We start from the raw sequence: 54,148 nt of genomic DNA on the forward strand, positions 1-54,148 counted from the left end.
TTCTAGCTCAGGCGGCAGCCAAGGATTATCCGACCAGTTCGCGCGAACGACCCTTGCTCCTGTCGGCAGTTCCTGGCCTCGCAGCATGACGTCGACCGGGTCGGTCTTTCGGCGTGGGTTCCATGAGAACCACAGTTCAGAGCCGGGCGCTCGGATGGTCGGCCGCAGCAGCGCCAATGATGTCGATGACAGGGTCTGCGCTTCTTCGACCCAAGCGCGTTTGAAGCCTTCAAGCGACTTGATGGAGTCGGCTGTGTGGTCCTGCATGCCCTGGAAGGTGATGACGCCGTCGCCTGGCGTTTCAATGACCTCACGAAAGACCCTGAACCCGGCTGCTTCACCGAGGCGACACTCGGCGAGTTTGTCTTCCAGGAGCCGCTTGGCGGATTCCTTCAAGCTCTTTTGAACTTCACGGATACACACTGATCGCAGTCCGCGTTCGGCGAGACTGTCCTCAATCATCAGACTGGCGAAGAAGTGGGACTTGCCCGATCCGCGGCCGCCATGCGCCCCTTTATAGCGAGCCGGCGCCAGCAGCGGCTGGAAGATCTGCGCGGTTTGGATGCTCAGTGTGGCCACGGCAGAGCCTCAGGTTTCTAGCTCAGGCGGCAGCCAAGGATTATCCGACCAGTTCGCGCGAACGACCCTTGCTCCTGTCGGCAGTTCCTGGCCTCGCAGCATGACGTCGACCGGGTCGGTCTTTCGGCGTGGGTTCCATGAGAACCACAGTTCAGAGCCGGGCGCTCGGATGGTCGGCCGCAGCAGCGCCAATGATGTCGATGACAGGGTCTGCGCTTCTTCGACCCAAGCGCGTTTGAAGCCTTCAAGCGACTTGATGGAGTCGGCTGTGTGGTCCTGCATGCCCTGGAAGGTGATGACGCCGTCGCCTGGCGTTTCAATGACCTCACGAAAGACCCTGAACCCGGCTGCTTCACCGAGGCGACACTCGGCGAGTTTGTCTTCCAGGAGCCGCTTGGCGGATTCCTTCAAGCTCTTTTGAACTTCACGGATACACACTGATCGCAGTCCGCGTTCGGCGAGACTGTCCTCAATCATCAGACTGGCGAAGAAGTGGGACTTGCCCGATCCGCGGCCGCCATGCGCCCCTTTATAGCGAGCCGGCGCCAGCAGCGGCTGGAAGATCTGCGCGGTTTGGATGCTCAGTGTGGCCACGGCAGAGCCTCAGGTTTGGAAGATCAATCGTCGCCGCTACCGTGAGCGGGTCCTTTCAGCGCCGCCGGGGAGTCCGTCGCTTTCAGCCGTTGCCGGTCGGGCGCATCGATGATCACCCTGGTGATCGTCTGTATTGGCTCGCCGGCTTGTTCGTTGACGACCGTTTCCTTCCAGCCCATCCGGGTCTTGGCCCAGAAGATCGCTGCAGTGACCGATTGATGGCCTTCACCGGTAGCCTTGCGGAACAGGCTCTGCGCGACAGCGGAGTTGGCCTTGGTATGGCCAATCCTCAGTTCCTTCCGATAGTGCTTGCGAAGCGTTTTAGGATCGATCCCGACCATGTCGGCAATACCTGTCTCGGGCACGCCGTAGCCGGCCAGTGCCTCGACCTGGCGCCGGGATGCATCATCGGGCTTGTGCGATGCTCTGCCCATTCACGCGGCCTCCTTGGCCCGCTGTACGCGGACGGCAGCAAAGGTGCGGCCGTCGCCCTCCAGGATCGCTCCCTCGCCTGTAAAGGCTTGCCAGCGCAGCACGGCAACGTCGACATATGTCGGGTCCAACTCGATCGCATGGCACGCGCGACCCGTCATCTCAGCCGCGATGATCGTCGTCCCGGAACCGCAGAAGGGTTCGTAGACAGCCTGGCCCGGCGAGGAATTGTTCTCGATCGGGCGCCGCATGCATTCGACCGGCTTTTGCGTGCCATGGCCTGTTTCCGATTTGCGGTGAGGAATGGCCCAGACCGTCGTCTGCTTACGATCGCCTGTCCAATGGCCCTTCTTGCCTTTCCTGACGGCGTACCAGGCGGGTTCGTGCTGCCAGTGATAGTCACCGCGGCCGATGATCAGCCGGGTCTTGTCCCAGATGATCTGGGCGCGCACGGCGAAGCCGCTGGCTTCAAGACTGGTGACGACCGAGGCCGAATGAAGAGCCGCGTGCCAGACATACGCGACGTCGCCCGGAAACAGGGCCCACGCCTCTCGCCAGTCGGAGCGATCATCATTGAGAACGGCGCCCTTGGCGAGCGCATCCGATGGAACGCCGAGCCGCTCGCGCCAGGCGGGATCGTAGCTGACCCCGTACGGAGGATCCGAAACAAGTAGGTGTGGCTTAACGCCATTGAGCACGCGCTCGACGTCGGCCGGATTGGTGCTGTCACCGCATATCAAACGATGCCTGCCCAGCACCCAAACATCGCCGGGTAGGGACGTGGGCGTCGCTGGAGTTTCTGGCACATCATCGGGGTCGGTCAGGCCCGGATTGGCGCTGCTGGTCAGCGCTGTGATCTCGGCCTCGTCGAAGCCGGTCAACGCCAGGTCGAATCCCAACTCACCGAGATCGACGAGTTCGAGGCCAAGTGTCTCAGTGTCCCATCCGGCATTGAGCGCCAGCTTGTTATCGGCAATGACCAGTGCTCGCTTCTGGTTTTCGCTGAGGCCGGTCAGCTCGATCACCGGCACTTCGTTCATGCCGAGCTTACGAGCGGCAAGCAGGCGTCCGTGGCCGGCAATGATGCCATTTTCGCCATCGACGAGGATCGGGTTTGTCCAGCCGAACTCACGCATCGATGCAGCGATCTGTGCGACCTGCATCTCCGAATGCGTGCGGGCGTTCTTGATGTAGGGGATGAGCGCCGATGTCGGGCGGTAGCTGATCGAAATTGCGGCGTCGAGTTTCATGATTTGATTCTACAGCAACGCCTAAGTTGCTGTAAGGACGACATTTTCCGACAGATGTTCGCAGACGTTCGTTCCCCGCAGCGATCGCCGAACCAGACCCCGGTAACATCGGTAACTTGGTAACTTTAGCTGATGGGCTACCCAACCGAATTCCTTCGGGGATAGCCCTGATGTTACCGTGTTACCGCTGTTACCGGGGGGTGGCCGGAATGAATTCTCAAGAGGCGTTTCTCGGATGAATGTACTTCGCGCGCCCGGTTTTCCGCACTTCGCCAACCTTTGCCATGACATGGAGGAGCTTTCTGACGTTACCGTGCTTCATGCCGGTAACATGTGCGAGTTCGCTTGGTGACATCTCCTCCGATGCCTCTTCCAATGTTGCCAGGATGTTACCGCGTTCACTTGAGCGGCGAACATCTGCTGCCTCGCCGCACAGGGTCCAAATGCCACCAACAAACGTCAGCGCGCTTTCCTTCTCCTCGACGTCTCGCCCGCGGACATAGAGGGTAGTGCCGTTTTGATCCCTATCCAGCACCAAGGTTGTGTCAGCACAGGCCGACATGCCGTTGGATCCGCTCAGGGCTTCCAAAGGATCGTCGGCACCACCCTTCTTCGTATGATGAAGCGCGATCACTGCAACGCCGTGCTCGGTCGCCCATCGTTGCAGCGGCGACAAAGTCGCGTAGTCACTCTCATAGGCATTCTGGTTGCTATTGCCCGGCGGCTTGATGCGCTGGAGAACGTCGATCACGACAAGTCGCGGCTTGACGACTGAGAGGCGCCAGTGGTCGAGAGCGTCGATGAAGCCGTTGTTGAGAAGCGGAGCCGTTGTGACCCATTCCAGGCGCGAAAGATCGGGGCGCAGACGCGCATCCGGAAGGAGAGTTTCAATCCGCCTCTGGATACGACGAGGACCGTTCTCCAGGTCAACGTAAAGGACGTCACCCTGCTCGCACATGATCGTGCCCATGCCAGCGCCGCCGCAAGCAACAGCAACTGCCATGTCAATCGCCAGCCATGTCTTGCCCAGCTTCTGACGGCCAGCGAGGATGGCGAGACCTTCCGGCACATAGTCGGGCACTACCCAGCGAATGGGTGGAAATACCGTTGCCATGAGGGTGGTGGTTTTGGTCCGCGCGAAGCCGGCCGACTTCCTCTGAGCCCGCTCATAATCTTCGACAGGGACGGGCTTATGGTTCAGCATGCGACCGCCTCCCTGTTTGACGTCATGACGAACAGTTCAGGCAAACGGGCCGGCCGCATGTGTCGCCGATAGATTGGTAGCAGGCTCTCGGCGAGCGCGATCCGAGGTGCATCTCGCAACCTGTCGAAGGCTCGGTACCACTGATCCGGCAAAACGACGATCCCATCGCGTTTCGCGCGTAACCAATCCATGGGATGGGAATAGATGTTCAGAGCACAGTCGAAACTGTAGGTGGCCGCGGCGCCGATCATCTCCTCGCCAAGGGCAAAGGCATTGCCGAAGTCGGTGGCAAACACGTTCGTCTTCGGATTCCAGAAGACCAGATCCTGCTCCGTCTCAACTACTAGCCAACTGGCTCCAGCCGGCGTCGGCTCGAACAACCCGTCAGGAGCTTTGGTCCCAGTTGCCGCCTTGATCATGCTCGGCCGCACAATCGTCGGAACCGAGACGCCCTGACTTAGCAGCCAATCAAATTGCTGTTCGTTGATCAGTTCAGGGAGAACGAGTTTCCGCGAGGCAAATCCGCACCCCTCCAGGCATTCATCTTCTTGTTGGCGCCGCGCCAGGCTTTCCTGATGGAACGTCATTTGCCCCTCCCGGAGGAGAAAGCTAGTTCAGCAATCGCAACAGCGAGCGGCACCGACAACATGTATCGTGCGACCAGCAGTCGAGCTTGAAGGTCAACGCAGGATGCCCTATTGGTCTCCGCGTCATGTTTGCTCACCGGCATCGTGACACTAGCCCGGCAAGCGCCTCCAAGCGCCACCGGGTTTTCTTTTTCCATGGCCATTAGTCACCCCACGAGCCGAGGATCGAGGAGTGCGTCTCCGCCCTGCGGCGGCGCTCGTATGCCTGGACGTCGTCGAGCGCATAGGTGACCTTGCCCGACAGCTTGAAAAAATTAGGGCCGACTTTCAGCCAGCGCCAGCGTTCAAGTGTCCTTGCACTGATGCGCCAGCGCGCTGCTAGTTCTTGCTGATTGAGGTAGATCGGGGAGCCAAAGGGTTTTTGATTGGTCATCGGTCTTTCCCTGAGGCGCGTCGGGATTGACGCGGCCGTGGGATCACGATGGGCCCGGAGTATCTCTGGCTCAAATTTCCAACTCGTCCAGCAGCTCAGTTGACGCCAGTTGACGTCACTTGGTGCGATGAGATGCGCTCCAACGCGCGCAGGATGGTAGAAAAGGACACCGGCGTATTTCCCCTCTCCACGTGCCACGCATTGATTCGATCGAGCCGTTGTTTAACGGCGAGGCCCTTGGGCAGGCCGTTCGGGTAGCACTCCTTCAATGCGTCAACGGTGGCTTGCAGCTTTCCGTCGCGTTGCCGGGTCGGCCTCCGCTCTGGTGCTGGAGGCAACTCTGAGACGAACGTCGGATTGGAAGGCCAAATGGCCAGAAGATCTGCCCTGCGAAGTGTGACGCGTTCATAGCATTTTTCGAGCGGATCATAACTCGAGCACAGGTAGTCGCCACCGAAGCGGTCGGTGGCTAGTACCAGATAAGGCCATTGATCAGCCGATATCGATTCAATTTCACCTGATCGTCCAAGAGCACTGGCGGCCAGGTGGCCGTTGCCAAGATGATCCCAAAGTAGCCCCTCGGCATCCTTTACCGACGTCGTTGTTGGATAGCTGGATGGCTTCTCACCAACGGCTTCCAGCAGTCCAAGCTCGAACAGGCTGCTGTTGCGCCGCGTGGTTAACTCCTCGCCCTCGATCTCAATAATTTGGCCGCCATCACCGCGAATGCGATGGCTGACCGACGTCCAAATGCTGCAGTTCTTGCGATATCCATCCATCACTTCGCGGACCGCACCCACTTCGCGGCACATGATCCAGGTAGCGGCCATGCACATCGTCCAGTGCGATTGGGTCATTGGATCGTGGTCCCCGTCTGCCGGTCTTGTGGCCAACGGCAGCAGCCCCCATTTCGAAGCAAAGGCTTCGGCATCGACCGATGATAAAAGCCCGTCCGCGGCAAGCTCGGTTAGGTGCGATCGCAGCGATTGGACGGCCGGAGATGGAATGGCTTTGGCATCGCGCTTTCGACTGATCTTGTGAACCAGCCAAGGGTCAAATTCCGACCGCCTGACGAATGGAGTGCGACCAAGGAGATTGTTCCAGTAGCCGGCATGGCCATGCACGATCTCCTCGCTCAGGAAGGCACGTTCGGGAAAAAACGCAGACGCCCAGCTATCCTCCGGGATAACAAAATTCTCCGCCGAGCCACGTGGCCTCACCAAAGCACTCAGCATGCCGCTGGCGAAGGCCCGCCTGAATTCTTCAAGGACAACGTCGGTCAACGCGGCCAACGATGCTTTGCAGCGTTCAACCACTGCCCGCGGACTGCCGGTGTACGTCAACCTCTCGCAAAAGTCGTTGAGCGGTGAATGACCTTCCCACAGCTCCGAAGCGAACTGAGCGTAAGCCATGTGAAGCGATATGCAGCCTTCGGGAATCAAATCAGCCATTGGATAGACGTGCCTGGACTGCGTTGAGCTACCGACGATTACAATTCTTTTCGCTGCACTCCACCGCGTTTCGCGTCGGGCTGGAGACACTGATTTTGACGGTTAAAGCTCCCTTACCGAGAGCTACCGGAATCGAAACGAATGGCAGGGCCGAACCCGCTTCATGCAGACCTAATGGACGCCTCTGAGCGCCTAACGGAAATCGCCGCGCTGCTTGTGCTCGGCCTGATGCGTCTACGGGCGCGACAGTCAAGCAAACTATCTGCGGAGTTGGAGAATAGTTGCGTGGACTTCATCGCCAACCAGAGCGGTGGTGCCGTCGAAACTTCACCGACGGAGAATTGCAAATGACCGACAACGTGCTGGCCCGAATTGCCGAACTGAAGGCGATGGACATCGTCACGCTCAAGTCAGCGTGGCGTGACCTCTTCGCCGCGGAACCGCCTCCTTACAACAGAAAGTTTTTGGAGAGCAGGCTCGCCTATCGCATCCAGGAACTCGCCTACGGCGGGCTGAAACCGGAGACTTTGAAACGGCTTGCCGCCCTGGCGGAGGAACTTGAGCCTCGGGGCTCACGCAGCCGGAAGGACAATATGCCGGTTTCGGGCACGCGACTGCTGCGTGAATGGCAGGGCGAGCAACACATCGCCACCGTGCTTGCCGATGGCTTCGAATATCAGGGGCGCCCCTACAAGTCGCTGTCCGCCATCGCTAGGGCAATCACCGGCACCAGGTGGAATGGTTGGCTGTTCTTCGGCCTGCGCAGCCAGAAGGGAGCCCGGTGATGCCATCAGAGACAAAGTCGGCCGTGAGAAAGCTCCGCTGCGCGGTTTACACGCGCAAGTCCTCCGAAGAAGGCCTCGACATGGAGTTCAATTCCCTCGACGCCCAGCGCGATGCCTGTGAGGCGTATGTGGCCAGCCAGCGGGCCGAAGGTTGGGTCCTTGTGCCCGATCGCTATGACGACGGTGGCCTGTCTGGTGCAACGCTGGAGCGGCCCGCCTTGAAACGTCTGCTGAAGGACGTCGGAGCAGGCCTGATCGACATAGTGGTCGTCTACAAGATCGACAGGCTCTCTCGATCTCTCACGGACTTCTCCAAGCTGGTCGAGACATTCGAGGCCAACGACGTCACCTTTGTCTCGGTCACCCAGTCCTTCAACACCACCACATCGATGGGACGGTTGACGCTCAACATCCTGCTGTCGTTTGCTCAATTCGAGCGCGAGGTGATCGGCGAGCGCATCCGGGACAAGTTCGCGGCGTCTCGGCGCAAGGGCATGTGGATGGGTGGCAATGTGCCGCTCGGCTACCGCGTCGAGAACCGCAAGCTGATCGTTCACGAAGAGGAGGCTGCAACTGTCCGGATGATCTTCCAGCGATTTCTTCAGAGTGGGTCAGCGACCACTTTGGCTCGAACGCTCACCGCCGAGGGGCTCCGGCGCAAGAATGGTAAGGCCTTCGACAAAGGTCTGCTCTACAAGCTGCTGAGCAACCGGGTCTACATCGGGGAGGCCGTCCACAAAGGCGCCAGCTACCCGGGCGAGCACAAGGCGATCATCAGTCGCGATCTATGGGACAAGGTCCGCTCAATCATTGCCGAAGACCCACGCAAGCGGGCAGGGCATTGCCGGCGGCAGACGCCAGCGCTTCTCCGAGGTCTCATATTCGCCCCGAACGGCTACGCAATGACGCCTGCCCATACGAGAAAGAAGGGTCGCCTCTATCGCTATTACGTGACGACCAGTGTGCAGAAGCTCGGGCCTGAAACCTGCACCGTGAGGCGATTGCCCGCTGCGGAAATCGAAGGTGCAGTGATCGATCAGGTCAGGGAGATGCTCTGCCAGCCTGAGATGATCGTGAAGACATGGGCGGCTTTTCGAGAACAAGGCGATGGCGCCAACGAAGCAGAGATTCGAGAGCGTCTCTTCGAATTCAATTCCCTTTGGGACGAACTTTTTCCTGCAGAGCAAGCCCGGATCATTCAGTTGCTGGTCCAACGGATCGACGTCAGCCCCGAGGGTGTTTCAATCCGTCTGCGAACGGACGGAATCAAAAGCCTTGTTGCCGAATTGCAAACCCGACGCGAGTTGGGGAGGGCAGCGTGATGGCCGGCCCAGAATTGAGCGACAACGGCGAAATCCTCATCGTCCGCCTTCCCTTGGCGATCAGAAAGCGTGGTGGTCGCAAGCTGGTGGTCTCGCCTGGTTCCCAGGAACAATGGCAGGCTGCACGCCCACGCGTCGACAACACGCTGCTGCGGGCTGTGGTGCAGGCATTTGATTGGAAGCATCAATTGGATGCCGGTCGATTTGCCACCGTCTCCGAACTTGCCGAAGCAATAGGACTCGATCGATCGTTTGTCGGACACATGCTCCGACTAACGCTGCTGGCACCCGACTTGGTCGAAGCGATCCTTGATGGCCGCCAGTCTAAGACCATGCAATTACAGCCACTAGTGCGAGGGTTCCCGGTTGTGTGGGAACGCCAGCGCCGCAATACCTGCTGATTGTGAGGTCTAGTTTGAGGGCAGACCATCGCACTGTTTGACCGAGTCACGAATGACCGCAATGCGCCCCCCCGGCCATTGGAGCTAGCTTGCCCGGCGGCCGTAAGCAGACTTCGCTGCTAAAAAGGCGAGAACGATGCACAGAGACGAAATTAAGGGCGCAGCGAAGGAACTCCGCGGCTAGGTATTCAGCCACGCCTTGGTGGGAATTAAAGCAGGGTCAAGGCTTCGGTCGGCGTTTATCGGCGTTCTGGACGGCACCGTCTCGCCGATGATGCATTGGCACAGCGACTCGTCGCTGCTAGAGACCGCTATTTTTCCACTCCAAGGCGAAGCCGGACCGAAGCCTCTAGGTCTTTGGCAAAACCAAGCGCGAACTGAAGAACCGTCGTTTCATTCGAAGCGTCAGATCCTTGGCCCTCAATGGCGATCGGCAGTTCTATTTTGCCGGCTGCGGAGGTCACGCGAACATTAAATAGAAGCTGGCGACCGGGCCGCTCCTCAACGGTTATCAATTCGATAGTTGCCATTGCCATTATCCCACTGGGTACCCGCCCAAACCCAACCTCGCTGGGGATCGCAGTTTGAGGCGCTAATCACCAGGGCGGCTGTTGCGATAGACACTTTGGGCCAACGAAGGGCTGGTTCAGATCAGGCGATTGCGTTCCGCGAGGTCGCGTGCCCGCCTCAGAGTGCCGTCGGTGTCGGCGATCCTGCGCCTTGCTGCTTCGTCGGTTCTGATCGTCAGCCGAGCTGAGATAATCTTGGGTGACTTGGCGACCGCGGCCATCACGAGCGGCGGTGCATCCGGTGTTTTCATGGTTCTCATGGGTCTTATCCTTTCAAGTGAAATGACTGCAGGAGGCAGTCGACATTCGGCGGTTGCCCCACATGACCGGGCCAGGAGCCCTGAACCGAATTATGGGTCTCACCAATCAGGATTGCCGGCCGGCCTTTTCCCGCCGCTTGGCGTCCTGAATGTTCAGTTCACCAACAATTTTTTCCGCCCGGCGCGTCTTGATGCTGACCATCATCTTCTTCTCGAACTCGGCGGGTTGGCCTGTGAAGATGTCGAAAACGGTCCAACTGTTCGGCTCGTCGATCCGAAGCGCGTAGCGGTTAGCCATGCTCGCATCCTTCTCGTTTTCGCCTCTCGACGATGCTGACCAGGTTCAGGCTTTCAAGATAATAAAAACCGAGGCCAGCACAGCGACAATCCAGAGCGCGACACACGCCTTCAAGGCGAGTGAACCGTATGAGGAGAGCGCCACCCCCATGCGTTTCGCCACATTCTCCATGCCATTCGCACTGGCCCGCCCCGTCGGGACAGGGAACGACCCCTTGATGCCAAGCTTGCCAAACCTGCGAGGCGGTTCACGCATGGACAAGACCCTGGCGGTGCTCAAAATGCCAGACTTCACGGTTGGCGCGGCTGTCGGGCGACCATGCTCCAAGGGCAACTTCTTTCTTGTCGCGGAACGGGCGTGCATACCCTTCTATAAACAGCTTGCCTCGCGATAGATAGGAGAACCGAAATTATTTGCCGGGCCAGGCAACTTATTCGTCGCAATAATCCGCGAGCCGTAGAAAATATCGCGTTGGGACCAGGAGAATTTCTGCCGGTTTTTTTGCCGCTGTGTTCGGGTTTTTATTTGACCAGGAAAAATAAACGCCGCCTGCGCCTTGTGTGTAGCGCAATTAGGGCGCATATATAAAATTCGATTTGGTTGATGTCGACGCCTCTCGACCGACCTCCGACGGCGAATGGATCGCCCGCTCCGGCGCGGCAACTCGCTACCTTCGACCGTAAAGTTAATCCGGCGCTGACCAAGGATGTATTGGCGGCATCCGACATTGTTTCGCCGGTTTGGCTGGAACTTGAGCGGAAGGCGCATGCACGCGTTTCCGCAGAAAGCCGCAAGTGACCACTCGCACTACGTCGACCGTCGTTCGCTTCTATGCGGCGTTTTTGCTGCCCGGCTTGGATGCGCCGCAACCGGCCGCAGAGTATCGTGTCGATCTCAACGAGGAGACTCTCGAAAGCGCTTCCCGCGCCCCATGGCGCCGCGTGGCCACGTTCATTCACCTGCCAGCGATCTCCGCGAAGAGGTCCATGCAGCAAATGGTGCAGATCGAACCGGCCTCACTCGAGGCGGCGTTCGACAAGGACCGGAGACAACCATGACCACCCTCATGCAACGCAATGCACGCCCTATCCAGCACGGAGCCCCGCCACGTCGTTTTGACCTCGGACAGGCGGTCCGGCTGAAGGGCGGTCTCGGCACGGGACCGACATCCGCCGAAGTCTACCGGGTCACCCGTACCCTGCCGCCAAGGGAAAACTCTCCACAATACCGCATCCGCAGCGACGCCGAGCCGCACGAGCGGGTGGTGACGGAGGACAGGTTGGAACCGGTCGCCGAAGTATCGGACGGCGGCATAAGGCTCATCGAAAGGACATTTGGACATGGCCAAGGGACAGAAACGCTCGAACAAAGAGATCAGGAAGCCCAAGCAGGAAAAAGTTCCGGTCAAGCCTGAGAGTGCGTTTGGCCAAATCAAAAGGGCGCCGGCGGCACTCACGCCCAAGAGCAAGGGCTGACGGCAGGATGTTTCCGCGCGACGGGCTCGGATGAAGGTCGTGATCGAATTCTATCGCACGCGCGTTACCGACGACGCGCACGCTGTCGTCGGCCGTGAGACCGTGGACGCGGCCGACCTCGACGCGGCGATCGAGATCGGGCGGCTTCTGGCAACGACGCTGAACATGCCGCAGTGGCCAGATGCGGTCGCAATCGCCGACGCCGACGGCGCGACGATCTATTCCAGCGTCATTGCCGCGCAGGCGGGCACAGACAAAGGGCCGACACAATGAACGCGAGCAACCATCCCACCCCGCGCAACGCCCGGGTCGATCCCGGCGAAGAAAATGCAGCCGGCGCGCAGGCATGCGATTTTAGGGACCACCAATATGGCCGCCGCGTCGAAGCCGACCGTTCCTGGACGGTCTATCACGTCTTCACGGGCATTCCAGCGCATGTCAACGGCGCCTCCATGATCGGGCTCAGCCGTTCGGAAGCGACGAAAAACATGTTGTCGCTCAACCTTCGCAACAGCGAGCGCCGCAAGGCGAGGACCGCCGCGCGGTCATTCACCGCCGGCGCTCCCGAGACACCGGCAGGCGAGTCATGACGCTCGCATTCCCGAACCCCAGCCGAAGCTTTGATCAGGAGCGTAACGGCGTCTACTTCATCGGTCATGACGGCATGTTTCAAATCCGTTTCTTCATCGAGGCCGAGGCGCTGGCCAAAAACGGCCTTGTCCTGGGTGGGAAAGCTAGCGTGGAGACGGCCTATCTTTCGGCATTCGATGCGTTGAGGACGTCTATCCAGCACGTGGCAGGCAAGGTTTATGCGCGCCACCGCCGCGACTCCTACACTTTGACCGCCGCCGATTTCCGGTGACCGTATCCGGAATGCGATCAAGGCGGGCTGAAAATATATGCCAATCACGCTACTCGTCTTTCCGCGCAGTCGGGCGTAGGGTGCACGATGGCTGGCAAAAAGTTTCGGGTTCCTGTGGTTGTCTACATCGCCGGTCCGATCGGCTTCACTCTGATTGAGTCCGTCGCACAGGCCTCGGATTTCCTGTTTGACCATTGGCCTGGAAATGACAGCCCGGCGTGGACTGACGCGATGAAGTGCTGCGCCGAAGATAGTGCCGCCGATGACGCGAGTGTCGCATTCCTCACCGCGCTTAAGGATGCGGGGATCAGCTACGATCGCACGGTTGAGAATTACTGAGCTTGGCGACATCGACTCTGCGGTTTTTTTTACCGCGCGCGCTGGCCGGATTGCGGTTCCGAAATCTCAGTAGCGTTCTTGCTTAGCGAGGTTTTCATACCTGCATACGGAGAGTTCGAATGGCGATGAAGCCGAATTATCGATACGAGCGGAGTCAACGAGAGAACGCCAAGGCGGCCAAGAAAGAAGCCAAGCTTGCCGGGAAAGCTGCAAAGGAGAAACCCTCGTCCATAGAAAAGAAGGAAGCGCAGGAGAGCGCTACTGATGAAAGCTAGGCATGGCGATGACAAAGCGCGAGACCGATAGCTTCGAAATCGACGTAGAGTGCCCCCGTTGCCATTATCAGGCAAAGAGGCTCGTCGGCTGGATTCGTACTCACACCCAGATGGAATGCTCCAACTGCGGCGACATCATTGACATTGAGAGCAAAAACTTCAGGTCGCACGAACAGCGCTAGGAAAGCTCTATGATACCGTCCGAGCCGCGGTCGCCGCGCCTAGCCGTTCTGATCGATGCCGACAATGCCTCCGCCAAGATCGCCGACGGGCTGTTCGAGGAGATCGCCAAGATTGGCGAGGCCAGCGTGCGTCGCATCTACGGGGATTTTTCAAGCTCGCGCTCGAAAGCGTGGGCCGACGTTCTTTCGAAGCGTCTTTCGAAGCACGCAATCATACCCCAGCAGCAGTTCGCCTACACGACAGGCAAGAACGCCTCAGCGTGCCGGCGATTTGTCTATACCGAGAATCTGCTTCCGTCTGCACCCGCGAACGAACCCGAGGCAGTATCGAGCGTGAAGCCATTGCAACCGCCTTCAGCTGCCGTGCCGATCATCCGCAAGATCATCGCGCAGATGGAAGGCGAGGATGGCTGGGTTCCGCTCGGTGAGGTCGGCACGCAGCTTGCCAACCTGGCCTCGACTTCGGTCCCCGCACGTTTGGTTTTCGCAAGCTGAGCGATCTTGTCCGCAAAACGAACGCATTCGAAATCGACCGTCCCGAGGGCGGAACGTTGCGCATCAGAAATGAAGCCGGAGGCCGTGCGAAGGCGAGGGCGCAAGACGTGATCGGTGCTGCGCAGGCATACCGACGGCCCTATAGGTTGGCCATCTATCGATCGCCGAGCTCTTCCATACTCTCCCGGTCCTGTTCGCCGCGCAGTTGGTCGAGCAGATCGATCAAGGCTTTGCCTTCGGGTGAGCCAGGTCCGCGGGCAATAAAGGTCTCGATGTCGACCTCGGAGGGTTGACCGCCCGAGGCCCGGTTCGGCTCATGCCTCACGAAAATCTCGTCCCGCTCGCCGACCTTGACGACCAACCAGCGGTCGCCGTTCGAACTTGTGTAGAATGCCCGTGACGGGTTTGACATGGAAATGTCCTTTGACCTGTCTGCAGCGACATCACAACGTCGTCTTTGTTGCCGCAAACGGCCGCGCTTTCTTTCTGACATTGAACGAGAAATGCAGCGATTGCGGCACGAAATCAGGGGTGATTGATTGGTCGCCAAGCGGCGCTTGGGCGAAGGTCACCACGTCATCCCGGTTCCCGCGAGATAGCCGAGGTAAGCCACGACGGCGACGAATGTCGCAAGCAAGAGCCACGACGAGGGGTTCTCGTTCATACGCTGTAGGTACTTCATCTGAGTGTCTTTCTGCGCCGCTATGGCGCTTCCGGACTCGCCGGAGAGACGAAAGAATATCGCCATACCCGTAATGGATAAGGCAGGAGTTTGGTTCCGTGCGGCCTTGCCAGCGATTCGGCTTGGCAATGCATGGCGCTGGCAAAGGCGTGGGATGGTGAGGTTCTTCTTGTCCAGCAGACTTCCAGTCTCTCGCCGTCATTTTGGCACCTGATCGGACGGTTACCGCACGTGCGTTCGACACCGCCAAAGGAAGCCGCTCGGCGACTGCTACGACTGCTATCTCGTCCGCATGGAAGAAATGCGGCAGTCGGCGCACGACGCTGCATTCAACGCCGCCCCAGATTCGAGATGCGCGCGCTCGCTCATCCTTTCGGCGGGACTACTCACCAAGAGGACTACCCGTCTGGCCGTCGTTAGCCTGCCATTCAAGAAACAGGCTGTATCCCACTGCCAGGAGGACAGGGCCGAGGAACACACCGATGAAGCCGAAGGCCAAAATGCCACCGAGAAAACCGAAGAAACTGAGCAGTACTGGCAAGCTATTCGTTTGGGTAAGAAGATAGGGCCTCAACAGGTTGTCGATGCTGCTCACCAGCAGCAAACCCCAAGTAGCAACGAAGATGCCCCAGCCGACCTCGCCCCGAAAGAACAACCAGAGGGCGGCGGACCCCCAAACCAGCGGAGGAGCGGCGGGCACGAAGGACAGAAGGAATGTGAGGAAGCCGAGCAGCAGCGCCTGAGGCACACCTGCGATCCAGAACCCAAGCCCGGCCAGCGCTCCTTGCGCAAGAGCCGTCCCGATCACACCGTAAACCACCCCGGTAACTGTTGAGCCCGCAACTGCGAGCAGATGCCGTGCGCGAGTGCCGCCGATCCGCTCGGAAGTGCCGCGCACGGAAGCTGCCATCTGGCGGCCGTACCGATAAAAGAAGAACGCGATGAACACGCTCAGTGCCAGTTCGAGGAGCCCGACGCCCAGAACCGCGCCGCTGGCCACTGCGATGTCGGTCGCAGGCCGGATCAGCTTCGTCAGCTCGACGAGGAAGGCTGGTGCATTATAGGCCAAGCCCTGCCAGTAAAGCGCAACCCGCTCACCTATGAAGGGGATTTCGGCTACCCACCCAGGCGGCGCAGGTGGGCCTTGCTCAAGAAGGCTGTTCACGGACTGGGCCACGGTCGCCACACTGTCGGCCAGTGTTGCGACCAAGATGGCAAACGGCGCCACAATAACAGCTGCCACAAGCAGCGTCATGACAAGCGCGGCGGGCGTCCTCCTTCCTCCTAGAAGTCGCTCCAACCAAGTGTAGACTGGCCAGGTGGAGAAGCAGAGCACCGCCGCCCAGATCAAGGCGGAGAGGAATGGCCAGAGCACGACAATGCAGCCGATGCCCAGAAGCACAAGTGCGCCAGTTCCCAAGATCCGCTCGACTGATAGATCAAACACCATGATATCCACTTTGGGTCTCACTGGGCCATCGAACGGTCCATGCAAAAATCTGCTGAAGGGCTCACGGAAACACTGCGTGCTGGGCGTGCCAATCTACACGGATTTCCTATTTCACACGACTGCTGTCCGTCTTCGCCTACTCTTGAACGCCAAACGGTTATTGGATGATTGCAGACATGCGCTGCGACGTCCCTGACGTTAGGGGCAGGATTTGAGCGAGCAATCCCCCAGTGTATGCAAGTGAGACACTAATCGGACTGACTGCGGCATCAGTCGGCCGCTCCGGGCAGTCATAATAGGTCGAACGCGCAATGGCCATCAGCCGGCATCCCTGCGCGACGGAGACGCCACGGACGTAGTCCCGCTTCTCGGCAGCGGTGCGCTTTTCAGAGCCCCTTTTTCAGCGCATCAAACCCGCCGCTCGCAGGGCATCTTCGATGACGGCCTGTATGCCATGCGGGCCCGACTCGGGTCGAGACGCGGATATGTTGCCGGCTGACGGAGTGTGAAATTTTTCTAGCGCCTCTTCCCCGGCCGGCGACGACGAGCCGGAGGACGGCGTTTCGCCCTCCATATTCAGATTCGACCGCATCGAACCATTCGTCTGCGTCGCAACGATATCCCAGAAACGCGCGATGTCGCGCGTGGACGAGATGCCGACATCGAGCATGAAAGCGCCTGGACTGCCCAGGCCATCGCGGATCGGCGTACCGTGTCCCATTCCGGCAATCATGTTGATCTCAATCACTGCTTCACCCCCGACATTCCGCCAGACTCGCTTCGCAAGCCTGCCGGTCGTTTCCGAATGCGTCGGCGTCTTCTTGTCGAATCCATGAACGCCCAGCCATTGTACCGCGACGGCATCCGCGTTGGACGGCGCCACTGTTTGGTCCGCCGTGCCCTGCCAGATCGAAATCCTCGGCCACGGTACCCTATGGTCGGAAGCATGACGAAGGATCCGTTGCAGTTCCTTTCCCGACGGACCGCCATGGCCGCGCATGCGGTCGAACGCCTGCGGGATCGTCGTCGCGCTGCCGTAGGGTATGCCCGCAATGATGGCGCCACCTGCAAACACTTCCGGGTAGGTCGCCAGCATGGCTGCCGCCATCGCGCCGCCGGCCGAGAGGCCGGTGATGAAGATGCGCTCTCGATCGATCCCCTTCGCGAGGACCATCGCCTCGATCATCTGGCGTATCGAAAGCGCCTCGCCCGTATCGCGCCGGGTGTCGGCAGGCTCGAACCAGTTGAAGCAAAGGTTCGGATTGTTGGCACGTTGCTGCTCGGGAAAAAGCAGGGCAAAGCCGGCCTCGTCGGCAAGCTGTGACCATCCGGAATGATGGTCGTATGCGGCGGGATCCTGAGTGCAGCCGTGGAGGACGACGACGAGTGGCGCATTCGTCGGCAAAGCGAGCGGAAGGTGGAATTTGGCTTTCAACGCTCCAGGATTGGAACCGAAGTCGGTCAAAGCCTGGAGACGGTCTTGTCCTCTGGGGCCCTGGACATGAATGGCGCGTTGCGCCCGCAACGCGCTCAGGCGCGCGATTGTATCGGAGATTTTTTGCAATATGGCCGTCCCTGTTTGACGCCCGGAATTGGACGGCATCGTAGGCAACGCACTTGCAGCAATATCGTTGCTGCGCTGCACAACAATATGGACAGCTTGGACTGACGAGATCGGCACGTGGGCCCGGTCGTTCCGTGCGTAAGCGACGCTAGGTAAGGTAGAACGTATTCATTGTCATTGCCTTCCTTCGTTCACCGCTTCCGAGCCGATGATGCCGGAGTAGTGCATTTTGCCGTTTGCGTCGGTGATCATCATGGAGTCGGGGTGCTGCGGCAGCTCGAGGGTCCGCGCCAACAGCCGCGCGGCTGCGATGGCGCCGTCGAGATCGACCTCCACGGTTTCACGAGCGACGACGGCATGGGCATCATCAGCGTCGCGGGTCCGGTAGAATTCGATCACGATCTTCATCTTCTTGCCCGCCGATCTCCCGCATCGCCGCCATCAGGCCTTGCCGTTGCCGCGCGAAGCGTTGCTGTTCGCGGCTACCTTGATCGGACCGCCGGATCCGCTTTCAGACTTGGGCGGCACCTTTTCCTGTTTCGGCTTCCTGATCTCGCGATTGCTGCGTTTCTGTCCCTTGGCCATCGCCGAACGTCCTTTCGATGAGGGTTGCGCCTTCGCTGGATTGCGACGGACGGATTGGTTCGAGGCTGTCCTGTGTGGCCACCCGCTCATGCCGCCTCGTCGTTGCGGATGCGGTATTGCGGCGAATCTCCTCTCGGCGGGAGCGTGCCGGTGACGCGGTAGACTTCCCAGGTCTTCGGGAATGTGCCGAAGTTGCCGCGCAGGCGGACAGCTTGTCCAATGGTGAAGAGATGCATCGGTGTCGCGCGGCGGTTGGCATCCGCGGTGCGCCGTTGAATGCTCATGGTGGTCATGGTTGGTTATCCTTTTCCAGGGCGGGGTCGAGGTCCGCCGGATTGATCGGCACCATCTGCTGCGTAGGTCCACGCATCCCGATGGCCGGCAAGTGGATGAAAGCGCCGACACGTCGCCAGGCAAGCCAGGAGGCGCCCTCGATCGCTTCCTCGTCATGATCGACGCGATAGTCGCCGGCCGGCTGCAGCGTATTGAAGTCCGGCAGCCGGAACGGGGCGGAGAAGTGAACGACGGTCTGTGTGGTACGGCTCGTCATGGTTGCGATTTCCGCGGGAGCACGCAGACGCCCTTCCCGCATCATTCCCATCCGAACCGGAACGATGCCGATGCTGCCAGTACATCCGTGGTCAGCGCCGGCGTCTATTCCAGGGTTCGAACGGAGCGGCATACGTGCCGGATCGCCGCATGGACCGCTATCGAGAATTCGGTGGTGAATGGCGGGTCTCTGACACCGCAAAGCCAAATCGGCCAAATCAACGAGCTCCTTATATGCGCTTCAATTAAGGTGCGAACAAGGCGCGACGTGAACTTTATTTTCAGTCCGATCTAATGAACAAAATCGCGCATTTCTTGGTTCCGATAGATTGATCTTGGAGGTACGGGAGAATTAATTTTGGCTCAATCGAGTGCCAAACGCTGAGGTCGGTAGCAGAATGGCAGCTTATCGCTGAATTCGTACCGAACCGGACCGACTGCATACGGCCCATTCGCGCCATTCCAAATCGCATATTCGAGCGACCACTTTAGCGCAAACTTGCCTTCGGCCATGAACCGTTTCGTTCTCCACTTGGCTACCGAGCGACACACAAAACCGCCGCCAATTGGGTCGTGACAGCATGTCGTTGAGATTGCTTACGTCGCAAGCTGGGGGTTAAAAACGCCTACTCCCCAGCTTTGGAGAATGTGGGCCATTCGGAGAACAATTCGGACTCCGTCGGTGAGTGTCGATCCCCAGGTTCGGACCTCGAAGCGCGCAGATGCTGGGCTTCACAGCCGACGCTTTTCAGCAGAGAATTGTTTGTCTCTGAGGACTGGTAGCGGAGGAGGGACTTGAACCCCCGACCCCAGGATTATGATTCCCGTGCTCTAACCAACTGAGCTACTCCGCCAGGAGCGGCGAAGAGGCTCGAAGAACCCACACCGATCGTGGGCAATTTGAGGCGTTCGCCAAGGTCGCGCGGATATAAGGTTGGCAGGGCAAAGCTGTCAAGCCGCACGCATCAGCATAATCTCATCCAGGACAAGCCGTGCCGGGCAGACGCTGAAGCGCATGCATCGGGGTTGAGTTCGACGGGGCACGTCGCTATGTCTCGGCCACGAAATTCTAGAGTTTGAACGAATGAAGCCGCGCATCGCCGTCCTCGGTTGCGGATACTGGGGCAGCAACCACATCCGCACCCTCAAGGCGCTTGGGGCGCTCCATGCCGTTTCCGACGTCAACCGCGCCCGCGCCGAAGGTTTCGCCAGCGAGCAGGACTGCCTGGCGATCGGGCCGGACCAGTTGTTCGAGCGCGCCGATATCGACGCCATTGTCATGGCGCTGCCGCCGCAACTCCATGCCGACATGGCGCTGCGCGCCGTCGAGGGCGGCAAGGACGTGCTGGTGGAGAAGCCGATCGCGCTGACGGTCGAGGACGCCGAGCGTTCGGTGCAGGCGGCCAGGAACAATGGCCGCGTTTTCATGGTTGGCCACGTGCTGCGCTTCCACCCCGCCTTCGAGACGCTGAAAGCGCTGATCGACAATGGCGAGCTCGGCGAGGTGCGCTACATCCACTCGCACCGGCTCGGCCTCGGCAAGTTCCACACCGAGAACGATGCGCTCTGGGACCTTGCGCCGCATGACCTCTCGATGATCCTCGCCATCACCGGCACCGAGCCGATCGAGGTCCGGGGCGAGGGCGCGGCACTGCTCGACAACCTCAGCGACTTCGCGCATCTGCACATGCGCTTTCCGAACGGCGTGCGCAGCCATCTGTTCGCTTCTCGTCTCAATCCCTATCGCGAGCGCCGGCTGACCGTGGTCGGAACCAAGGCGATGGCAGTGTTCGACGATGTCGAGCCGTGGGAGCGCAAGCTTGCCGTCTACAGGCACGCGGTCTGGCAGGACAGCGGCCAGTGGGCCTTCACCGCCAACGAGCCTTCCTACGTTGCGGTCGGCGAAGGCATGCCGCTGACGCGCGAGCTCGCCCATTTCATGCAGTGCATCGAGACGCGCGCCGAACCGCGCACCGACGGCGAGGAAGCGATCCGGGTGCTGCGCATCCTGACGGCTGGCACGGTGACGCATAGCGGGTCGCCCGCTTAAGGCGTCCGCTAAGGGAGGCCTGAGCCAAAGCGCCGATTGAAGGGGTCGGTTACCCGGCGGGGACGTGCGCGGGCTGCTGCGCAAGCCTGGACAGCATCGCCTCGGCCTCGGCGCCGCGCTCGGAGCGCTCGATAAAGCCGCCGCCATAGACTCGCGCCTCATTGCCGTCATCGGAATAGAGCACGCAGGCCTGTCCGGGCGCGATGCCGGATTCGCCGTCGACCAGCTCGACCGAGGTCACGCCGTCGCGGTGATGCAGCACCGCCGGGCGCGGCGGCCGGGTCGAACGGACTTTTGCGAAAAGCTCGATCCCGCCATCCGGAACGTCGGAGAGCGGGCCGTCGCCGAGCCAGTTCATGGCGCGCAGGTAGATCCTGTGGGTCTCCAGCGCCTCGCGCGGGCCGACAATGACGCGGGCGCGGTCGGCGTCGAGATGGACGACATAGAGCGGCTCGCCCGAAGCGATGCCGATCCCGCGGCGCTGGCCGATCGTGTAGCGCAAGATGCCTTCGTGACGCCCGAGCACGCGGCCGTCGATATGGACGATATCGCCCGGATTGGCGGCCGCCGGCTTCAGCTTGGCGATAATGTCGGAGTACTTGCCCTGCGGCACGAAGCAGATGTCCTGGCTGTCCTGCTTGGCGGCGACCGTCAGCCCCATCTCCTCGGCGATCGCTCGCACCTGCGGCTTGGAAAGACCGCCGAGCGGGAAGCGCAGATAGTCGATCTGCGCCTGGGTTGTGGCGAACAGGAAATAGCTCTGGTCGCGGTCTGCATCGACCGGCCTGTAGAGCGCGCGATGCGCGCCATTGGCGCGCGAGCGGATGTAATGGCCAGTGGCCAAAGCATCGGCGCCGAGATCCTGGGCGGTGGCCAAAAGGTCGGCGAACTTGACCGTCTGATTGCAGGACACGCAGGGGATAGGCGTCTCGCCGGCGACATAGCTCTCGGCGAAGGGATCGATGACCGCCTTGCGGAAGCGCTCTTCATAGTCGAGCACGTAATGCGGGATGCCGAGCGTCTCGGACACGCGGCGGGCATCGTCGATGTCCTGGCCGGCGCAGCAGGAACCGGCCCGGTGCGTTGCCGCGCCGTGGTCGTAAAGCTGCAGGGTGACGCCGACGACATCATAACCTTCGCGCTTCAGGATGCCGGCAACGACCGATGAATCGACGCCGCCCGACATTGCGACGACGACGCGGGTGTCTTCTGGGCGTCCGGGAAGATCGAGGCTGTTCATGGTTCTTTCAATCTGCGTGGCGCTGGCTGCCAATGGCCGGAATATAGGTCAAGCATCCCGGCGGCGCCAGCTTGGCTCCTCAAGCGATTTTTCCCGGCAAAATCAGGGCCGGACCGCGATTATCTCAAATGCCGAACGAAAACCTAACGCGACGTTCACGATCCTTACCTAGTCATTAGGGTTCGCTTAGGCAATTTTTAAAGCTGTGGCGGTACTGTGGCGGGGATTGGGTCTTTGAGTTTTTAGTAGAGAGTACGATGACCGATCTGGTTAGACCTAGAGTCAAATATGTTATCGGGCCTGACGGCAGCCCTCTCACGATAGCTGATCTACCGCCGACGAATACACGGCGCTGGGTTATCCGGCGCAAGGCGGAAGTGGTCGCGGCGGTCCGCGGCGGACTGCTCAGCCTGGAAGAGGCCTGCCAGCGCTACAAGCTGACCACCGAGGAGTTTCTCTCCTGGCAGGCATCGATCGACGAATATGGCCTTGCCGGGCTGCGCACGACGCGGATCCAGCAATACCGGCACTAGGCTCCCACTGCCGGAAACAGACAAGGGCGCGGACCTCCGCGCCCTTCGCTTTGTAAACCTCAAACAGTCAGCGCAACTTTGCCGACTGGCGGGATGGCCGGTGCCTGCCGGCGCATGGGGTCCGCGAGCCCCAGGGACGATTTGACTTATTCCCTGAGCAGGGCAGCTTAACCGATCCGCCCGAGAACCCGACGATCGAGACCATCGTGGCCGGTGATCAGCCGATCATCGCGCTGCGGCCGCCCACTTCCGCGTCGCGGATCTTGCTGTCGCGCGATTCCAGCATCTCCGCCTTGGAAAGCTCCGCTTCAGCTTCGCCGAGTAATGATTCGGCCATGGTTCGCTGCTGGGCGAGATCGCTCTGCGAGTTCCTGAGGTTGTCGCGGCGCAGGCGGGCCGCCTTGGCGAAGGTCGGATAGGCAAAATGATTGATGTCGGTGATGCCGGCTTTTTTCTCTTCGGCGACGATCTGCGCCTCCAACTCGACGGCCATGCGTTCGAACTCGGCGATCATCATGTCCAGCTGCAACAGCTGGCGCCGCTTCTCATTCACCTGAAACTGCTTCAGCCGAACGAGGTTTTCACGTGACTTCATGACTCGGTACTCCGCAAAACGCACACCTGCATATCGTCCCATCGACCTCGAAAGGCCCACGCGTCGCCCGTTTCCACCGGCATTCCCCACTCTATGGGAAACAAAGCCCTAAAGATTTTTGCCGGCGGTAACCATTCGTTTACGGGCATTGTTAATCATACGGGCGAGGACTTAAGGCCGGGTAAAAATTCCGGACAGCGGCGGGAAGCGCGGCCTGCGAGTCTCTGGAGTCACTTAGGCTGGCTTATTAATGTGGTACGTGAGCGATTTGGGTCTATGATTCGTTATTAGATTCAAGTGGGTGTAGAAAGGGGTTAAAAAATCTGATATCGTGGCCGGCACGAAATTAGGATTTGTTAACCAGTCGGTGGCACCTTCTGTTCAGGCAATCACTGCTCCGGGTTCGGGACGGGTCGTGACGCGACCCGGCAGCAGAAAAGGGGAATGAAATGCGTGTTCTGCTGATTGAAGACGACAGTGCAACCGCACAGAGCATCGAGTTGATGCTGAAATCGGAAAGCTTCAACGTCTATACGACCGACCTCGGCGAAGAAGGGGTCGATCTCGGCAAGCTCTACGATTACGACATCATACTCCTCGATCTGAACCTTCCCGACATGTCGGGCTACGAGGTGCTGCGCACGCTTCGCCTCTCCAAGGTCAAGACGCCGATCCTGATCCTCTCCGGCATGGCCGGCATCGAGGATAAGGTGCGCGGCCTCGGCTTCGGCGCCGACGACTATATGACCAAGCCTTTCCACAAGGACGAGCTGGTGGCGCGCATCCACGCTATCGTGCGCCGCTCGAAGGGCCACGCCCAGTCGGTCATCACCACCGGCGATCTTGTGGTCAATCTCGACGCCAAGACGGTCGAGGTCGGCGGCCAGCGCGTGCACCTGACCGGCAAGGAATATCAGATGCTTGAGCTGCTCTCGCTGCGCAAGGGCACGACGCTCACCAAGGAAATGTTCCTCAACCACCTGTACGGCGGCATGGACGAGCCGGAACTGAAGATCATCGACGTCTTCATCTGCAAGCTGCGCAAGAAGCTCGACGCGGCGTCCGGCGGCCAGAATTACATCGAAACGGTGTGGGGCCGCGGCTATGTGCTGCGTGAGCCGGAAGACATCCGCGTCAGCGCCTGATCCTCGGCCAATTCACACAAAACCCGGCTCAGGCCGGGTTTTTGTTTGGGGTGTCGAAAGCCTAATGTCTGGTGTTGAAAAGCTCAGGCCGCGATTTTCAAGAAGCGGAAGCTCTCAAGCAACTGCGCGCGGTTGAAGGGTTTCAGCAGGTAGCCCTGGGCGCCGGCACGTTTCGCCCGCATGATCGAGCCGACGTCGACTTCGACGAGCGAGACCAGGATCTGCGGCTTGACGGGGCTTTCGATGGCACGGATACGGCGAATGAGGTCGACCGCCTGCATATCCGGCAGGCCGCCGTCGACAACAATGACATCGGGCATGTCGCCGGAGCAGATCTCGATCGCATCAAGCCCGCTGGCCGCCTCGAAGACCACGATTTCCGAGCCGCCAAGGATACGCTTCGCGACCTTCCTGATGACGCTTGAATCGTCGACGAACAGGCAGCGTTTCATTTCCGGGTCCTCTTTGCCATCTGCCGAACCGGCAATCCGGTAACCGTGGGGCACCCTAGAACAATCTGGTAAAGAAGCTGAAAAGCGGTTAGGTAAAGTTTTTCCAAAGAACCGCATTGCGCGGTTTTTGGCCTGCGATGCAATACAGTGGCAGGCGGCAGACAATGCTTCTATCGCACTGCCCGCTGCAAAATCAGGGACAATAGATACTTGACCTGTTCTTGCTGTCGCCTCAGGCCGCCGACAACACGATCTCATCGGCCGTCGCATGGATCGAGATCGTCATGTTGGCCTCGCGCGCCAGAAGCAGTGTGTAATAAGGCTGGACCGAGTGGGCGTCGATCGGCTCCTCGGGCTTGTGGCCCGAATGCAGCTCAAGGAATTTCGGCGGCACCCGCAGCATGGGGCCGCTCGCCGACAGCGAGAAACGCGGTTCGGTCTCGAGGTTCTCCAGCGTGACAACCAGCTTGCCGCCACGCGGTATGGCGGCATTGGCGACGAGAATGAGATTGAGCAGAAGCTTGACTTTGTTCTTGGGCAGCAGCGCGCGGGCGCCGTTCCAGACAAGTTCCGGCTTCTCGTTCTTCAAGAAGGCAATGGCCACCGCCTCAGCGTCGCCGGTATCGATCATCATGCCGGCGGAGCCTGCGGCGCCGAAGGCGATGCGGGCAAACTGCAGCCGCGCCGAGGCGTTCCTGGCGCTCTGGCGAATCAGCTTCATGGCGTCTTCGTCAGCGCCGCCTTCATCGAGCAGTTCGAGGCCGTTGTTTATGGCGCCGACCGGCGAAATGATGTCGTGGCATACGCGGCTGCACAAAAGCGCAGCCAGATCGGGGGCGGAGAGGGTGAAGAGCTCGGCCATCGGAGAAATCCCTGCTGGTTCACATGTCATGGCCGAACGTTTTCGTGCCCGCCACGCGAATCACGCTCTTTTCCAAGGCCTTCTGAATACACAGCGCCCGTCCATGCATCAACAAATCCACAGCTGCGGACAGCGAAATTGGTGCGTTAACGCCGCGAAAACGAGGCTGATAGAGACCGTGTCGGGCTCGTCAGCCTTCGAACCGCCATCTTCCTGCGCCAGCTTAATGGTTGAAAAAGGATTACGGCATAGTTTGCCCGTAACAGTCATCTCGAAACGGCCGCCAAGAGCCGTAGGGATACGAGGCGTCGGCGAAAGTGCTCCCTGACGGAGATTGGAAGCATGTTTTCCCGATTCTTTGACCGGATGTTCGTCCGCGTCCTCACCATGACGATCGCCCTCATGGGTGTTCTCATCCTCTCACCCTCCGCGTCGCGGGCCCAGGAATACACCGCGCAAGAGATTGTCGATTCCGGCCACAAGTTCTTCGGCGCGACGTCGGGCGGCCTTGCCACCGTGGTCGAAAAGGTCTTCGCGTCCTACGGCCTGCCAAACGGTTATCTGCTCGGCGAGGAGGGATCCGGCGCGCTGATCGGCGGCCTGACCTATGGCGAGGGCACGCTCTACACCAAGAATGCCGGCGACCATAAGGTGTTCTGGCAAGGCCCATCGCTCGGCTGGGATTTCGGCGGTGAAGGCTCGCGCGTGATGATGCTGGTCTACAATCTCGACGACATCAGCAGCCTCTACAACCGCTTCGGCGGCGTCGCCGGATCGGCTTATGTCGTGGCGGGCGTCGGCTTCAACGTGCTGCAGAGCAACAGAGTGCTGATCGTTCCGATCCGCACCGGCGTCGGTGCCCGGCTCGGCGTCAATCTCGGCTATCTGAAGCTGACGGAGCGGGCGACCTGGAATCCGTTCTGACCGGACAGGATTGCCACAGCCGCTCGGATAAGACCGATCGCGCCGCGGCGTGCTCTTGCCGCGGCGCTGGATTTCCGCCATGCCAAGGTGGCACAGTCGGCATGGCGGGTTGCCGCCTCGCATACGGATAGTCCACCTTGGTCCAGTCGATCCTTTTCTTCGCACTCGGCTTCCTCTGCGCGGCCTTTCTGGTGTCGCTGATCGCGCCGGCCGTCTGGCGGCGGGCCGTCGTCTTGACACGCCGGCGCCTCGAGGCCTCGATGCCGCTGACGCCTGCCGAGATCCTGGCCGAGAAGGACCGTATCCGCGCCGAGTTCGCCATGAACACGCGCCGGCTCGAGATGAACATCAAGAGTCTTAAGGAAAAGGTGGCTGAGCAACTGGTCGAGATCGGCCGCGGCCAGGAGGCCCTGAAGGGACTGGCGGTCGAGAAGAAGGACAAGAATCAGGCGCTTTCCGATCTGCAGGCCAAGAACGCGGAGCTCAGGCTGCGCGAGGAAGAGTTGCACAAGCTTACGGAAAAGCTGGCGCAGGCGGAGCGCTCGCTGGAGAAGCGCGCGCTGGAGCTGCAAAAGCTGGAGCAGATGTATGACGAAGCCAGCTTCTCTTCGTCGAACCGCCAGATCGAGCTCGTGGCCCGGGAATCGGAACTGGACAAGCTCGCCAATGACATTGCGGTGCTGCGCAGCCAGCGCAAGGAAGCGGACCGGCGCAATCAGGAGCTGGCAGCGGAAAGCAAAGCCGCCAGAGACGCGCTCAAGGCGGAGAAGAAGCGGACAGCCGAGCTGGACAAGAAGGTCGAACGGCTGCTTGCAACCCTTGCCGACCGCGAGGAAAATCTCGACAGGCGCGAGAAGGAGCTTGCTCGGATGCGCGAACGCCCACGCAAAGATCATGCGGTAAATGGAGGAACGCACAAGGCCGACGAAGTCGAAGGCATCGACAATGCCATCGCCAAGCTCGAAGGCGATCGCGAGCGGCTGGAGGTGCGGCTGACGGCGCTTGCGCGGGAGAACAAGCGGCTCAAGACCGATCTTGCCGCGCTCGAAACGGCACAGCCCGAACAGGCAGGCGATGCACCGCGCGCCAGTGCGGCGCTTCGCGAACAAATGAACGAGCTGGCGGCCGAGGTCGTCAATCTGACGATGAGGCTGGACGGGCCGGATTCGCCGATCGCCAAGGCCCTGGCGACGCCTCGCGACGGGCGGCAAGATGTTGGCGAGCGCGGCATCAGCCTCGCGGACCGCGTACGGGCCCTGCAGAAGGCCAACGCAACCAACTGATCCGAATGCCGCCAAAGAGCGGAGCGTCTTGGTCGCTGCGCTGCTATCGTTTCGAGAACTGATGCAGGGCGATGGCCGATGCGGCTGCAACGTTCAGGCTGTCGAATCCCTCCGCCATGCCGATCCGTACGGTCCGCAGGCGACTGAGCAGGGCTTCGGGCAGGCCTTCGCCTTCCGTGCCGAGATAGAGCGCCAGCCGAGACGTTCTCTCCGCAGCGCGGATGTCCGTTTCGCCGCGCGGCGAGAGCGCGAACTGGCCGAAGCCCATCCGGTCAAGCATTGCGGTCAAGCTCGAAGCGTCGTCGAAAGAGCCGAAGGGCACCTTCAGCGCCGCGCCAACCGAAACGCGGATCGCCTTGCGGTAAAGCGGATCACAGCAGGTGGGATCGAGAAGCACGGCGTCCGCGCCAAAGGCCGCGGCGTTGCGGAAGATCGAGCCCATATTGTCGTGATTGGATATCCCGACCAAAACCACGACCAGCGCGCTTGCCGGCAAGGTTTCGAGCAACACCTCGGCCGGTCTAGGAGAGCCCCGAACGCCAATCGCCAACACGCCGCGATGCATGTGGAAGCCGGCGATCCGGTCCATGACTTCGCCGCTGACGACATAGATCGGGAAGTCGGCGGGCGCCTTGCGCAAGACGCCTTCGAGGCCCGCCCGCCTGTTCTCCAGAATGAGGGCCGATTCCGCCGCGAAGCGCCCGGCCGACAGCAGAAGATCCAGCACCACCTTGCCTTCCGCGACGAAGCGCCCGTGTCGGCCGACGAGATCGCGCTCGCGGATATCGAGATAGGCAGCGACACGCGGATCCTGCGGGTCGTCGACAGGGATGAGGTTCATCGAAATCTCGCCGGCGAACGATCGTCAGCGAGGTAAGGGGCTTTGCAGAGCGCAGGTCAAGTCCCGGCGCGGCGCATCCTGTAGGCCATCTGAGACAGGTCGCCGTCGCCGAAAATGCCTTCCAGCGTGCGAAGCAGCTCGCGCACCGCGTCGGAGTTGCAGGAATAATAGATCATCTGGCGATCGCGACGCGTCTCGACGATATCAAGCGCTCTCAGCTTGGCCAAATGCTGCGACAGAGCGGACTGGCTCAACTGGACTTTCTCGGCTATGGCGCCGACGGACATTTCGCCGTCGATCAGATAGCTGACGATCAGCAGCCGCTTTTCATTGCCCATGAGCGTCAGAAACGCGGCAGCCGATTCGGCGTTGGCGACTAGCTTGCTTGAGATCATGGATCCCCCATGTTTTCTGGCTCATCCAGCTGCCATGGGGGCAATGGCGGCTGATTTCCACGTTATTCAGGTCAGCGAGCGCCGCTGAATCGGCGCTGCAACAAAAGGTAGATCATTTTATCTAAATCTCAAGAGTTGCTTTCGATCGGGGACGATTAACTTTCGCTACTGTGCCCGGCCCGCGGCGCGTCCGGTCTTTGCCATCTCGACCAGCACGGACCGCAACTCGCCGGCAGCGCCGAGAGGCCGAGGGAAGAAGACCCTGCAGGTGGCATCCGGAGAAGCCAGATCCACGCCGTCCGGATCGAACCCTGTGGCGATCCAGCCATCGCCTTCGGCCCGGCCGAAATGGCGCGCATAGATGCAAAGCGCATCGCGATGGTCGGCATTCATGTGGTCGAGCGCCGACTGTTCGCTGGCCGCCAGCTCCTCGACGATCGGGCCGCCGGCGATCAGGTCGACGCGATCCAGAAGATAGGCTTTGCCGAAGCCGCCATTGAGACTGGCGCGCTCAGGCTCGAGCCGGAATATCGAGAAGTCGCCGAGTCCGGCATAGAGCTTCGCCTTCGGATTGCGGTTGAGATAGCGCCGTTCGGCGCGGGCGTGATCCGCCGATCCACGCTCCAGGCGCAGCGCCTGGCATACAAGCGTGATGCGCGGATGCGCGAGCGGATCGCCCTTGCCGGGTTCGCCGACGAGCAGCGAGCAGCGCGGGTCGGCGAGAAGCGCGCCGGTATGCGCCGACAGCATCGAGACCAGGATCAGCGGCGCGCCGTCGATGTCGGTCGCCATGCCGACCCGGCTTGCCAGCGGCGCGCCGGTGCCGGGCTCGACCACCGCCAGCGCGCCGAAGCGGGCCGAGCGGAGCAGAGTCTTCGCCAGCCTGACGGCCTCGGCGTCGGTCTCGCGGATGACATCCTTCCTGGTCTCGGTCACAGCGCTCACCGCGAAAGTTGATTGCTAATCTCCGGTTATGGGCCAAACAAGCCGGAGCTGACAAGAGCTTCGATTTCAGTCTCGTCGATGCCGAAGCGTGCCAGCACGGCCGGCGGCCGGCGGTCGGCGACCGTCGGCGCCGCGGCGAGCGTCGGCGCAGCGTTGGAGAAGCGCGGCGCCGGCATCGGACGTTCGAACTCGCCCGATCTTCCAAAATTTTGCCGGGCGCGGCTCTGCGGATGATCGCTGGCTTCGGTAAGCGACAGGACCGGAGCGACGCAGGCATCGGTCGGTCCAAAGACCTCGGTCCACTCGTCGCGTGTCTTCTCTCTGATCCGCGCGGCAATGGCAGCGCGCATGTCGGGCCACGATGTCCTGTCATACTGGCTGCCGACAAAACGCTGGTCGAGCGGCAACAATCGGGCGAACTCGGCAAAGAACTGCGGTTCGAGGCAGCCGATGGCGACATGGCGTCCGTCCGCGGTCTCGTAAACGTCGTAGAAGGGGGCCCCGGAATCGAGCAGGTTCTCACCGCGTCGTTCGCTCCAGAGGCCGGCCGCCATGAAGGCATGGATCGGAGCCGCGAGCATCGATGCACCCTCGACCATGGCGGCATCGATCACCTGACCTTTGCCGGTGCGCAAGCGCTGGAAAAGGGCCGCGAGCACACCGGCGATCAGCATCATGGCGCCGCCGCCTTGGTCGGCGACAAGATTGAGCGGCGGCACGGGCGGCGCTGCCTGCCGGCCGATGGCATGCAGAAGACCGGCATAGGCGAGGTAGGTGATGTCATGACCGGCGCGGCGCGATAGTGGCCCGTCCTGGCCGAAACCCGTGAGGCGGCCATAGATCAGCGCCGGATTGCGTTCCAGCACGACATCAGGCCCGAGGCCCAGCCGCTCCATGACATCTGGGCGAAAGCCTTCGATGAGAACGTCAGCCTTTTCCGCAAGGCGCAGCAGAAGCTCCGCGCCATCCGGCCGTTTCAGGTCGAGCCTGAGGATGGAGCGGCCGTGGCGGTCGAGGTCGTGGGCCTCGGGCAAGGACAGAAGCGGCTCCTTGGCGTCCGCCCGCTCGATGCGCAGGACGTCTGCGCCCATCTCCGACAGCATCAGGGCGGCGAGCGGCACCGGGCCGAGGCCCGCCATCTCGATCAGCCTGAGGCCAGCCAACGGCCCTGTCTTGTCGGCGGCTGTCGGCGGCGTGCTCATTGCCCTTTATTTGGGCGCCATGCGGATTGCGCCGTCGAGGCGGATGGTCTCGCCGTTCAGCATCTGGTTCTCGATGATGTGGAGCGCGAGCGCTGCATATTCCGAAGGCTCGCCGAGGCGAGGCGGGAAGGGCACCGAGGCGCCGAGCGAATCCTGCACCTCTTGCGGCATGCCGGCCATCATCGGCGTCTTGAAGATCCCTGGGGCGATGGTGCAGACGCGAATGCCCGAGCGCGCGAGGTCGCGCGCCACCGGCAATGTCATGCCGACGACGCCGCCCTTGGATGCCGAATAGGCAGCCTGACCGATCTGGCCGTCATAGGCAGCGACCGACGCCGTGTTTACGATGACGCCGCGTTCGCCGCCGGCGAGCGGGTCGAGTTTCGCCGCCCGGTCGGCGACCAGGCGGATCATGTTGAAGGTGCCGATCAGGTTGATCTCGATCACCTTGCGGTACTGGTCCAGCGGGTGCGGGCCATCTTTGCCGACCGTCTTCATGCCAATGGCAATGCCGGCGCAATTGACCAGGATGCGCGGTTCGCCGAGCTTTGCCACCACTTCGACGATCGCCGCGCTGCCACTATCGGCGCTGCTGACATCGCATTGAACCGCAATGCCGCCGAAATCGGCGGCAACCTTGGCCGCGCGATCGATGCCGACATCGAGTATCGCAATTTTGGCGCCCTTGGCGGCAAGGGCGCGCGCCGTCGCTTCGCCAAGGCCGGAGCCACCTCCGGTGACGATCGCGATCTGGCCGTTCGGATTCATGCCGGCGTCCTCCCAGGATTTCGGGTGATGCTACGAAGCGCGCTGCTGCGGCGCAACCTGAATGACCGGATCGATCGAGGACTGCGGATTGGCCGAGGCACGGACCGCGGCCTGGGCCAGGTCGGCAACCCGCGCCGTATCCGCATGGCAGACCTCGCCGACGAACCGGGCCACCGCGCCAGGCCTGATTTCGTGATGGAGCAGCCGGTCGAGATCGACCGGACGTGGCATGGTGATCTGGCCACGCGGGAAGCGCTTGAAGCCGAGCGGCCCGTAGTAAGGCTCGTCACCGACCAGCATGACGGCCGGCGCACCGGCCTTTGCGGCGGCTTCGAGCGCGATCGCGACCAGCCTGCGGCCTATGCCGAGATTCTTGAAGTCGGGCCGCACGGCAAGCGGGCCGAGCATCATGGCGCGTCCGGCGCCTGCCGCCACGCGCGTCATGCGCACCGAGGCGATCACCGTCTCGTCCTTGACCGCGACAAATGACATCGAGCGGTCGTGCCCGCCCGCCTCGCGGATCTTATAAGCGGCCAGCACGAAACGGCCCGGCCCGAAGGCCTCGTCGTTGATGGCTTCGATTTCAGCATCGTGCGCCGGGGTCTCCGGCAGATATTTCACGTCGGCAAGGCCCATGGTCTTTGCGTTCCGGTATGCGAGGAAAGGTTTGCTGCAAGCGGCAGCGTTCGCCAGTCAGCGCTTCATCAAGCGCGGGCGTCCTTTCGTCGTCGGTCGAACCGGATCGTGGCAAAGTCAAACATGGGCGCTTCCGCTAGCATCAATTTTTCCCGGCTGCAATCGGCGCTTTTCACCTTTCTGCCCGCCGTTTGGCGAACTGGGTCGTCATTTGATGAACTGATTCGTCGTTTGACGAACTGTTCAGCGCCTGAGGGCTTCGACATTCCGGGTAAGCGCCTAGATGTCTGTTGAAACCGCAAGGAGATTTCGCATGGGATTGCTGGTTGAAGGCAAATGGCAGGACCGCTCGACCGTTGCCGACGGCAGCGGCAGGTTCGTGCGTGCCGAAGCGCAATGGCGCGACTGGGTGACGCGCGACGGCGCGCCGGCGCAAGGGCGCAAGCGCGGTTTCAAGGCGGAGCCCGGGCGCTATCACCTTTACGTCTCGCTCGCCTGCCCATGGGCGCACCGGACCTTGATCTTCCGCGTCTTGAAGAAGCTGGAAGACATCATCTCCGTCTCGATCGTGCACCATTTCATGGGCGAGAACGGCTGGACCTTCAAAGCCGAGGACGGCGCGACCGGCGACACGTTGTACGGCCTCGATTTCCTGCACCAGATCTATGCGAAGGCCGATCCCGGCTATTCGGGCCGGGCATCCGTACCGGTGCTGTGGGACAAAAGGCAGGAAACCATCGTCAGCAACGAGTCGTCAGAAATCATCCGCATGCTCAATTCCGGCTTCGATGAATGGGGCGATGCGAGCCTGGACTTCTATCCGCCGGCCTTGCGTTCCGAGATCGACAGGATCAATGCGCTGGTCTATCCGGCGATCAACAACGGCGTCTATCGCGCCGGCTTCGCAACCTCGCAGGAAGCCTATGAGGAAGCGTTCGGCGAGCTGTTCGCAGCACTCGACACGTTGGAAGAGCGGCTGTCAAAGCAGCGCTCTCTTGTCGGCGAACGGATCACGGAGGCCGACTGGCGACTGTTCACCACGCTGGTGCGTTTCGATCCGGTCTATGTCGGCCACTCCAAATGCAATCTGCGCCGGGTCGCCGACTATCCGAACCTGTCGAACTATCTGCGCGACCTCTACCAGGTGCCCGGCGTGTCAGGCACGGTCAACCTGGATCACATCAAGTCGCATTACTACGGCAGCCACAAATCGATCAATCCGACGGGGATAATCCCGGTTGGGCCTGAGCTGGACTATGCCGCGCCACACGATCGCGGCCGGTTCAGGAAGGCGGCCTGAGTTACCAGTAGGCCGAGACCTGCTCGCCGCCGAAAATTTCGGCAATCCGACGTCGCGTCGCCGGCGTCGCATCTTCCGGCAGGCGATCGAGCCGGAAGAACGCCGCCTCGGCGATCTCATGATCCGGCAGCTTTGGCGCCGTCTGGTTGAAGGCTTCGACCAGATAGAGGCCGACATGGTCGCGTGCGCTGGCGCGGCGGTTGAAGTGCATCGATCTCAGCACCGGCGAAGCCGTCAGCGCGATGTTGCCCTCCTCGGCGAGCTCGCGCGCCAGCGCCTCGACAAGGGTCTCGCCCACCTCGACGCCGCCGCCAGGCAACTGCCAGCCCGGAACATAGGTGTGGCGGATGAGGAAGACGGAGTTGGAAGTGCGGTCGTAGATCAAGCCGCGCACGCCAAGCGTCATCGGGCGCCGCAGCAGGAAGTAGAGATGGAACAGCCTTGCTCTGAGTCCCGCCCAGCCGGTCTGGCGGAACGCCTGTTCCGGATCGGCGCCGGTCATCCACGAAACCGCGAGCGGACAGGAAACGTTGAGTAGAAAGCCCGGACCGGGTCGCTTAAGAAGGGGCTATGCTCAGGCTTGCACATATTTCCGATGTCCATCTGGGGCCGCTGCCCGATGTAACCTATCGCGATCTGGCGTCCAAGCGGGTGCTGGGTTACGTCAACTGGCAGCGCAACCGCCGCCGCCATATGCACGATGCGGTGATCGACACGATTGTCGGCGATATCAAAGCCAACGCCCCCGACCACCTCGCCGTCACCGGCGATCTCGTCAACCTGGCGCTCGATGGCGAGATCGAGATGGCGAAACATTGGCTGGAGACGCTGGGCTCTGCGGACGACGTATCCGTGGTGCCGGGCAATCATGATGCCTATGTGCCTGGCGCCTTCGACAAGGTCTGCCGGTCATGGGCGCCATGGATGACGGGCGACGGCATCAACAGCCCGATCGATCGCAATTCCTTTCCCTATTTGCGGGTGCGCGGTGATGTCGCTCTGATCGGCGTCACGACGGCGCGGGCCACGGCGCCGTTCATGGCCAACGGCTTCTTCATGGAGGGCCAGGCGGAGCGGCTCGGCAAGATTCTCGACGCCACGGCCAGACAGGGGCTGTTTCGCGCCATCATGATCCATCATCCGCCGGTGCGCGGCGCGGTCTCGCAACATAAGCGGCTGTTCGGTATCGCGCGCTTCCACAAAGTCATTCGCCGGTATGGCGCCGAGCTTGTGCTGCACGGCCACTCGCACTTGCCCTCGCTGTTCACCATCGGTCCGCGCGGCGCCAAGGTGCCCGTGGTCGGCGTCGCCGCCGCCGGCCAGGCTCCGGGCGGCAGTCATCCCGCCGCTCAGTACAATCTGTTCGAGATCGGCGGGGAAAAAGGCGGTTGGACCATCCGCCTGACACGGCGCGGCCTGACCGGTCCGGCCCTGCCGCCATCGGACATTCAGGTGATTGAGCTCGGTGCCGATATGCCGGTGGTGCGCGAGCCCGTCGTCAGAAGCTGATCTTCATCTGGGCGATGCGGTCCCAGAACAGCACCAGCGATACCGCCAGGCCGACCAGGGCGCCGGCGGCGATCAAGCCAAGGCCGGCGAAGAAGGTTGTCCAGCCGTTGCGGCGCGTTGCAGCCTGCAAAGGCGGCTCGGCTTCCCGGACCTCGGCTCGATGCAGGCCAGTCACCGCGCTCTCGACCGCGCCTTCCATCATCCGCTGCCGCTCGACGACACGCTCGGCCACGTATCGCGTCACGGCATCGGCGACGGGCTTCATGTCGGTCGATTCGGCCAGCACCACGCGGCCGATGCGCGTGTCCTTAAGGAAGCGGAAGGTGCGCCGATCCCGCCCCATGGCGACATGGCTGACGGCATCGACCCACAGCCGCGGCTGCAGGCCGGAGGAGACGGCGAAGTCGAAATTGTCGATGTCCGCCGGCACATCGGCGAAAACGGGGGCGAGCTCCGCGGCCAGCAACTCGAGCCGCATGCGGTGCGCCTCGCGCATGTCGACCACCACATCGTCGCGGTCGGCGAAGGCGTTCTTGACGTCGCGGATCGCGTCCGAGAGCTTCCGCGACGGCTCGATCGGGGTGATTTTGTCGCCTGCATCCTTCATGGCGCTGCCTCGCTGTTGGTAAACAGCGAGTTAACACAGTCGCCGGCAAAATGCACTGCGAGATGGGCTCAGCTTGCCGCTGCGCTGAATACCGGTCTCTGGATTCTGCCGCGGCGGCGCGTGTTACGGCGCACGGCCTCGGCAATCAAGTCAGGCGCCTCCTCGACCAGCATGTGGCCAGCCTCCAGCACGTGGTGCAGGTGGAAATGCGACGGCAAACTCTCGGCCTGGGCGACGGGCAGGACGGGATCGTCCGATCCCCAAAGCACCATCACCGGCATGCTCAGGGTTTCCAGCGGTTCACTCGGGATGATACCTTGCCGGTCATCCCTGGTGACCACGGCTGCAGCACGGACGAGGGTCCGCAACTGGCCCGGCCGCTTGCGCATGCGGCAAAGCGCCTCCACCACATGTTCGGGGGGAACACTTTGCGGCCCCGACATGGCGGCAAGACAAGCGCGGACCTCCTCTCTATCAGCCGCGGCCGCATAGCGTCGCAGCAACGGACCGTTGATCTCGGGGCCGAAGCCGCCGGGTGCTAGCAAGGTCAGTGAGGCCACCCTGTCGGGATCGGCAAATGCCATCAAGGTCGCGATCGCGCCGCCCATCGAATGGCCGACGACGTGAACTTTGCCCAGGCGGCGCGCGCCCAGATCGGTCAGGACGGCCCCGGCGGCCTGCTTGACGCCTGACGCCTGGCACTCGAGGGAGTCTCCGTGGCCCGGCAGATCGTAGGCCAATGTCCTCACGTCGGGCGTCAATCCCGCAATCACGTCGCGCCAGATCGAATGGCAGGCGCCGAAGCCGTGCAGGAAGACGATCGTCTTCGAGCCAGCACCGCATTCGGCGACGTGAAGAGAGTGAAACATCGATATTGTTGGCTGCGAAGCGGTATGAACGACAATCCAAGATTGTGGCTGAATTGCTCCCTGGGCGGATCGAAAGCCAGTAAAATTTTTGCGAATTCGCTGTGCGCGCCTCAACCGAACGCGCAATCAGGCCTGCGGTGCCGAGCAGAGCCGGCATGCGAATTCAATCAGGCTCGCACGCGTCAGCGAATGGGCCAACGTTCGCTCAGCTTGGATTGCCGATGCCCGCGGAGCGCAAGGATTGCACCAGCCGGTCGACGAGATCGGAGGGGTACCTCCGGTCGATAAAGGTCGCGCGCGGATTGGCGGCGAATTTCGGGAATTCGGCCGTGAGCTCGTTCGCCAATTCGTTTGCGAGCTTGTCGCGGCCTGAGATCTTGGCGCCGATCAGGCGTGCCGCCAAATAATGCGACTTGGACGCAGTGGTCCGCAGCGACTCGCTGGCAATCGCTGCTCTCTTGGTGTCGCCTTGCATGAAGGCTCCGACAAACAGGCCATAGTCCCACCAGGTCGGATGACCGCTGAAAGCTTCGACGGCATGGCCCAGGATCGGCGTTCCTTCCTGGTATCTGCCGGCGAAAATCAGGCCATAACCATAAGCGGCGGCCATGCCGAGATCATAGGGGTTGAGCTCATAGGCCTTGCGCATCCAGCGGATCGCTTCGTCCGTATTGCCGAGGCGCGAGTTGAGGTAGCCATAGGCGCGATGCGCGTGCGGGCTCATCGGTGCCATCTGAATGGCTCGGTGGGCAAACGACATGGCCTGCTCGACCGTTGCGCCGGGCGGATAGGCATAGCGGTTGTTGACGGCTTCCAGATGCAGAGAAGCCAGTTCCGAGTAGACGAGCGACGATTTGGTGCTTTCTCTGACCAGCTTCTCCAGACAGCGATAGGCAGCTTCGTGCGCCTTGGCGCTCTGGTCGAGATAGTAGCGGTCGTCGAGCACCAGACATCCGATCTGGCTGGTCCGGATATCGCTCTGGTCGATATAGCTGTAGATCGCGCCCGAAGCGGGGATCGTAGAGGTCAGGAGATTGGCGATGTTGCTTTCGACGGCACCAGGCGCGCTTTCGGCCGATGTCAGGTTGCGGGACAGGAGAACCCGTCCCGTCGCGACGCTCTGCAGCTCAATCATGACCTCGCCGGCGGCAGTCCCGGGAATAAGATCGAAAACGAAGCTGATCGGATCGGCGGAACGATTGCGCGTAGCGTCGGCGTCGCGTCCGATGAAGTCTATTGTATCGAAGCCGGCGAGACCGGCGCGCAGCGAGGAAGCAACACGGGCCGCCTCGGGTCCGTCGGCTTTGATGGCCAAGTAGATCAAAGGCAGGCCGTCGAACGTTTGAGAAGCGACGCTGCTGGTCGCGCCTGCCGTTTCGGCTTCGACCGGCGCGGCCGCGTCGTCACCATGAAGAAACGCGTTACCCTGGCGGACGACAAGGATACCCAGCATGGCGATGACCAGCACCATGGCGGCCCAGAAGAACCGCAATTGGCGCGTCAGCGATGACGCGGATCCGGTCGTTGACGGGGTCGTCATCAGTGCCACGGCTTCGACCGGCGCGGCGGCCGGCTCAGGCTTCTCGAAATGCTTGGAAGGCCGAGCGGGCTGGCCTGCATTCGCAGACTTGGCATCGGCTGGGAGCCGTATCGCGTTCAGTTCGTAAGAAGGCACATAGCCGCCGCGCGGAATGGCGATGCGCACCGGCTCGGCAATACCTTCGCTGGCAAAATACTGATCCAAAAGCTCGCGCAGCCGCCCCGCTTGGACCCTGACGACCGCGTCGGTCGATCCGTCGAAATCGCCGTCCTTGCCGAAGACATCCATGGCAATGGATACACCCTTCAGCCGGTCGGCTTCGCCTGCCTGCTCGCGTTCGACGAGATAGCGTAACAGCCTGCGGGCCCGCTCGGATCGTCCGAACGTTTCGCTGGCAAGCAGTCGCTCCAATGTCTCGCGCACTGCGGGGGCGGCAGGCGTGGCAGGCTCCAAGTGTCGGACCTTTCAGAGTCGGCACAGGTTAGAGCGCGATAATATAGCGCGCGCTCCGGCAGACAAGGAACCTTCTGTTATGTGATCGCGTAAGCCACGGGAAATTTACCGGCCGGTTAACGAATTTGAACGCGGCTCGCGCCTGCCATGAAGCGTGGCACGTCCGATGAACGCGCCACGCTTCGAACAATCAGCCGGCCCTGCGGCCCAGGATACGGTTCGCGGCCGAGACCACGGCCTCCAGCGAGGCGGCGACGATGTTGGTGTTTATGCCTGCGCCGAACAGCTTGCCGCCCGGATATTCCATCTCGACATAGGAAATGGCCGAGGCATTCGAGCCGCGCTGCAAGGAATGCTCGGAATAGTCGAGCACCGACATGTCGACGCCGATATGGCGCGAAAGCGCATCGACGAAGCCGTCGATCGGGCCGGTGCCGGTGCCGGTGATGGTCACTTCCTTGCCGTTGTCGAGGATCTCCGCCTCGACCACGCGACGGCCCTTAACCTCAGTGTCCGGATAGGTGCGATGGTCGAGGAATTTCAGTCGCGCGCCAGGCTGGTCGACATAGGCTTCGAGGAAGCGCTCGTGGATGCGCTTGGCCGGCACTTCCTTGCCTTCGGCGTCGGTGATCGCCTGGATGTCCTGGCTGAACTCGATCTGCAGGTTGCGCGGCAGATTAAGGCCGTAGTCGGCATGCAGCACGTAGGCGATGCCGCCCTTGCCCGACTGCGAGTTGATGCGGATGATCGCCTCATAGGTGCGGCCGACATCGGCCGGGTCGATCGGCAGGTAGGGCACTTCCCAGACCGGCGTGTTGGCTTTGCGCAGCGCCTTCATGCCCTTGTTGATGGCATCTTGGTGCGAGCCGGAGAAAGCGGTGTAGACGAGCTCGCCGACATAGGGGTGGCGTTCCGGGATCTTCAGCTGGTTCGAATATTCGTAGACGTCCTTCATCCGGTTGATGTCGGAGCAGTCCAGCTCGGGATCGATGCCTTGCGTGTACATGTTGAGCGCCAGCGTGACGATGTCGACATTGCCGGTGCGCTCGCCATTGCCGAACAGCGTTCCCTCGACGCGGTCGGCGCCGGCCATCAGGCCGAGCTCGGTAGTGGCGATGCCGGTGCCGCGGTCGTTGTGCGGATGCAGCGAGATGATCAGCTTGTCGCGGTTGTCGAGATTGCGGCACATCCACTCGATGCGGTCGGCATAGACGTTGGGGGTCGACATCTCGACGGTCGAGGGCAGGTTGATGATCAGCTTGTTGTCAGCCGTCGGCTTCACGATCTCGGTGACGGCGTTGCAGATCTCCAGCGCGACCTCGAGCTCGGTGCCGGTGAAGCTCTCCGGCGAATATTCGAAACGGAAGCCACCGCCGGCCTTGGCGGCCATGTCGGTGATCATCTTGGCGGCATCGGTGGCGATGCGCTTGATGCCGGCGACGTCTTTCTCGAAGACGACGCGGCGCTGCAGCTCGCTGGTCGAGTTGTAGAAATGCACAATCGGACGGTGGGCGCCCTTGAGCGCCTCGAACGTTCGCGTGATCAGCTCGGGCCGGCACTGCACCAGAACCTGCAGCGACACATCCTTGGGCACGCCGCCCTCCTCGACGCACCAGCGGGCGAAGTCGAAGTCGGTCTGCGAGGCCGACGGGAAACCGATCTCGATCTCCTTGAAGCCCATATCGAGCAGCAGCGCAAACATGCGCGCCTTGCGCTCATGGCCCATCGGATCGATCAGCGCCTGGTTGCCGTCGCGCAGGTCGACCGAGCACCAGATCGGCGCCTTGTCGATCACCTTGGACGGCCAGGTGCGATCGGCGAGGTTGACGGTCGGATAGGGCTGATATTTGCGCGCGGCATCGGGCATGTGCCCGGGCACTTGCGCGCCCGTTTCGGCCTCGCCGGCGCGGATTGCTTCCCTTCTATTCATCGTCGTTTCTCCCGGCGGCTCGTGAGACCGCTTTCAGGCGGATCGGTGCCGAGCGGCGCCTTTACCAAAGTTTCGTTCGCTTGATGTGACTTGCCTATCTAGCCAAGGAGCAGGCGCCTAACGCGGCGGTTTTCGACCGCCGGGCGCTCCTTCAGCGAACCCGGCGATCGCCGATAAGGCCGAGAAGAAGCAGGGTCGAAGCAAGCGCGCGCACGGTCTCGCCGGCAAAGCCGGGGCGAGGAGAAGCGACAGAGCGGGTGCGCGTGGTCATGCCGGCTCTCTTACAGGAGCGGGCATCTGGAGGCAAGTGCCGGTCCGGCTTTAAGTCTTTGGTTTCATGCATATCGTCCTCCCAAAATCGCGGCACAGTTTTGGGCGACATGCATTGGCGCGGCTCTTTCCCGCATCAGCCAAATGCGCCACACTCGCTTCCGCAGCACCTGATCCCAGGGGGAGGTCGTGCATGAATTTCGTGTTCTTCTCGCCGCATTTTCCGGCCAACGGCGCCGATTTCTGCGACCGGCTGAAGAAGGCCGGCGCCACCGTGCTCGGCATCGGCGACGCTCCCTATGAGACGCTGAGCGCCAAGCTGAAAGCGGCGCTTTCGGAATACTATCGGGTCGCGGACATGGACGACTACGACGCCGTATTCCGGGCGATGGGCCATTTCATCCACAAATGGGGCCGCATCGACCGCTTCGAGTCGTTGAACGAGCACTGGCTGGAGCTTGAAGCCAATATCCGCACCGATTTCAACATCTTCGGCACCAAGCTCGACTTCGTGAAGAATTTGAAGCGCAAGAGCCGCATGCGGGCGTTTTTCCGCAAGAGCGGCGTCGAGACAATCCCGCAACGCAAATGCTCCGACCGCGCCGGCGCCATGACCTTCATCCGCCGGGTCGGCTATCCGGTGGTGGTGAAACCGGATTCGGGCTCCGGCGCCTCGAACACGTTCAAGATCTCCAACGCGAAGGAGCTCGACCAGTTCTTCAAGGAGAAACCCGAGGGCGTGACCTTCGTCATGGAGCAGTTCATCGAGGGGCTGGTGGTGACCTTCGACGGGCTGGTCAACCGCGACGGCGAGGTCGTGCTGGCGGCGAGCCACCGCTACGACCAGAGCGTCATGGAAGTGGTCAACCGCGACCGCCATATGAGCTACACCTGCTTCCCCGAGATCACCCCGGCGGTCGAGGAGGCAGGCCGCAAGATCCTGAAGGCGTTCGACGTACGCGAGCGCTTCTTCCACATCGAACTGTTCGAGACCAGGGACAAGCGCATCATAGCGCTCGAGGTCAACATGCGGCCGCCAGGCGCCTGGATGACGGACGCGATCAACTACACTTTCGACATCGACGTCTATTCCGAATGGGCCAACATGGTGGTGAAGGACGCGGCCGGCGGCCCTTACAAAGGCAAGTATTTCACCGCCTATGCCAGCCGCAAGCGGCACCTCGACTATTTGCACAGCCATGAGGACGTGCTAGCCGCCCACGGCGACAAGATCGTTCACCATCAGGCCATCGAAGAGGTTTTCAGCCGCGCCATGGGCAACTACGCCTACCAGATGCGCTCGAAGGACCAGAAGGCGCTGCGTCAGGCGGTCGACTATATCCACGCGGAAAAGGCGTGAGCCGATGGACGTTTCCTATCACAAGGCCCATGCCCGCAACCTCGGCCGCGACATGGAACACAAGCGCTACGGCCATGCCGGGCGGCCGGTGGTGGTATTTCCGACCTCGCAGGGGCGTTTTTACCAGTTCGAGGATTCGGGCGGCGTCGCAGCGCTCGCCGAATTCATCGACACCGGCCGCATCCAGCTGTTTACGCTCGACGGCATCGATTCCGAATCCTTCTTCGACAAGCACGGCGATCCCCCCAGTCGCATCGCCCGCCACGAGGCCTATTTCCGCTATGTGCGCGAGGAGGCGCTGCCGGAGCTCCAGGCGGTTGCCGCCAAGGCCAATGGCGGACGCTCCCTCAAGCCGCTGTTCTGCGGCTGCTCGATGGGCGGCTACCACTCGTCGAATTTCGTGTTCCGCTTTCCGGAGCTGGCGAGCGGCGTGATCTCGCTGTCCGGCGTCTATTCGACGCGCGACTTCTTCGGTCGGGCGCTGGAGGGCAGCATCTTCTACAATTCGCCGCTCGACTATCTGCCGGGCATCGTCGACCAGAAGCTGCTCGGGCGGCTGAGGGCGCTGAGGCTGATCTTCTGCTGCGGGCAGGGCGCCTGGGAAGAACGAATGCTCGTCGAAACGCGCGAACTGGAGCAGGTGCTGCGCGAGAGATCCATTCCGGCCTGGGTCGACTATTGGGGCGGCGACGTCAGCCACGACTGGCCGTGGTGGCACAAGCAACTCGTCTATTTCTTTGGCCGCTGGCTGGATGACGACCTGATGCACAGGATCGACTGACGACCGCGCCCGACCCAATCCGCCGCTTTGTGGAAGCCTCGCGTCATGCGGCGCCTCCAGCGCCACCTGGAAGCGGCCGTCGGGCCGCGCCAATGCCGGCGACACCGGGGCCTTTCTCGACACCTTCACCGCCGATGCCTTGCTCACCGGTTGGGGCCGTTCCGAAGGCGACCGGATCGCCAGCCTGATCATCGCCTGAGATCCGTCCCGTCAGCTCATCGGCAAGCGTCTGGCTCAAATATGACCTTCTGCTCTCATCTCTAGTGGAGAGCCAACACAGCCGTCAGGCGGCGATATCGCTCAACCTTAGTCGAAAGGGCGCCATCGCGCCTCGCGAGGTTGGCCGTCGCCTCGGGTCCTCTGATGTGGAACGGTGGCGTGGGCGCGCTTTCGCGGGCCGCTCTCAGTAGGTCGCGCGTCCGCCGGACAGATCGAAAGTGGCCCCGGTGGTGAAGGAATTCTCGTCCGAGAGCATGAAGGCGACCATGGCCGCTGCCTCCTCCACCTCGACGAATCGACCGCGCGGCACCTTGCTGAGCATATAGGTCACCTGGGCCTCGGTGAGCTGTTCGAGGATACGGGTGCGGGCGGGCGAGGGGGTCAACGCGTTGACGGCGATGTCGCGGCCGGCGAGTTCCTTGCCAAGCGACTTGGTCAGCGCAAGCACGCCGGCTTTGGCAGCCGAATAGGCGGCGGCGTTGGGATTGCCTTCCTTGCCGGCCACGGAAGCGACATTGACGATACGGCCGTAGTTGCGCGCGATCATGCCGGGCACCAGGCGTCTGCAGCAGTAAAAGACGCCGTTGAGGTCGATTTCGATGATCTGCCGCCAGGCGGCGGGGTCATAGTCCACCACGGTCGCGGCCGGCCCGGCAATGCCTGCATTGTTGACAAGGAGATCGACGGGCCCGAGCGCCTGTTCGGTCAGGATGGCGGCGCGGTCGACGGCCTCGATCTGCGACTGGTCGCAAAGCAAGGCTTCGACCCGGCCCGAGGGAGCAAGCTCGGCCGCAGCGCTCGTCATCGCGGCCTGGTCGATGTCCCAGATGGCGACGCTTGCGCCCGACGACAGCAGGCGTCGGGCGACCGCAAGGCCGATGCCTTGCGCGCCGCCGGTCACGACCGCGACACGGCCAGAGAGATCGACGGCATTCAAACGACGGTTCATGGCCATTTCCTTTGCCTCCCCATGCATTTGGTAGCGCGGATCAGTCCCTGACGTTTCGCGCCACAAGCTTGGCGACGCTTGGCCCAATGAGCAGCACGACGAGGAAACGGGCCGACTGCAGCGCCATGACGAAGGAGATGTCGACGTTCTGTGCGGCGGCGGCGATGATGGCGACGCTGTCCATGCCGCCGGGGCTGGTCGCCAGATAGGCGGTCAGCGGATCGATGCCGAGTACGCGGCTGGTGACGAAAGCCATGCCGCCGCAGAAGGCGATCAACGCTACGATCGAGGCGATGATCTGCGGCAGGGCGCGTGCCGCGTGGCGCAGGATCGGCCGGGTGAAGTTCAGCCCGATCGACCAGCCGACCATGGCGTAGCTGACGGCCAGCAGCCAGGGCGGCAATTGCATCGGCACGCTGAAGCCGAGATGGATTACCGTGCCAAAGATGAAGGTGCCAAGGAAGAAGGGCGATGGCAGCCTGAGCAGCTTGCCGAGCAGACCGCCGACAATCGCGATGCCGAGGGTGGCGCCGGCCAACGGATCGATCGGCGGAAACCAGACGATGGGCGGCATTTCGACGCCCGACGTGTCGACCCACATCTTGGCGACGAGCGCCGCCGTCATCGAGACGAAGATGACGCGCAGATACTGCATGAAGGCGACGAGGCGCTGGTCGGCACCAAAGGCGCCGGCCATCAGCACCATGGCGGTGGCGGCGCCCGGCGAGGACCCCCAGACGGCCGTGGTGCCGGGCAGGATGCGCCAGCGGCTGATCAGCCAGCCGAGCAGGCTGGAGGCCGTGAGCGTCGCCACCACCGTCCCGAAGAAGAGCGCCCATTCGGCGTAGAAGACCGGAAAGATGTCGACAGAGATTGAGTTCGCCACCAAGCAGCCGACCACGGCCTGGGCGGAGCCGAACAGCGCGCGGGGTACGCGCACCGTGGCGCCGTTGGTGCCGGCCAGGATCGCCGCCAGCATCGGGCCGATCAGCAGCGCTGCAGGCAAGGCGGCCAATTCCAGCGCGCCGGCGAACAGCAGTGAGAGCACCACCAGCTCCAGCCACTGCTGCGGCGGGCGTAATCGCGCCATGCGTTCAACAGATGGTTGTTCCAGCGACGGTCGCTCCGGTGAAGAGTCCCTATCCGGCTCTTAGCCCGGGCACGGACAAATGCGAACCCACTTTCCCGCGGAAGCGCCGTTCGCGCCGGTCTCGCGCTCAGCTGCCCTCGTCGGGGACCGGAAGGCCGAAGCCGCCGACAGGATGGGTCTCGACCTGGAATTCGAAGCCGGCGATGAAAGGACGCGCCCGGGCGATCGCTGCCTGGACTTCGGGCAATTGCAGGGATGCCTTGTGGCTTGCCTGGTCGATCCACACTTCCGTGACCCAGATCGCGTCGGCATCGGCCGGATCGGTGGCGATGATGTAGCTCAGGCAGCCGGGCAGGGCACCGGTGGTCTCACGCAGCACGTCCATGACTGCATCGCGCTGGCCGCGTGCCGCCCGCAGCTTGCCGATCAGTCCGAACATTCCCTTCCTCTCCCTCCAGGTTGCACGCTGAGCTGAGTATGCAATCGCCGGCTCACGGCATCAACTGGCCACCATTGACCTCGATCACCTGGCCGATGATGTAGCCGCTCAAGAGGCCGGAAGACAGGAATAGATAAGCGCCGACACAATCTTCGGCCGTTCCGGCGCGACCCTGCGGAATGGTCGCGACCATGCCCTTGATCTGCTCGGCGCTGGAATAGCGTTCGTGGAACGGGGTCAGGATGGTGCCGGGCGCCACGGCGTTGACGCGGATGCCGAAGCCGATCAGCTCCTTGGCCATGCCCCGAGTTACATTGGAGACGAAGGCCTTGGACGAGCCATAGATGCCGGCGCCGCCGCCGGCGCCGTTGCGGGCGGCGATCGAGGTGGTGTTGATGATGAAGCCGCCCTGGCGCTTCAGCCATGGGATCGCCTTGCGCGAGGCCGTCAGCACCGAGCGCGCGTTGAGATCCATCACCGCATCGTAATGCGCTTCGGTCTGCTCGGCATAGGCAACGCGGCCGAGCATGCCGCCGGCATTGTTGACCAGCCCGTCGAGCCGGCCGAAATGTTCAGCGCTTTCCTCGACCACACGCTCGACGTCGGCGGGAACCGAAAAATCGCCCTGCGTCAAAAACACCTCGCCGCCGTCGTCGCGGATGGTTTTGGCGAGCTCTTCGGCGGCTTCCCGGCTTGAGTTGTAGTGAAGCCCAACCCGGCATTGCTGCCGGGCGTAGGCGAGGGCGAGGGCTGCTCCGATCCCGGTCGAGGCGCCGGTGACCAGCACCGCCTTGCCGGCAAGATCGGGAATGACAAGCGTGGTCGGATTGGCTGGCACGTCGGTATCTCCAGGATTGCGCTGACAATTGGTAGACGCTTGCCGGCCAGGTGTTCAAGTCAAGGCAAGATCGCGGCGCGAATTCAGGGCCGCAGATAGACATAGCCCTGGCGCTGCAGCTCCGCGAGCTTGACCACGCCGCCTTTCTCCGCGACCTGGAAGCCGGCAAGCAGGTCGGTCAGTGCGATGTCCATGCCATGCATGGTGTTGCCGCAGGCCTGCGGAACAAGCCCCTGCTGGACGAGGCCGGCAAAGCGGTTCGAGGTTGCGCCGGAAGCGCTCTTTGCCTTGAAGGCCGCAAGCGCCGGACCATGCACGACCAGCACGACCTCGACATCGCCGCCGGTGCCCTCATAGTGGTTCTTGATGTTGCCGAGGACGAAGTTGACCTTGTCGGCGTCGCTGAGATGATAGGCTACCTTCAGCCTGTCCTCGCCGGTGGCGGCGCTCGCCTGGCGCAGACCGAAAAAACTGGCCGCTCCGGCAAGACCGGCGCGGAAAATGTCACGGCGCAGCATCGCATCCTCCTCGATCCGGCGGCTCTCGCAAGTTTGCGTGGCCCAGCCTTGGTGCCTAGACTAGCATAAATCGCAATCACGGTGGGGGCGCGGTGCTGGGTGCCGCGTTGTTCTTTGTCGGCGCGGCGCTCGCAGATGATGCTCGCAAGCTGACCGAACTCAGCCCGAACGGCGCCGACGTCTGCTTCGGCCGGGTCTATGATGCCGCCCATCTCAAGGCGCATCCGCACCAGAAGGTGGCGCGCATCTTCTTCTACTATGGCCACGATCCAGTCAGCCGGCCGAACGAGGAGCCGAGCACGATGTCCGACGCTGCCTATAACGGCTTTCTCACCACCACGGTTCGCGGCGCCAAGAAGCCGGAATGGGCGGCTGGCTGGTGCAACAATGAGGATCCGAGCGACAAGGCGAGCGGCATCCGCTGCGGCATGGAATGCGATCGCACGCTCGCCTCGCTGAAAGTCGACGACAAGGGCCGGCTGATCCTCTCCAACGTGCAGCCTGACGTCTATCTCGACGCCGGCGCGGAGGAGGATCTCGGCAAGGCGAGATACAACGAGCAGGCGCTTGGCAGGGAGGACGACAATTTCCGTCTCGATCCAATGCCGGCCGACACCTGCAAGGCGGAGTTCGCGCGCATCGCTCCGATCGACCCGGCGCTCGGGGCTCCGCTGCGCGAGCGGCTGAAGCCGGACCAGCCCTTCTGCTTCGGCCGCGACTATGATGACGCGCATCTGAAATCCCATCCCGACCAGATGACGCAGTCGATCCGCGTCTTCCGCGGGCCGATCGAGCTCGCTTCCTTCGCCGCCGGTGGCGATGCCGCCAACTGGCCAGACGGCGCCGACATCGCGATCTCGGTGACGACCAGGCAGAAAGAGGCCAAGGTCATGCAGACCTATTCCTGCCAGGGCGAGGCCGATCAGTGGCGCTGCTCGGCCAGCTCGAAGATGAGCGACTTTGCCTGCGACATCTCGCAGAAGGAGCTTTTTCTCAAGCGCGGCGCCAGCGGCACGATGCTACTGGCTAACCCCAACAATGCGCTCGCCATTGTCGACCTCTGCTCGAAGCTAGCGGGCGGCAAGACCAAGTCCGACGATAAGATCTACAGGCTGAACCCGATGCCGCAGTCGGCCTGCACGCCGTAACTAGCGCCTCGTCCTTCTATGGCGGAGCAAGGAGAAGCAACGCGGCGCAGACCGAGCATGACGAAGTCGAAAGGCTGCGGCTGATTTTCCGGGCCGTGACCGGGAAAGCGCTCAGGCGAAAGGCACTGCCGTCGTGCCTTTCGGCAGCTTCGCCTCGTCGTCCGGCTCGACATGGATTGTGACGCGCACTGAAGGAATTTCGGCCTTTAGCGCATCCTCGATGCGGTCGCAGATGACATGACTGGCGCCGACCGTCATGTCGGCGTCGACGACCAGGTGAAACTCGATGAAGGTCGCTCGCCCGGCGATGCGCGTTTTCAGGTCATGCACTTCCAGCGCGCCTTTCGAATTGGCCGAAATGATGTCGCGGATTTGCATGTGCTCCTGGGTGTCGACGGCACGATCCATCAGTCCGCTCAGCGACTCTCCGGTGAGCTTCCAGCCCTGATAGAGAATGTTCAGCGCCACAAGGAGCGCAAGCAGCGGGTCGAGGATGTGCCATCCAGTCATCACCGCGGCGACGAGGCCCACGATGACGCCCACCGAGGTAAGCACGTCGGTCATGATGTGCTGGCCGTCGGCGACCAGCGCCGGCGACCGTTCGGTCCGGCCGTTGCGGATCAGCACGAATGCCCAGACGGCATTGACGAGCGCCGCGCCGGCATTGATCGCCAAGCCCTGCCAGGGCTGTTCGAGCGACGCGGGGTTCTGCAGCGACTGCCACACCTTGGCGATGATCAGCAAGGCCGCAACGACGATCAGAACACCCTCGAGCACCGCAGAGAAATACTCGGCCTTGTGATGGCCGAAGGGGTGGTCGCTATCGGCCGGCTTATGGCTGATGCGGATCGCCCAGAGAGCGGCTGCCGCTGTGATGACGTTGACGATGGATTCCAAAGCATCGGAATAGAGGGCGACGGAGCCGGTCATCTGCCAGGCAACGAATTTCAGCCCCATCACCAGGAAGGCGATGACGATCGACCAGAGAGCGAGGCTGGCAATCTTGCGCTTCGCGGCGGCTCTTGCGGCCGCCGTCGTCGTGTCTTCCATGGCGGCCATCGTTGCTAGGCAGCCTTTTCCTTGGCCTTGCGCGGCAGATGCGCAACGATGTTCTCGATGATGCGCATGCCGGCATTGTGGCCGAGCGTCATGATCGATTCCGGGTGGAACTGCACGGCGGCGATCGGCTCCTTGCGGTGCTCGAAGGCCATGATGACGCCGTCCTCGGTCTCGGCCGTCACCACGAAACCTTCGGGCAGGCGCACCGGATCGGCGAAGATCGAATGGTAACGGCCAACGGTCACTTCCTTGGGCAGCCCCGAGAAGATGATGCCCGGCTTCGAGACGCGGATGCGCGAGGGCTTGCCATGCATCGGAATGTGCAGCTGCCGCAACTCGCCGCCATAGGCTTCGGCCAGCGCCTGCAGGCCGAGACAGACGCCGAAGACCGGCAGGTCGCGGGCGCGGGCTCGTCTGATGGTGGCGGCGCAGTCGAAGTCCTTCGGCGTGCCCGGTCCGGGGGAGAGCACGACGAGATCGGGCTTCAGCCGCTCGAACACCTCTTCCGGCACCGGCGTGCGCACGGTGGAGACATTGGCGCCGGTCTGGCGGAAGTAGTTGGCCAGCGTGTGGACGAAGGAGTCCTCGTGATCGACGAGCAGGATGTTGACGCCGTCGCCGACGCGCGCGGTGGTGCGTTCGGCGCCTGCGGCGTTGCCGGTCTTGGCGTCTCGTATGGCGGAGAGCATGGCGGATGCCTTCAGTTCGGTTTCGGCTTCTTCTTCCTCAGGAATGCTGTCGAAAAGCAATGTGGCGCCGGCGCGCACTTCGGCGATGCCGTCCTTGATGCGGATGGTGCGCAGCGTCAGCCCGGTGTTCATGTCGCCGTTGAAATTGACCATGCCGATCGCCCCGCCATACCAGGCGCGCGGGCTTTTCTCGTTCTGCTCGATGAAGCGCATGGCCCAGAGCTTCGGCGCGCCGGTGACGGTAACCGCCCAGGCGTGCGACAGGAAGGCGTCGAAGGCGTCCATGCCTTCGCGCAGCCGCCCCTCGATATGGTCGACTGTGTGGATCAGGCGCGAATACATCTCAATCTGGCGGCGGCCGATGACGCGCACGGAGCCCGGTTCGCAGACGCGCGACTTGTCGTTGCGGTCGACGTCCGAGCACATGGTCAGCTCGGACTCGTCCTTCTTGGAGTTGAGCAGCTTGAGGATCTGTTCCGAGTCGGAGATGGCGTCGTCGCCGCGCTTGATGGTGCCGGAGATGGGGCAGGTCTCGACGCGGCGGCCGTTGACGCGCACGAACATCTCCGGCGAGGCGCCGATCAGATATTCGTTTTCCCCCAAATTGATGAAGAAGGAATAGGGCGAGGGGTTGATCGACTTCAGCTTGCGGGAAATGTCGGAGGGCTGGGTTTCGCAGCGCTCGTAGAACATCTGTCCAGGCACGACCTCGAACAGGTCGCCGCGCTTGAAGCTCTCCATCGCCCGGCGCACCAAATTGGCATATTCGCCGGGCTCATGGTCGCCGCGCGGCGGGATGCGGTCGGCGGTCCTGAACGGCTCGACAAGAGCATCGCGGGCCAAGCCTTCCGTGGAAAACCCTTCGCCGGAATAGTCGTAGCGGTCGGTCCAGGCCTTGGTCGAATAGTGGTCGACGACGAGGATCTCGTCGGGCAGGAACAGCACCAGGTCGCGCTGGCTCTGCTTGCGCTCGAGCTTGTAATCGACGGGGTCGAACTGGAAGGCAAGATCGTAGCCGAAGGCGCCGTAAAGGCCGAGATTGGCGTCCTCGGCGGTCTTGAACAAAGCCGTGATGGCACGCAGCACCGTGAAGACGGACGGCACCCGGCTGCGCTCCTCCTCGGTGAAGACGCGGCCGGGCTTGGCGACATCGAGGCGGATCAGCTTTTTCGAGCTCTCGGCAATCGTCACCTCGCTCAGCGCGCCAAGCGCCTTGCCGATCACCGGCAGCAGCACTTCGCCGCGCTGGTTCAGCGCCTCAATGCGCATGGCACGGCCGCGCGCCGAGATCACCAGCGGCGGATCGATGATGGCAGTGTCCCAGCGTGTGTAACGGCCCGGATATTCGTAGTTCGAGGAGAACACCGCGCCGCGGCGGGAATTCAGGCCGTCGACATAGGCGTCGATCGCGCCTTCATAGGGCTGGTCATGGCGCTCTCGGGTGATCGTCACCCCGCCTGCGGTGACGAAGCGCTCCGCCCCGTTGTCCAGAACTGTAGTCGTCATTGCCGTCTCCATCAGCGTTTTGGGCAACGGACCCGGGAATGGCTTGAAAAAACAAATGGCCGCCCGGACATTCCGTTGCGGCCACCCTCATTTTCACGCACGCGCGTTCGAACCGGCCGCTGTCAGCGAGCCCACCACCAAACGGTCTTGTTCGAACGCATGTTCATAGGGACTCCCATAGCGGCGAATGACGGCCCACGCAACTGGATTTCACGCGAACGGTAAAGCCGGCCCGTCAGTCCTCCAGCGTGCCGGAGCGCGCGTCGGCGCTCCTCTTGTCGCCGGCGAACTTCAAAAGATCCTCACCGGCGCGGATGATGCGGCGCGAACGGCGGGTCAGGATGAAACCCGACTGGGGCGCGAACACCTCGGTGCGGCCGCCAGCTTCGCCGGGCGCATGAACGATCGTCGCCAGCCGGTCGCCCTTGTTGACGCGGTCGCCAGGCTTGACGTCGTACAGGATGGCGCCGGCCTTGGGCGAGGGCATCATCTCGATGTTTTCCAGCGGAACGACGGCGCCGGAGAAGCTGCTCGGCTTCGGGACGGAAGGGTCCTGGATGACGCCCCGCGTCACCAGCAAGCGGTAGAGACCGGCGGCGTCGGAGGCGGCCAAGCCGCTGTCGACATCCAGCATGCCGCGATATTCGACCGTGGTGGCGACGCGCCTGTCGAACCGCGCGACGCTCGCAGGCACATTTTGATAGGGCATGATCGAGGCGCCCTCGAAGGTACCGCTACTGTCCTCCCTCCACAGCAAGACGGCATCGATGCCCATCGCAGCCGCGCAATCGGCCATATGCGGCCACAGGCTGGTGTGGATGTAGATATAAGGAAGACCTTCGTCGTCGCAGTGGAGATCGAGCACGATGTCGTTGCCGAGCGAGAGCTCGACCCGCTTCTTCAGCCGGCGGTCGGCGCCGCCGAGGCTGACATCCGCTAAAAGCTTGGCGTCCGGCGCGGCAAGCAGCGGGAAGGCGCGGTTGAAGTTGGTGCGGGTGCCGAGGTTGAAGCGGCCCTGATGCTCACCGAAGTGATACTGGGCGCGGCCGATCGGGTTGGCCCACGGCACGACGGTGATGGCGCCCTTGATGCGCCCTTCTGCTTCGGCCCTGGCAAGCATCGGCATCAGCGCGTCGATGGCGACGACGCCCGGCAACTCCCCGGCATGAAGCGCCGCCTGCAGATAGGCCGAGGGCGCCGCCTTGTCCGTGCCCCCGAAGCGGAAAACCGGGAATTCATAAGCAACGCCTTCGCTGTCGCCTGCGATGCGCTCGATGGTCTTTTGCATGGGGTTGACCTCCAATGAAGCGGCCAGACATGCATCGTTGCGGCCAGGGTGTCAGTGGTCCAGTCCGCCCGCGCGATAGGCGCAAGCCGACTGTCGAACGCCTTGAGCACTGTTTTGCCAAGACCGAGAGGCCGACGTGCAGCGGCGATCTGGCGTTAGGCCAGCGGCTTCAAGTCCTGGGCGATGGTCGGCAGAAGCTCCGAGACGTTGGGGTGGATGTGCATGGCGCGCGCCAGCGTCGAGACCGGCGCCTTGGCATACATCAGATCGAGCACTGAGTGGATCGCCTCGTCGCCGCCCGGTCCGAGCACCGAACAGCCGAGGATCTCGCCGGTGTCGGCGTCGGCCAGGATCTTCATGAAGCCTTGCGTCTCGCCCTTTTCGACGGCGCGGCCGACACGGGTCATCGGCCGCTGGCCGACAAGCGCGCGGCGGCCGGATTTCTTGACAGCGTTCTCGGTCATGCCGCAGCGGCCGAGCGGCGGATCGATATAGAGCGCATAGGCCTCGATCCGGTCGGTGACCTTGCGCGGATCGTTGTCGAGCAGATTGGCGGCGACGATCTCGTAGTCGTTGTAGGAGGTGTGGGTGAAGGCGCCCTTGCCGTTGCAGTCGCCCATCGCCCAGATGCCGGGCACATTGGTGCGCAACTGGTCGTCGACGACGATGTAGCCGCGCTGGTCGACCTCGACGCCGGCCTTGTCGAGGCCGAGGTCGTCGGTGTTGGGGACGCGGCCGAGCGCCAGCAGCACATGCGAGCCGACCGCCGGCGGCTTGCCGGCGGAGAAGGTCACGGCGATACCGTTGCCCTGCCTGGCAAAGGCGATGTCCTGGGCGCCGACATGGACGGTGATGCCTTCGTTTTCGAGGATCGACTGGATCGCGGCCGAGACGTCCTCGTCCTCGCGGCCGGTCAGCCGCGGCGCTTTCTCGATCACCGTGACCTCGGAGCCGAAACGGCGGAACATCTGGGCGAATTCGAGCGAGATATAGCTGCCGCCGACGACGACCAGATGGCTGGGCAGCACATCGAGATCCATCATCGAGGAGTTGGTGAGATAAGGGACGTCGTTGACGCCGGGCAGGTCCGGCACGGAGGCGCGCCCGCCGGTGTTGAGGAAGATTTTTGGCGCGGTCAGCAGGTCGTCGCCGACGCGCACTGTATTAGCGGATTCGAATCTGGCATGGCCGCGATAAAGCGTGCAGCCCTTCATCCCCGCGATCCAGCTTTCGAGATTGGCGCGGGCGTCGTTGGTCACCTTGTCCTTGCGTGCCTTGATCCTTTGATAGTC

The 54,148-nt window shown here is 62.1% G+C and carries 63 protein-coding genes, 1 tRNA gene and 2 pseudogenes (1 of these 66 cut by a window edge); 23 read left to right on the forward strand and 43 right to left on the reverse strand.

The genetic code is table 11. The features are described 5' to 3' along the window. From CK220_RS28565 to CK220_RS28600, 8 genes are all read right to left on the reverse strand, one after another. A partial coding sequence (locus CK220_RS28565; RefSeq protein WP_210201454.1) for a phage terminase large subunit occupies positions 1 to 579 on the reverse strand: 579 nt, incomplete at its 3' end. Between the two features lie 9 nt (positions 580 to 588). Further along, on the reverse strand, positions 589 to 1,173 hold the full coding sequence (locus CK220_RS28570) for a phage terminase large subunit (RefSeq protein ID WP_210201455.1): 585 nt from the start codon (positions 1,171 to 1,173) through the stop codon (positions 589 to 591). Positions 1,174 to 1,196: 23 nt separating this feature from the next. Continuing rightward, a complete protein-coding gene (locus tag CK220_RS28575) occupies positions 1,197 to 1,607 on the reverse strand; it encodes a hypothetical protein (RefSeq protein WP_095814728.1) in 411 nt (136 codons plus the stop codon). Next, positions 1,608 to 2,855 (reverse strand): site-specific DNA-methyltransferase, encoded by a 1,248-nt coding sequence (locus CK220_RS28580; protein WP_095814729.1) that lies wholly within the window; start codon positions 2,853 to 2,855, stop codon positions 1,608 to 1,610. Between the two features lie 217 nt (positions 2,856 to 3,072). Continuing rightward, the gene (locus CK220_RS28585; RefSeq protein ID WP_095814730.1) at positions 3,073 to 4,059 is read right to left on the reverse strand and encodes an AAA family ATPase; all 987 of its coding nucleotides are present in this window, start codon (positions 4,057 to 4,059) and stop codon (positions 3,073 to 3,075) included. Further along, complete coding sequence (locus tag CK220_RS28590) at positions 4,053 to 4,646, reverse strand: hypothetical protein (RefSeq protein WP_245429434.1); 594 nt, start codon at positions 4,644 to 4,646, stop codon at positions 4,053 to 4,055. The genes CK220_RS28585 and CK220_RS28590 overlap by 7 nt, the downstream gene beginning before the upstream one ends. A 202-nt stretch (positions 4,647 to 4,848) precedes the next feature. Next, the gene (locus CK220_RS28595; protein WP_095814731.1) at positions 4,849 to 5,079 is read right to left on the reverse strand and encodes a hypothetical protein; all 231 of its coding nucleotides are present in this window, start codon (positions 5,077 to 5,079) and stop codon (positions 4,849 to 4,851) included. 95 nt (positions 5,080 to 5,174) lie between these two features. Further along, a complete protein-coding gene (locus CK220_RS28600) occupies positions 5,175 to 6,530 on the reverse strand; it encodes a hypothetical protein (protein WP_141245247.1) in 1,356 nt (451 codons plus the stop codon). A 347-nt stretch (positions 6,531 to 6,877) separates the two neighbouring features. Between CK220_RS28600 and CK220_RS28610 the strand changes: the two genes are divergently transcribed. From CK220_RS28610 to CK220_RS28620, 3 genes are read left to right on the forward strand one after another with little or no spacing between them, the layout of a single operon-like run. Then, positions 6,878 to 7,315 carry a DUF2924 domain-containing protein gene (locus CK220_RS28610; RefSeq protein ID WP_095814734.1) on the forward strand — a complete coding sequence of 146 codons (438 nt, stop codon included), beginning with the start codon at positions 6,878 to 6,880 and terminating at the stop codon, positions 7,313 to 7,315. Then, entirely contained in the window at positions 7,315 to 8,637 is a 1,323-nt protein-coding gene (locus CK220_RS28615) for a recombinase family protein (RefSeq protein ID WP_095814735.1), read from the forward strand. The genes CK220_RS28610 and CK220_RS28615 overlap by 1 nt, the downstream gene beginning before the upstream one ends. Next, on the forward strand, positions 8,637 to 9,038 hold the full coding sequence (locus tag CK220_RS28620) for a hypothetical protein (RefSeq protein WP_095814736.1): 402 nt from the start codon (positions 8,637 to 8,639) through the stop codon (positions 9,036 to 9,038). Before CK220_RS28615 ends, CK220_RS28620 begins: the two co-directional genes overlap by 1 nt. Before the next feature lie 311 nt (positions 9,039 to 9,349). Here CK220_RS28620 and CK220_RS28625 read toward each other — a convergent pair whose 3' ends face one another. The 3 genes from CK220_RS28625 to CK220_RS28635 form a co-directional block, all read right to left on the reverse strand. Beyond that, positions 9,350 to 9,568: a hypothetical protein gene (locus CK220_RS28625; RefSeq protein WP_141245248.1), complete on the reverse strand. Its 219-nt coding sequence runs from the start codon at positions 9,566 to 9,568 to the stop codon at positions 9,350 to 9,352. Positions 9,569 to 9,684: 116 nt separating this feature from the next. Continuing rightward, positions 9,685 to 9,867 carry a hypothetical protein gene (locus tag CK220_RS28630; RefSeq protein WP_095814738.1) on the reverse strand — a complete coding sequence of 61 codons (183 nt, stop codon included), beginning with the start codon at positions 9,865 to 9,867 and terminating at the stop codon, positions 9,685 to 9,687. A 106-nt stretch (positions 9,868 to 9,973) separates the two neighbouring features. After that, on the reverse strand, positions 9,974 to 10,165 hold the full coding sequence (locus CK220_RS28635) for a hypothetical protein (protein ID WP_095814739.1): 192 nt from the start codon (positions 10,163 to 10,165) through the stop codon (positions 9,974 to 9,976). Here CK220_RS28635 and CK220_RS28640 point away from each other — a divergent pair. The 10 genes and pseudogenes from CK220_RS28640 to CK220_RS28675 form a co-directional block, all read left to right on the forward strand. Further along, positions 10,164 to 10,559 carry a hypothetical protein gene (locus tag CK220_RS28640; RefSeq protein WP_095814740.1) on the forward strand — a complete coding sequence of 132 codons (396 nt, stop codon included), beginning with the start codon at positions 10,164 to 10,166 and terminating at the stop codon, positions 10,557 to 10,559. The genes CK220_RS28635 and CK220_RS28640 overlap by 2 nt on opposite strands. Positions 10,560 to 10,768: 209 nt before the next feature. Beyond that, on the forward strand, positions 10,769 to 10,963 hold the full coding sequence (locus tag CK220_RS31670; RefSeq protein WP_141245249.1) for a hypothetical protein: 195 nt from the start codon (positions 10,769 to 10,771) through the stop codon (positions 10,961 to 10,963). After that, positions 10,960 to 11,223 (forward strand): hypothetical protein, encoded by a 264-nt coding sequence (locus CK220_RS28645; RefSeq protein ID WP_095814741.1) that lies wholly within the window; start codon positions 10,960 to 10,962, stop codon positions 11,221 to 11,223. The genes CK220_RS31670 and CK220_RS28645 overlap by 4 nt, the downstream gene beginning before the upstream one ends. Next, positions 11,220 to 11,579, forward strand: coding sequence for a hypothetical protein (locus tag CK220_RS28650; RefSeq protein WP_095814742.1), 360 nt, complete (start codon positions 11,220 to 11,222; stop codon positions 11,577 to 11,579). Before CK220_RS28645 ends, CK220_RS28650 begins: the two co-directional genes overlap by 4 nt. Positions 11,580 to 11,670: 91 nt before the next feature. Continuing rightward, positions 11,671 to 11,913: a hypothetical protein gene (locus tag CK220_RS28655; RefSeq protein ID WP_095814743.1), complete on the forward strand. Its 243-nt coding sequence runs from the start codon at positions 11,671 to 11,673 to the stop codon at positions 11,911 to 11,913. Then, on the forward strand, positions 11,910 to 12,230 hold the full coding sequence (locus tag CK220_RS28660) for a hypothetical protein (protein ID WP_095814744.1): 321 nt from the start codon (positions 11,910 to 11,912) through the stop codon (positions 12,228 to 12,230). The genes CK220_RS28655 and CK220_RS28660 overlap by 4 nt, the downstream gene beginning before the upstream one ends. Then, the gene (locus CK220_RS28665; RefSeq protein WP_095814745.1) at positions 12,227 to 12,502 is read left to right on the forward strand and encodes a DUF1488 domain-containing protein; all 276 of its coding nucleotides are present in this window, start codon (positions 12,227 to 12,229) and stop codon (positions 12,500 to 12,502) included. Before CK220_RS28660 ends, CK220_RS28665 begins: the two co-directional genes overlap by 4 nt. 87 nt (positions 12,503 to 12,589) lie before the next feature. Then, positions 12,590 to 12,841, forward strand: a complete 252-nt coding sequence (locus CK220_RS28670; protein ID WP_095814746.1) for a DUF982 domain-containing protein — start codon at positions 12,590 to 12,592, stop codon at positions 12,839 to 12,841. Between the two features lie 119 nt (positions 12,842 to 12,960). After that, positions 12,961 to 13,116: a hypothetical protein gene (locus tag CK220_RS32160; protein WP_176479242.1), complete on the forward strand. Its 156-nt coding sequence runs from the start codon at positions 12,961 to 12,963 to the stop codon at positions 13,114 to 13,116. Positions 13,117 to 13,310: 194 nt separating this feature from the next. Beyond that, positions 13,311 to 13,861, forward strand: a pseudogene (locus CK220_RS28675) (NYN domain-containing protein); the annotation flags it as partial. An 86-nt stretch (positions 13,862 to 13,947) separates the two neighbouring features. Here CK220_RS28675 and CK220_RS32165 read toward each other — a convergent pair. The 8 genes and pseudogenes from CK220_RS32165 to CK220_RS28710 all read right to left on the reverse strand — a co-directional run bounded on the left by CK220_RS32165 (position 13,948) and on the right by CK220_RS28710 (position 19,477). Further along, positions 13,948 to 14,154 carry a hypothetical protein gene (locus CK220_RS32165; RefSeq protein ID WP_176479240.1) on the reverse strand — a complete coding sequence of 69 codons (207 nt, stop codon included), beginning with the start codon at positions 14,152 to 14,154 and terminating at the stop codon, positions 13,948 to 13,950. Between the two features lie 82 nt (positions 14,155 to 14,236). Continuing rightward, entirely contained in the window at positions 14,237 to 14,368 is a 132-nt protein-coding gene (locus CK220_RS32875) for a hypothetical protein (RefSeq protein ID WP_280952768.1), read from the reverse strand. Positions 14,369 to 14,857: 489 nt separating this feature from the next. Beyond that, positions 14,858 to 15,925, reverse strand: coding sequence for an AI-2E family transporter (locus CK220_RS28685; protein ID WP_095814783.1), 1,068 nt, complete (start codon positions 15,923 to 15,925; stop codon positions 14,858 to 14,860). A gap of 400 nt (positions 15,926 to 16,325) precedes the next feature. Continuing rightward, complete coding sequence (locus tag CK220_RS28690; RefSeq protein ID WP_176479245.1) at positions 16,326 to 17,489, reverse strand: PHB depolymerase family esterase; 1,164 nt, start codon at positions 17,487 to 17,489, stop codon at positions 16,326 to 16,328. Between the two features lie 174 nt (positions 17,490 to 17,663). Continuing rightward, complete coding sequence (locus CK220_RS28695) at positions 17,664 to 17,897, reverse strand: hypothetical protein (protein WP_095814749.1); 234 nt, start codon at positions 17,895 to 17,897, stop codon at positions 17,664 to 17,666. A gap of 103 nt (positions 17,898 to 18,000) precedes the next feature. Beyond that, positions 18,001 to 18,367: pseudogene (locus CK220_RS32670) on the reverse strand (hypothetical protein). Further along, on the reverse strand, positions 18,364 to 18,624 hold the full coding sequence (locus CK220_RS28705; RefSeq protein ID WP_095814784.1) for a hypothetical protein: 261 nt from the start codon (positions 18,622 to 18,624) through the stop codon (positions 18,364 to 18,366). The pseudogene CK220_RS32670 and the gene CK220_RS28705 overlap by 4 nt, the downstream one beginning before the upstream one ends. A 776-nt stretch (positions 18,625 to 19,400) precedes the next feature. Then, a tRNA-Met gene (locus CK220_RS28710) sits at positions 19,401 to 19,477 on the reverse strand. Positions 19,478 to 19,707: 230 nt separating this feature from the next. Here CK220_RS28710 and CK220_RS28715 point away from each other — a divergent pair. Then, positions 19,708 to 20,673 carry a Gfo/Idh/MocA family oxidoreductase gene (locus tag CK220_RS28715; RefSeq protein ID WP_095814750.1) on the forward strand — a complete coding sequence of 322 codons (966 nt, stop codon included), beginning with the start codon at positions 19,708 to 19,710 and terminating at the stop codon, positions 20,671 to 20,673. Positions 20,674 to 20,722: 49 nt separating this feature from the next. On the opposite strand, the gene mnmA is transcribed toward CK220_RS28715, so the two are convergent. Further along, positions 20,723 to 21,913: a tRNA 2-thiouridine(34) synthase MnmA gene (mnmA, locus tag CK220_RS28720; RefSeq protein WP_095814751.1), complete on the reverse strand. Its 1,191-nt coding sequence runs from the start codon at positions 21,911 to 21,913 to the stop codon at positions 20,723 to 20,725. Positions 21,914 to 22,170: 257 nt separating this feature from the next. Here mnmA and CK220_RS28725 point away from each other — a divergent pair, with 257 nt between their 5' ends. Beyond that, positions 22,171 to 22,446, forward strand: coding sequence for a DUF1153 domain-containing protein (locus tag CK220_RS28725; protein WP_006203587.1), 276 nt, complete (start codon positions 22,171 to 22,173; stop codon positions 22,444 to 22,446). A gap of 217 nt (positions 22,447 to 22,663) precedes the next feature. Here CK220_RS28725 and CK220_RS28730 read toward each other — a convergent pair whose 3' ends face one another. Then, positions 22,664 to 23,041: a flagellar export protein FliJ gene (locus CK220_RS28730; RefSeq protein WP_095814752.1), complete on the reverse strand. Its 378-nt coding sequence runs from the start codon at positions 23,039 to 23,041 to the stop codon at positions 22,664 to 22,666. A gap of 449 nt (positions 23,042 to 23,490) precedes the next feature. On the opposite strand from CK220_RS28730, the gene ctrA reads away from it, so the two are divergent. Beyond that, positions 23,491 to 24,186: a cell cycle two-component system response regulator CtrA gene (ctrA, locus tag CK220_RS28735; protein ID WP_006203583.1), complete on the forward strand. Its 696-nt coding sequence runs from the start codon at positions 23,491 to 23,493 to the stop codon at positions 24,184 to 24,186. A gap of 83 nt (positions 24,187 to 24,269) precedes the next feature. Here the strand turns inward: ctrA and CK220_RS28740 are convergent, their stop codons facing one another. Then, the gene (locus CK220_RS28740) at positions 24,270 to 24,638 is read right to left on the reverse strand and encodes a response regulator (protein WP_095814753.1); all 369 of its coding nucleotides are present in this window, start codon (positions 24,636 to 24,638) and stop codon (positions 24,270 to 24,272) included. A 232-nt stretch (positions 24,639 to 24,870) separates the two neighbouring features. After that, entirely contained in the window at positions 24,871 to 25,500 is a 630-nt protein-coding gene (locus CK220_RS28745) for a histidine phosphotransferase family protein (RefSeq protein ID WP_095814754.1), read from the reverse strand. A 366-nt stretch (positions 25,501 to 25,866) separates the two neighbouring features. Here CK220_RS28745 and CK220_RS28750 point away from each other — a divergent pair, with 366 nt between their 5' ends. Both CK220_RS28750 and CK220_RS28755 read left to right on the forward strand, forming a co-directional pair. Continuing rightward, positions 25,867 to 26,424 (forward strand): EipA family protein, encoded by a 558-nt coding sequence (locus tag CK220_RS28750; protein WP_245429436.1) that lies wholly within the window; start codon positions 25,867 to 25,869, stop codon positions 26,422 to 26,424. Between the two features lie 137 nt (positions 26,425 to 26,561). Next, positions 26,562 to 27,707: a hypothetical protein gene (locus tag CK220_RS28755; RefSeq protein ID WP_095814756.1), complete on the forward strand. Its 1,146-nt coding sequence runs from the start codon at positions 26,562 to 26,564 to the stop codon at positions 27,705 to 27,707. 43 nt (positions 27,708 to 27,750) lie between these two features. Here the strand turns inward: CK220_RS28755 and CK220_RS28760 are convergent, their stop codons facing one another. The 6 genes from CK220_RS28760 to CK220_RS28785 all read right to left on the reverse strand — a co-directional run bounded on the left by CK220_RS28760 (position 27,751) and on the right by CK220_RS28785 (position 32,494). Next, positions 27,751 to 28,548 carry an RNA methyltransferase gene (locus CK220_RS28760; protein WP_095814757.1) on the reverse strand — a complete coding sequence of 266 codons (798 nt, stop codon included), beginning with the start codon at positions 28,546 to 28,548 and terminating at the stop codon, positions 27,751 to 27,753. Positions 28,549 to 28,604: 56 nt separating this feature from the next. Beyond that, positions 28,605 to 28,943, reverse strand: coding sequence for a metalloregulator ArsR/SmtB family transcription factor (locus tag CK220_RS28765; RefSeq protein ID WP_095814758.1), 339 nt, complete (start codon positions 28,941 to 28,943; stop codon positions 28,605 to 28,607). A 165-nt stretch (positions 28,944 to 29,108) separates the two neighbouring features. Further along, the gene (locus CK220_RS28770) at positions 29,109 to 29,879 is read right to left on the reverse strand and encodes a HugZ family protein (protein ID WP_095814759.1); all 771 of its coding nucleotides are present in this window, start codon (positions 29,877 to 29,879) and stop codon (positions 29,109 to 29,111) included. 35 nt (positions 29,880 to 29,914) lie between these two features. Then, positions 29,915 to 31,090 (reverse strand): CaiB/BaiF CoA-transferase family protein, encoded by a 1,176-nt coding sequence (locus tag CK220_RS28775; RefSeq protein WP_095814760.1) that lies wholly within the window; start codon positions 31,088 to 31,090, stop codon positions 29,915 to 29,917. A 6-nt stretch (positions 31,091 to 31,096) separates the two neighbouring features. After that, positions 31,097 to 31,858: a 3-hydroxyacyl-CoA dehydrogenase gene (locus CK220_RS28780; protein ID WP_095814761.1), complete on the reverse strand. Its 762-nt coding sequence runs from the start codon at positions 31,856 to 31,858 to the stop codon at positions 31,097 to 31,099. A gap of 30 nt (positions 31,859 to 31,888) precedes the next feature. Beyond that, the gene (locus CK220_RS28785; protein ID WP_095814762.1) at positions 31,889 to 32,494 is read right to left on the reverse strand and encodes an N-acetyltransferase; all 606 of its coding nucleotides are present in this window, start codon (positions 32,492 to 32,494) and stop codon (positions 31,889 to 31,891) included. Between the two features lie 313 nt (positions 32,495 to 32,807). On the opposite strand from CK220_RS28785, the gene CK220_RS28790 reads away from it, so the two are divergent. Then, positions 32,808 to 33,794, forward strand: coding sequence for a glutathione S-transferase family protein (locus CK220_RS28790; RefSeq protein ID WP_095814763.1), 987 nt, complete (start codon positions 32,808 to 32,810; stop codon positions 33,792 to 33,794). A gap of 1 nt (position 33,795) precedes the next feature. Here CK220_RS28790 and CK220_RS28795 read toward each other — a convergent pair whose 3' ends face one another. Next, entirely contained in the window at positions 33,796 to 34,296 is a 501-nt protein-coding gene (locus CK220_RS28795; RefSeq protein WP_095814764.1) for an NUDIX domain-containing protein, read from the reverse strand. 68 nt (positions 34,297 to 34,364) lie between these two features. Between CK220_RS28795 and CK220_RS28800 the strand changes: the two genes are divergently transcribed. Further along, on the forward strand, positions 34,365 to 35,303 hold the full coding sequence (locus CK220_RS28800) for a metallophosphoesterase (RefSeq protein WP_095814765.1): 939 nt from the start codon (positions 34,365 to 34,367) through the stop codon (positions 35,301 to 35,303). Here the strand turns inward: CK220_RS28800 and CK220_RS28805 are convergent. From CK220_RS28805 to leuA, 4 genes are all read right to left on the reverse strand, one after another. Beyond that, entirely contained in the window at positions 35,293 to 35,910 is a 618-nt protein-coding gene (locus tag CK220_RS28805; RefSeq protein ID WP_095814766.1) for a hypothetical protein, read from the reverse strand. The two genes, CK220_RS28800 and CK220_RS28805, sit on opposite strands and share 11 nt — an antisense overlap. Before the next feature lie 68 nt (positions 35,911 to 35,978). Then, a complete protein-coding gene (locus CK220_RS28810) occupies positions 35,979 to 36,779 on the reverse strand; it encodes an alpha/beta fold hydrolase (protein WP_095814767.1) in 801 nt (266 codons plus the stop codon). Positions 36,780 to 36,984: 205 nt separating this feature from the next. After that, entirely contained in the window at positions 36,985 to 38,772 is a 1,788-nt protein-coding gene (locus CK220_RS28815) for a tetratricopeptide repeat protein (RefSeq protein ID WP_095814768.1), read from the reverse strand. Positions 38,773 to 38,962: 190 nt separating this feature from the next. Beyond that, complete coding sequence (gene leuA, locus CK220_RS28820; protein ID WP_095814785.1) at positions 38,963 to 40,639, reverse strand: 2-isopropylmalate synthase; 1,677 nt, start codon at positions 40,637 to 40,639, stop codon at positions 38,963 to 38,965. Positions 40,640 to 41,165: 526 nt separating this feature from the next. On the opposite strand from leuA, the gene CK220_RS28830 reads away from it, so the two are divergent. Together CK220_RS28830 and CK220_RS28835 are read left to right on the forward strand one after the other, a co-directional pair. Beyond that, positions 41,166 to 42,332 carry an ATP-grasp domain-containing protein gene (locus tag CK220_RS28830; protein WP_095814769.1) on the forward strand — a complete coding sequence of 389 codons (1,167 nt, stop codon included), beginning with the start codon at positions 41,166 to 41,168 and terminating at the stop codon, positions 42,330 to 42,332. 4 nt (positions 42,333 to 42,336) lie between these two features. Further along, on the forward strand, positions 42,337 to 43,113 hold the full coding sequence (locus CK220_RS28835) for an alpha/beta hydrolase-fold protein (protein WP_095814770.1): 777 nt from the start codon (positions 42,337 to 42,339) through the stop codon (positions 43,111 to 43,113). A 403-nt stretch (positions 43,114 to 43,516) separates the two neighbouring features. Here the strand turns inward: CK220_RS28835 and CK220_RS28840 are convergent, their stop codons facing one another. The 5 genes from CK220_RS28840 to CK220_RS28860 form a co-directional block, all read right to left on the reverse strand. Beyond that, positions 43,517 to 44,269: an SDR family NAD(P)-dependent oxidoreductase gene (locus CK220_RS28840; protein WP_095814786.1), complete on the reverse strand. Its 753-nt coding sequence runs from the start codon at positions 44,267 to 44,269 to the stop codon at positions 43,517 to 43,519. 52 nt (positions 44,270 to 44,321) lie between these two features. Continuing rightward, the gene (locus CK220_RS28845) at positions 44,322 to 45,371 is read right to left on the reverse strand and encodes an AbrB family transcriptional regulator (RefSeq protein WP_095814771.1); all 1,050 of its coding nucleotides are present in this window, start codon (positions 45,369 to 45,371) and stop codon (positions 44,322 to 44,324) included. A gap of 127 nt (positions 45,372 to 45,498) precedes the next feature. Further along, complete coding sequence (locus tag CK220_RS28850) at positions 45,499 to 45,810, reverse strand: putative quinol monooxygenase (protein ID WP_095814772.1); 312 nt, start codon at positions 45,808 to 45,810, stop codon at positions 45,499 to 45,501. Positions 45,811 to 45,862: 52 nt separating this feature from the next. After that, complete coding sequence (locus CK220_RS28855) at positions 45,863 to 46,648, reverse strand: SDR family oxidoreductase (protein WP_095814773.1); 786 nt, start codon at positions 46,646 to 46,648, stop codon at positions 45,863 to 45,865. Between the two features lie 83 nt (positions 46,649 to 46,731). Continuing rightward, positions 46,732 to 47,166, reverse strand: a complete 435-nt coding sequence (locus CK220_RS28860) for a DsrE family protein (protein ID WP_095814774.1) — start codon at positions 47,164 to 47,166, stop codon at positions 46,732 to 46,734. Between the two features lie 92 nt (positions 47,167 to 47,258). Between CK220_RS28860 and CK220_RS28865 the strand changes: the two genes are divergently transcribed. Further along, the gene (locus CK220_RS28865) at positions 47,259 to 48,314 is read left to right on the forward strand and encodes a hypothetical protein (RefSeq protein WP_245429435.1); all 1,056 of its coding nucleotides are present in this window, start codon (positions 47,259 to 47,261) and stop codon (positions 48,312 to 48,314) included. A gap of 111 nt (positions 48,315 to 48,425) precedes the next feature. Here CK220_RS28865 and CK220_RS28870 read toward each other — a convergent pair whose 3' ends face one another. The 4 genes from CK220_RS28870 to CK220_RS28885 all read right to left on the reverse strand — a co-directional run. Beyond that, positions 48,426 to 49,373, reverse strand: a complete 948-nt coding sequence (locus CK220_RS28870) for a cation diffusion facilitator family transporter (RefSeq protein WP_095814776.1) — start codon at positions 49,371 to 49,373, stop codon at positions 48,426 to 48,428. Between the two features lie 5 nt (positions 49,374 to 49,378). Next, the gene (locus CK220_RS28875; RefSeq protein WP_095814787.1) at positions 49,379 to 51,568 is read right to left on the reverse strand and encodes an anthranilate synthase; all 2,190 of its coding nucleotides are present in this window, start codon (positions 51,566 to 51,568) and stop codon (positions 49,379 to 49,381) included. A 235-nt stretch (positions 51,569 to 51,803) separates the two neighbouring features. Beyond that, positions 51,804 to 52,856, reverse strand: coding sequence for a succinylglutamate desuccinylase/aspartoacylase family protein (locus CK220_RS28880; RefSeq protein ID WP_095814777.1), 1,053 nt, complete (start codon positions 52,854 to 52,856; stop codon positions 51,804 to 51,806). A 155-nt stretch (positions 52,857 to 53,011) separates the two neighbouring features. Further along, positions 53,012 to 54,148 carry the 3' portion of an FAD-containing oxidoreductase gene (locus CK220_RS28885; protein WP_095814778.1) on the reverse strand. 240 nt of this gene lie beyond the right edge of the window, so the window shows 1,137 of its 1,377 coding nt (coding positions 241-1,377); its start codon lies off the right edge, out of view — the gene reads right to left on this strand; the stop codon is at positions 53,012 to 53,014.

It is taken from the genome of Mesorhizobium sp. WSM3860, from assembly GCF_002294995.1.
Classification (GTDB): domain Bacteria; phylum Pseudomonadota; class Alphaproteobacteria; order Rhizobiales; family Rhizobiaceae; genus Mesorhizobium.

Excerpts from the sequence above, each read along its gene's own strand:
- CK220_RS28575 (WP_095814728.1), bottom strand. The coding sequence starts at position 1,607 with ATGGGCAGAGCATCGCACAAGCCCGATGATGCATCCCGGCGCCAGGTC.
- CK220_RS28580 (WP_095814729.1), bottom strand. The coding sequence starts at position 2,855 with ATGAAACTCGACGCCGCAATTTCGATCAGCTACCGCCCGACATCGGCG.
- CK220_RS28585 (WP_095814730.1), bottom strand. The coding sequence starts at position 4,059 with ATGCTGAACCATAAGCCCGTCCCTGTCGAAGATTATGAGCGGGCTCAG.
- CK220_RS28590 (WP_245429434.1), bottom strand. The coding sequence starts at position 4,646 with ATGACGTTCCATCAGGAAAGCCTGGCGCGGCGCCAACAAGAAGATGAA.
- CK220_RS28595 (WP_095814731.1), bottom strand. The coding sequence starts at position 5,079 with ATGACCAATCAAAAACCCTTTGGCTCCCCGATCTACCTCAATCAGCAA.
- CK220_RS28600 (WP_141245247.1), bottom strand. The coding sequence starts at position 6,530 with ATGGCTGATTTGATTCCCGAAGGCTGCATATCGCTTCACATGGCTTAC.
- CK220_RS28610 (WP_095814734.1), top strand. The coding sequence starts at position 6,878 with ATGACCGACAACGTGCTGGCCCGAATTGCCGAACTGAAGGCGATGGAC.
- CK220_RS28615 (WP_095814735.1), top strand. The coding sequence starts at position 7,315 with ATGCCATCAGAGACAAAGTCGGCCGTGAGAAAGCTCCGCTGCGCGGTT.
- CK220_RS28620 (WP_095814736.1), top strand. The coding sequence starts at position 8,637 with ATGGCCGGCCCAGAATTGAGCGACAACGGCGAAATCCTCATCGTCCGC.
- CK220_RS28625 (WP_141245248.1), bottom strand. The coding sequence starts at position 9,568 with ATGGCAACTATCGAATTGATAACCGTTGAGGAGCGGCCCGGTCGCCAG.
- CK220_RS28630 (WP_095814738.1), bottom strand. The coding sequence starts at position 9,867 with ATGAGAACCATGAAAACACCGGATGCACCGCCGCTCGTGATGGCCGCG.
- CK220_RS28640 (WP_095814740.1), top strand. The coding sequence starts at position 10,164 with ATGCTCGCATCCTTCTCGTTTTCGCCTCTCGACGATGCTGACCAGGTT.
- CK220_RS28635 (WP_095814739.1), bottom strand. The coding sequence starts at position 10,165 with ATGGCTAACCGCTACGCGCTTCGGATCGACGAGCCGAACAGTTGGACC.
- CK220_RS31670 (WP_141245249.1), top strand. The coding sequence starts at position 10,769 with ATGTCGACGCCTCTCGACCGACCTCCGACGGCGAATGGATCGCCCGCT.
- CK220_RS28650 (WP_095814742.1), top strand. The coding sequence starts at position 11,220 with ATGACCACCCTCATGCAACGCAATGCACGCCCTATCCAGCACGGAGCC.
- CK220_RS28655 (WP_095814743.1), top strand. The coding sequence starts at position 11,671 with ATGAAGGTCGTGATCGAATTCTATCGCACGCGCGTTACCGACGACGCG.
- CK220_RS28660 (WP_095814744.1), top strand. The coding sequence starts at position 11,910 with ATGAACGCGAGCAACCATCCCACCCCGCGCAACGCCCGGGTCGATCCC.
- CK220_RS28665 (WP_095814745.1), top strand. The coding sequence starts at position 12,227 with ATGACGCTCGCATTCCCGAACCCCAGCCGAAGCTTTGATCAGGAGCGT.
- CK220_RS28670 (WP_095814746.1), top strand. The coding sequence starts at position 12,590 with ATGGCTGGCAAAAAGTTTCGGGTTCCTGTGGTTGTCTACATCGCCGGT.
- CK220_RS32160 (WP_176479242.1), top strand. The coding sequence starts at position 12,961 with ATGGCGATGAAGCCGAATTATCGATACGAGCGGAGTCAACGAGAGAAC.
- CK220_RS28685 (WP_095814783.1), bottom strand. The coding sequence starts at position 15,925 with ATGGTGTTTGATCTATCAGTCGAGCGGATCTTGGGAACTGGCGCACTT.
- CK220_RS28695 (WP_095814749.1), bottom strand. The coding sequence starts at position 17,897 with ATGAAGATCGTGATCGAATTCTACCGGACCCGCGACGCTGATGATGCC.
- CK220_RS28705 (WP_095814784.1), bottom strand. The coding sequence starts at position 18,624 with ATGACGAGCCGTACCACACAGACCGTCGTTCACTTCTCCGCCCCGTTC.
- CK220_RS28715 (WP_095814750.1), top strand. The coding sequence starts at position 19,708 with ATGAAGCCGCGCATCGCCGTCCTCGGTTGCGGATACTGGGGCAGCAAC.
- mnmA (WP_095814751.1), bottom strand. The coding sequence starts at position 21,913 with ATGAACAGCCTCGATCTTCCCGGACGCCCAGAAGACACCCGCGTCGTC.
- CK220_RS28725 (WP_006203587.1), top strand. The coding sequence starts at position 22,171 with ATGACCGATCTGGTTAGACCTAGAGTCAAATATGTTATCGGGCCTGAC.
- CK220_RS28730 (WP_095814752.1), bottom strand. The coding sequence starts at position 23,041 with ATGAAGTCACGTGAAAACCTCGTTCGGCTGAAGCAGTTTCAGGTGAAT.
- ctrA (WP_006203583.1), top strand. The coding sequence starts at position 23,491 with ATGCGTGTTCTGCTGATTGAAGACGACAGTGCAACCGCACAGAGCATC.
- CK220_RS28740 (WP_095814753.1), bottom strand. The coding sequence starts at position 24,638 with ATGAAACGCTGCCTGTTCGTCGACGATTCAAGCGTCATCAGGAAGGTC.
- CK220_RS28745 (WP_095814754.1), bottom strand. The coding sequence starts at position 25,500 with ATGGCCGAGCTCTTCACCCTCTCCGCCCCCGATCTGGCTGCGCTTTTG.
- CK220_RS28750 (WP_245429436.1), top strand. The coding sequence starts at position 25,867 with ATGTTCGTCCGCGTCCTCACCATGACGATCGCCCTCATGGGTGTTCTC.
- CK220_RS28760 (WP_095814757.1), bottom strand. The coding sequence starts at position 28,548 with ATGAACCTCATCCCTGTCGACGACCCGCAGGATCCGCGTGTCGCTGCC.
- CK220_RS28765 (WP_095814758.1), bottom strand. The coding sequence starts at position 28,943 with ATGATCTCAAGCAAGCTAGTCGCCAACGCCGAATCGGCTGCCGCGTTT.
- CK220_RS28775 (WP_095814760.1), bottom strand. The coding sequence starts at position 31,090 with ATGAGCACGCCGCCGACAGCCGCCGACAAGACAGGGCCGTTGGCTGGC.
- CK220_RS28780 (WP_095814761.1), bottom strand. The coding sequence starts at position 31,858 with ATGAATCCGAACGGCCAGATCGCGATCGTCACCGGAGGTGGCTCCGGC.
- CK220_RS28785 (WP_095814762.1), bottom strand. The coding sequence starts at position 32,494 with ATGGGCCTTGCCGACGTGAAATATCTGCCGGAGACCCCGGCGCACGAT.
- CK220_RS28790 (WP_095814763.1), top strand. The coding sequence starts at position 32,808 with ATGGGATTGCTGGTTGAAGGCAAATGGCAGGACCGCTCGACCGTTGCC.
- CK220_RS28795 (WP_095814764.1), bottom strand. The coding sequence starts at position 34,296 with ATGACCGGCGCCGATCCGGAACAGGCGTTCCGCCAGACCGGCTGGGCG.
- CK220_RS28800 (WP_095814765.1), top strand. The coding sequence starts at position 34,365 with ATGCTCAGGCTTGCACATATTTCCGATGTCCATCTGGGGCCGCTGCCC.
- CK220_RS28805 (WP_095814766.1), bottom strand. The coding sequence starts at position 35,910 with ATGAAGGATGCAGGCGACAAAATCACCCCGATCGAGCCGTCGCGGAAG.
- CK220_RS28810 (WP_095814767.1), bottom strand. The coding sequence starts at position 36,779 with ATGTTTCACTCTCTTCACGTCGCCGAATGCGGTGCTGGCTCGAAGACG.
- leuA (WP_095814785.1), bottom strand. The coding sequence starts at position 40,639 with ATGCCCGATGCCGCGCGCAAATATCAGCCCTATCCGACCGTCAACCTC.
- CK220_RS28830 (WP_095814769.1), top strand. The coding sequence starts at position 41,166 with ATGAATTTCGTGTTCTTCTCGCCGCATTTTCCGGCCAACGGCGCCGAT.
- CK220_RS28835 (WP_095814770.1), top strand. The coding sequence starts at position 42,337 with ATGGACGTTTCCTATCACAAGGCCCATGCCCGCAACCTCGGCCGCGAC.
- CK220_RS28845 (WP_095814771.1), bottom strand. The coding sequence starts at position 45,371 with ATGGCGCGATTACGCCCGCCGCAGCAGTGGCTGGAGCTGGTGGTGCTC.
- CK220_RS28850 (WP_095814772.1), bottom strand. The coding sequence starts at position 45,810 with ATGTTCGGACTGATCGGCAAGCTGCGGGCGGCACGCGGCCAGCGCGAT.
- CK220_RS28860 (WP_095814774.1), bottom strand. The coding sequence starts at position 47,166 with ATGCTGCGCCGTGACATTTTCCGCGCCGGTCTTGCCGGAGCGGCCAGT.
- CK220_RS28870 (WP_095814776.1), bottom strand. The coding sequence starts at position 49,373 with ATGGCCGCCATGGAAGACACGACGACGGCGGCCGCAAGAGCCGCCGCG.
- CK220_RS28875 (WP_095814787.1), bottom strand. The coding sequence starts at position 51,568 with ATGACGACTACAGTTCTGGACAACGGGGCGGAGCGCTTCGTCACCGCA.
- CK220_RS28880 (WP_095814777.1), bottom strand. The coding sequence starts at position 52,856 with ATGCAAAAGACCATCGAGCGCATCGCAGGCGACAGCGAAGGCGTTGCT.